The sequence below is a fragment of the Centipeda periodontii DSM 2778 genome, from assembly GCF_000213975.1.
GTDB lineage: Bacteria > Bacillota > Negativicutes > Selenomonadales > Selenomonadaceae > Centipeda > Centipeda periodontii.
The window spans coordinates 2,677,595-2,733,002 of the sequence record NZ_GL892076.1 but is presented as its reverse complement, the minus strand read 5'-3'; the positions used below and the strand labels follow the sequence as shown (position 1 = coordinate 2,733,002).

At 57.1% G+C, this 55,408-nt stretch carries 55 protein-coding genes, 1 tRNA gene, 1 other RNA gene, 2 pseudogenes and 1 other annotated feature (1 of these 60 only partly in view); of the genes and pseudogenes, 32 read left to right on the top strand and 27 right to left on the bottom strand.

The features are described 5' to 3' along the window. Positions 1 to 688, top strand: partial view of a glycosyltransferase family 9 protein gene (locus HMPREF9081_RS12535; RefSeq protein WP_006307786.1) — the 3' portion only. 365 nt of this gene lie to the left of the window's left edge; 688 of the gene's 1,053 nt are visible here — the last part of the coding sequence; its start codon lies beyond the left edge, outside the window; the stop codon is at positions 686 to 688. Between the two features lie 38 nt (positions 689 to 726). Here HMPREF9081_RS12535 and HMPREF9081_RS12530 read toward each other — a convergent pair whose 3' ends face one another. From HMPREF9081_RS12530 to HMPREF9081_RS12495, 8 genes are all read right to left on the bottom strand, one after another. After that, positions 727 to 1,797, bottom strand: a complete 1,071-nt coding sequence (locus HMPREF9081_RS12530) for a tyrosine-type recombinase/integrase (protein WP_050795069.1) — start codon at positions 1,795 to 1,797, stop codon at positions 727 to 729. 155 nt (positions 1,798 to 1,952) lie between these two features. Continuing rightward, positions 1,953 to 2,735 carry an Rpn family recombination-promoting nuclease/putative transposase gene (locus tag HMPREF9081_RS12525; RefSeq protein WP_083812223.1) on the bottom strand — a complete coding sequence of 261 codons (783 nt, stop codon included), beginning with the start codon at positions 2,733 to 2,735 and terminating at the stop codon, positions 1,953 to 1,955. Positions 2,736 to 2,904: 169 nt separating this feature from the next. After that, positions 2,905 to 3,087, bottom strand: a complete 183-nt coding sequence (locus HMPREF9081_RS12520; protein WP_006307782.1) for a PD-(D/E)XK nuclease family transposase — start codon at positions 3,085 to 3,087, stop codon at positions 2,905 to 2,907. A gap of 90 nt (positions 3,088 to 3,177) precedes the next feature. Further along, the gene (locus tag HMPREF9081_RS12515) at positions 3,178 to 4,491 is read right to left on the bottom strand and encodes an amidohydrolase (RefSeq protein ID WP_006307781.1); all 1,314 of its coding nucleotides are present in this window, start codon (positions 4,489 to 4,491) and stop codon (positions 3,178 to 3,180) included. A gap of 22 nt (positions 4,492 to 4,513) precedes the next feature. Continuing rightward, complete coding sequence (locus HMPREF9081_RS12510) at positions 4,514 to 5,641, bottom strand: M20/M25/M40 family metallo-hydrolase (RefSeq protein WP_006307780.1); 1,128 nt, start codon at positions 5,639 to 5,641, stop codon at positions 4,514 to 4,516. Between the two features lie 15 nt (positions 5,642 to 5,656). Then, complete coding sequence (dcuC, locus tag HMPREF9081_RS12505) at positions 5,657 to 6,931, bottom strand: C4-dicarboxylate transporter DcuC (protein WP_040395299.1); 1,275 nt, start codon at positions 6,929 to 6,931, stop codon at positions 5,657 to 5,659. Positions 6,932 to 7,422: 491 nt separating this feature from the next. Next, positions 7,423 to 8,745 (bottom strand): anaerobic C4-dicarboxylate transporter family protein, encoded by a 1,323-nt coding sequence (locus HMPREF9081_RS12500; protein ID WP_006307778.1) that lies wholly within the window; start codon positions 8,743 to 8,745, stop codon positions 7,423 to 7,425. A 97-nt stretch (positions 8,746 to 8,842) separates the two neighbouring features. Continuing rightward, positions 8,843 to 10,228 (bottom strand): aspartate ammonia-lyase, encoded by a 1,386-nt coding sequence (locus tag HMPREF9081_RS12495; protein ID WP_040395296.1) that lies wholly within the window; start codon positions 10,226 to 10,228, stop codon positions 8,843 to 8,845. Between the two features lie 129 nt (positions 10,229 to 10,357). On the opposite strand from HMPREF9081_RS12495, the gene HMPREF9081_RS12490 reads away from it, so the two are divergent. Continuing rightward, positions 10,358 to 11,248, top strand: coding sequence for a LysR family transcriptional regulator (locus HMPREF9081_RS12490; RefSeq protein WP_006307776.1), 891 nt, complete (start codon positions 10,358 to 10,360; stop codon positions 11,246 to 11,248). 79 nt (positions 11,249 to 11,327) lie between these two features. On the opposite strand, the gene HMPREF9081_RS12485 is transcribed toward HMPREF9081_RS12490, so the two are convergent. After that, positions 11,328 to 11,786, bottom strand: coding sequence for an Hsp20/alpha crystallin family protein (locus HMPREF9081_RS12485; protein WP_006307775.1), 459 nt, complete (start codon positions 11,784 to 11,786; stop codon positions 11,328 to 11,330). Between the two features lie 220 nt (positions 11,787 to 12,006). Next, entirely contained in the window at positions 12,007 to 13,356 is a 1,350-nt protein-coding gene (locus HMPREF9081_RS12480) for a sn-glycerol-1-phosphate dehydrogenase (RefSeq protein WP_006307774.1), read from the bottom strand. 267 nt (positions 13,357 to 13,623) lie between these two features. On the opposite strand from HMPREF9081_RS12480, the gene HMPREF9081_RS12475 reads away from it, so the two are divergent. The 9 genes from HMPREF9081_RS12475 (at position 13,624) to HMPREF9081_RS12435 (ending at position 21,424) form a co-directional block, all read left to right on the top strand. After that, complete coding sequence (locus HMPREF9081_RS12475; protein ID WP_006307773.1) at positions 13,624 to 14,037, top strand: PTS sugar transporter subunit IIA; 414 nt, start codon at positions 13,624 to 13,626, stop codon at positions 14,035 to 14,037. Beyond that, positions 14,034 to 14,510, top strand: coding sequence for a PTS sugar transporter subunit IIB (locus tag HMPREF9081_RS12470; protein ID WP_006307772.1), 477 nt, complete (start codon positions 14,034 to 14,036; stop codon positions 14,508 to 14,510). The genes HMPREF9081_RS12475 and HMPREF9081_RS12470 overlap by 4 nt, the downstream gene beginning before the upstream one ends. Before the next feature lie 49 nt (positions 14,511 to 14,559). Beyond that, positions 14,560 to 15,348, top strand: a complete 789-nt coding sequence (locus HMPREF9081_RS12465; RefSeq protein WP_040395293.1) for a PTS mannose/fructose/sorbose/N-acetylgalactosamine transporter subunit IIC — start codon at positions 14,560 to 14,562, stop codon at positions 15,346 to 15,348. Positions 15,349 to 15,364: 16 nt separating this feature from the next. Next, entirely contained in the window at positions 15,365 to 16,192 is an 828-nt protein-coding gene (locus HMPREF9081_RS12460) for a PTS system mannose/fructose/sorbose family transporter subunit IID (RefSeq protein WP_006307770.1), read from the top strand. A 19-nt stretch (positions 16,193 to 16,211) separates the two neighbouring features. Then, a complete protein-coding gene (locus HMPREF9081_RS12455; RefSeq protein ID WP_006307769.1) occupies positions 16,212 to 17,264 on the top strand; it encodes a zinc-dependent alcohol dehydrogenase in 1,053 nt (350 codons plus the stop codon). A 38-nt stretch (positions 17,265 to 17,302) separates the two neighbouring features. Then, positions 17,303 to 19,231: a BglG family transcription antiterminator gene (locus HMPREF9081_RS12450; protein ID WP_006307768.1), complete on the top strand. Its 1,929-nt coding sequence runs from the start codon at positions 17,303 to 17,305 to the stop codon at positions 19,229 to 19,231. Between the two features lie 104 nt (positions 19,232 to 19,335). Continuing rightward, positions 19,336 to 19,701 carry an arsenate reductase family protein gene (locus HMPREF9081_RS12445; RefSeq protein ID WP_040395289.1) on the top strand — a complete coding sequence of 122 codons (366 nt, stop codon included), beginning with the start codon at positions 19,336 to 19,338 and terminating at the stop codon, positions 19,699 to 19,701. A 124-nt stretch (positions 19,702 to 19,825) separates the two neighbouring features. Further along, complete coding sequence (locus HMPREF9081_RS12440) at positions 19,826 to 20,809, top strand: YeiH family protein (protein ID WP_006307766.1); 984 nt, start codon at positions 19,826 to 19,828, stop codon at positions 20,807 to 20,809. Positions 20,810 to 20,818: 9 nt separating this feature from the next. Beyond that, the gene (locus HMPREF9081_RS12435) at positions 20,819 to 21,424 is read left to right on the top strand and encodes a hypothetical protein (protein ID WP_006307765.1); all 606 of its coding nucleotides are present in this window, start codon (positions 20,819 to 20,821) and stop codon (positions 21,422 to 21,424) included. Between the two features lie 40 nt (positions 21,425 to 21,464). On the opposite strand, the gene HMPREF9081_RS12430 is transcribed toward HMPREF9081_RS12435, so the two are convergent. From HMPREF9081_RS12430 to purB, 4 genes are all read right to left on the bottom strand, one after another. Beyond that, positions 21,465 to 21,770, bottom strand: coding sequence for a helix-turn-helix domain-containing protein (locus HMPREF9081_RS12430; protein ID WP_006307764.1), 306 nt, complete (start codon positions 21,768 to 21,770; stop codon positions 21,465 to 21,467). A 470-nt stretch (positions 21,771 to 22,240) separates the two neighbouring features. Continuing rightward, positions 22,241 to 22,366 carry a secretion protein HlyD gene (locus HMPREF9081_RS14675; RefSeq protein ID WP_071778234.1) on the bottom strand — a complete coding sequence of 42 codons (126 nt, stop codon included), beginning with the start codon at positions 22,364 to 22,366 and terminating at the stop codon, positions 22,241 to 22,243. A 39-nt stretch (positions 22,367 to 22,405) separates the two neighbouring features. After that, positions 22,406 to 23,692, bottom strand: coding sequence for an adenylosuccinate synthase (locus HMPREF9081_RS12425; protein WP_006307763.1), 1,287 nt, complete (start codon positions 23,690 to 23,692; stop codon positions 22,406 to 22,408). Between the two features lie 24 nt (positions 23,693 to 23,716). Beyond that, positions 23,717 to 25,009 (bottom strand): adenylosuccinate lyase, encoded by a 1,293-nt coding sequence (gene purB, locus HMPREF9081_RS12420; RefSeq protein WP_040395286.1) that lies wholly within the window; start codon positions 25,007 to 25,009, stop codon positions 23,717 to 23,719. 177 nt (positions 25,010 to 25,186) lie between these two features. On the opposite strand from purB, the gene HMPREF9081_RS12415 reads away from it, so the two are divergent. The 7 genes and pseudogenes from HMPREF9081_RS12415 to HMPREF9081_RS14665 all read left to right on the top strand — a co-directional run. Then, positions 25,187 to 25,918 carry a metallophosphoesterase family protein gene (locus HMPREF9081_RS12415; RefSeq protein ID WP_006307761.1) on the top strand — a complete coding sequence of 244 codons (732 nt, stop codon included), beginning with the start codon at positions 25,187 to 25,189 and terminating at the stop codon, positions 25,916 to 25,918. Positions 25,919 to 25,996: 78 nt separating this feature from the next. After that, positions 25,997 to 27,310, top strand: coding sequence for a purple acid phosphatase family protein (locus HMPREF9081_RS12410; protein ID WP_006307760.1), 1,314 nt, complete (start codon positions 25,997 to 25,999; stop codon positions 27,308 to 27,310). A 566-nt stretch (positions 27,311 to 27,876) separates the two neighbouring features. Next, positions 27,877 to 28,413 carry a biotin transporter BioY gene (locus tag HMPREF9081_RS12405; RefSeq protein WP_040395283.1) on the top strand — a complete coding sequence of 179 codons (537 nt, stop codon included), beginning with the start codon at positions 27,877 to 27,879 and terminating at the stop codon, positions 28,411 to 28,413. A 226-nt stretch (positions 28,414 to 28,639) separates the two neighbouring features. Continuing rightward, a complete protein-coding gene (gene bioD / locus HMPREF9081_RS12400) occupies positions 28,640 to 29,320 on the top strand; it encodes a dethiobiotin synthase (protein WP_006307758.1) in 681 nt (226 codons plus the stop codon). Between the two features lie 17 nt (positions 29,321 to 29,337). After that, positions 29,338 to 30,684: an adenosylmethionine--8-amino-7-oxononanoate transaminase gene (gene bioA, locus HMPREF9081_RS12395; protein ID WP_006307757.1), complete on the top strand. Its 1,347-nt coding sequence runs from the start codon at positions 29,338 to 29,340 to the stop codon at positions 30,682 to 30,684. 142 nt (positions 30,685 to 30,826) lie between these two features. Next, positions 30,827 to 31,927 carry a hypothetical protein gene (locus HMPREF9081_RS12390; RefSeq protein WP_083812241.1) on the top strand — a complete coding sequence of 367 codons (1,101 nt, stop codon included), beginning with the start codon at positions 30,827 to 30,829 and terminating at the stop codon, positions 31,925 to 31,927. Between the two features lie 115 nt (positions 31,928 to 32,042). Continuing rightward, positions 32,043 to 32,153: pseudogene (locus HMPREF9081_RS14665) on the top strand (secretion protein HlyD); the annotation flags it as partial. On the opposite strand, the gene HMPREF9081_RS12385 reads toward HMPREF9081_RS14665, so the two are convergent. The 6 genes from HMPREF9081_RS12385 to HMPREF9081_RS12360 form a co-directional block, all read right to left on the bottom strand. After that, positions 32,153 to 33,628: an MATE family efflux transporter gene (locus tag HMPREF9081_RS12385; protein ID WP_006307755.1), complete on the bottom strand. Its 1,476-nt coding sequence runs from the start codon at positions 33,626 to 33,628 to the stop codon at positions 32,153 to 32,155. The pseudogene HMPREF9081_RS14665 and the gene HMPREF9081_RS12385 sit on opposite strands and share 1 nt — an antisense overlap. Further along, positions 33,625 to 33,966, bottom strand: a complete 342-nt coding sequence (locus HMPREF9081_RS12380) for a HepT-like ribonuclease domain-containing protein (RefSeq protein WP_006307754.1) — start codon at positions 33,964 to 33,966, stop codon at positions 33,625 to 33,627. Before HMPREF9081_RS12380 ends, HMPREF9081_RS12385 begins: the two co-directional genes overlap by 4 nt. After that, positions 33,956 to 34,243: a nucleotidyltransferase family protein gene (locus tag HMPREF9081_RS12375; protein WP_006307753.1), complete on the bottom strand. Its 288-nt coding sequence runs from the start codon at positions 34,241 to 34,243 to the stop codon at positions 33,956 to 33,958. Before HMPREF9081_RS12375 ends, HMPREF9081_RS12380 begins: the two co-directional genes overlap by 11 nt. A 104-nt stretch (positions 34,244 to 34,347) precedes the next feature. Further along, positions 34,348 to 35,160, bottom strand: a complete 813-nt coding sequence (locus HMPREF9081_RS12370) for a MetQ/NlpA family ABC transporter substrate-binding protein (RefSeq protein WP_040395280.1) — start codon at positions 35,158 to 35,160, stop codon at positions 34,348 to 34,350. Between the two features lie 118 nt (positions 35,161 to 35,278). Next, positions 35,279 to 35,932 (bottom strand): methionine ABC transporter permease, encoded by a 654-nt coding sequence (locus tag HMPREF9081_RS12365; protein ID WP_006307751.1) that lies wholly within the window; start codon positions 35,930 to 35,932, stop codon positions 35,279 to 35,281. After that, complete coding sequence (locus tag HMPREF9081_RS12360; RefSeq protein WP_006307750.1) at positions 35,901 to 36,953, bottom strand: methionine ABC transporter ATP-binding protein; 1,053 nt, start codon at positions 36,951 to 36,953, stop codon at positions 35,901 to 35,903. The genes HMPREF9081_RS12365 and HMPREF9081_RS12360 overlap by 32 nt, the downstream gene beginning before the upstream one ends. A 286-nt stretch (positions 36,954 to 37,239) precedes the next feature. Between HMPREF9081_RS12360 and HMPREF9081_RS12355 the strand changes: the two genes are divergently transcribed. From HMPREF9081_RS12355 to HMPREF9081_RS12345, 3 genes are all read left to right on the top strand, one after another. Then, positions 37,240 to 37,806 (top strand): DUF3793 family protein, encoded by a 567-nt coding sequence (locus tag HMPREF9081_RS12355; protein WP_040395276.1) that lies wholly within the window; start codon positions 37,240 to 37,242, stop codon positions 37,804 to 37,806. Positions 37,807 to 37,855: 49 nt separating this feature from the next. Beyond that, the gene (locus tag HMPREF9081_RS12350) at positions 37,856 to 38,290 is read left to right on the top strand and encodes a flavodoxin (protein ID WP_006307748.1); all 435 of its coding nucleotides are present in this window, start codon (positions 37,856 to 37,858) and stop codon (positions 38,288 to 38,290) included. 184 nt (positions 38,291 to 38,474) lie between these two features. Beyond that, entirely contained in the window at positions 38,475 to 39,401 is a 927-nt protein-coding gene (locus HMPREF9081_RS12345; RefSeq protein ID WP_006307747.1) for a hypothetical protein, read from the top strand. Here the strand turns inward: HMPREF9081_RS12345 and HMPREF9081_RS14215 are convergent. From HMPREF9081_RS14215 to HMPREF9081_RS12330, 5 genes and pseudogenes are all read right to left on the bottom strand, one after another. After that, a complete protein-coding gene (locus HMPREF9081_RS14215) occupies positions 39,305 to 39,955 on the bottom strand; it encodes a Fic family protein (RefSeq protein ID WP_218916828.1) in 651 nt (216 codons plus the stop codon). The two genes, HMPREF9081_RS12345 and HMPREF9081_RS14215, sit on opposite strands and share 97 nt — an antisense overlap. 19 nt (positions 39,956 to 39,974) lie before the next feature. Then, positions 39,975 to 40,122: pseudogene (locus tag HMPREF9081_RS14660) on the bottom strand (secretion protein HlyD); the annotation flags it as partial. Positions 40,123 to 40,138: 16 nt separating this feature from the next. After that, a complete protein-coding gene (locus tag HMPREF9081_RS12340) occupies positions 40,139 to 41,446 on the bottom strand; it encodes a glucosaminidase domain-containing protein (protein WP_006307745.1) in 1,308 nt (435 codons plus the stop codon). Next, a complete protein-coding gene (locus HMPREF9081_RS12335) occupies positions 41,433 to 42,209 on the bottom strand; it encodes a class I SAM-dependent methyltransferase (protein ID WP_006307744.1) in 777 nt (258 codons plus the stop codon). The genes HMPREF9081_RS12340 and HMPREF9081_RS12335 overlap by 14 nt, the downstream gene beginning before the upstream one ends. Beyond that, on the bottom strand, positions 42,206 to 42,784 hold the full coding sequence (locus HMPREF9081_RS12330) for an HD domain-containing protein (RefSeq protein WP_006307743.1): 579 nt from the start codon (positions 42,782 to 42,784) through the stop codon (positions 42,206 to 42,208). The genes HMPREF9081_RS12335 and HMPREF9081_RS12330 overlap by 4 nt, the downstream gene beginning before the upstream one ends. 162 nt (positions 42,785 to 42,946) lie before the next feature. Between HMPREF9081_RS12330 and pheA the strand changes: the two genes are divergently transcribed. Next, positions 42,947 to 43,804: a prephenate dehydratase gene (gene pheA / locus HMPREF9081_RS12325; RefSeq protein WP_006307742.1), complete on the top strand. Its 858-nt coding sequence runs from the start codon at positions 42,947 to 42,949 to the stop codon at positions 43,802 to 43,804. Positions 43,805 to 43,818: 14 nt separating this feature from the next. After that, positions 43,819 to 44,853, top strand: coding sequence for a 3-deoxy-7-phosphoheptulonate synthase (gene aroF / locus HMPREF9081_RS12320; protein WP_006307741.1), 1,035 nt, complete (start codon positions 43,819 to 43,821; stop codon positions 44,851 to 44,853). 72 nt (positions 44,854 to 44,925) lie between these two features. Here aroF and HMPREF9081_RS12315 read toward each other — a convergent pair whose 3' ends face one another. Continuing rightward, positions 44,926 to 45,297, bottom strand: coding sequence for a RidA family protein (locus HMPREF9081_RS12315; RefSeq protein WP_006307740.1), 372 nt, complete (start codon positions 45,295 to 45,297; stop codon positions 44,926 to 44,928). A 94-nt stretch (positions 45,298 to 45,391) separates the two neighbouring features. Next, positions 45,392 to 46,807: a pyruvate kinase gene (gene pyk / locus HMPREF9081_RS12310; RefSeq protein ID WP_006307739.1), complete on the bottom strand. Its 1,416-nt coding sequence runs from the start codon at positions 46,805 to 46,807 to the stop codon at positions 45,392 to 45,394. A 400-nt stretch (positions 46,808 to 47,207) separates the two neighbouring features. Between pyk and HMPREF9081_RS12305 the strand changes: the two genes are divergently transcribed. The 9 genes from HMPREF9081_RS12305 to HMPREF9081_RS12270 all read left to right on the top strand — a co-directional run bounded on the left by HMPREF9081_RS12305 (position 47,208) and on the right by HMPREF9081_RS12270 (position 54,664). Then, complete coding sequence (locus HMPREF9081_RS12305) at positions 47,208 to 48,641, top strand: alanine/glycine:cation symporter family protein (protein WP_040395269.1); 1,434 nt, start codon at positions 47,208 to 47,210, stop codon at positions 48,639 to 48,641. Between the two features lie 179 nt (positions 48,642 to 48,820). Continuing rightward, the gene (gene pfkA, locus HMPREF9081_RS12300; protein ID WP_006307737.1) at positions 48,821 to 49,786 is read left to right on the top strand and encodes a 6-phosphofructokinase; all 966 of its coding nucleotides are present in this window, start codon (positions 48,821 to 48,823) and stop codon (positions 49,784 to 49,786) included. Between the two features lie 116 nt (positions 49,787 to 49,902). Next, positions 49,903 to 49,993, top strand: a tRNA-Ser gene (locus HMPREF9081_RS12295). A gap of 33 nt (positions 49,994 to 50,026) precedes the next feature. Then, positions 50,027 to 50,126: signal recognition particle sRNA small type (ffs, locus tag HMPREF9081_RS12845), an RNA gene on the top strand. Between the two features lie 79 nt (positions 50,127 to 50,205). Beyond that, entirely contained in the window at positions 50,206 to 52,044 is a 1,839-nt protein-coding gene (gene dnaX / locus HMPREF9081_RS12290; protein ID WP_040395261.1) for a DNA polymerase III subunit gamma/tau, read from the top strand. Between the two features lie 170 nt (positions 52,045 to 52,214). Continuing rightward, complete coding sequence (locus HMPREF9081_RS12285) at positions 52,215 to 52,541, top strand: YbaB/EbfC family nucleoid-associated protein (RefSeq protein WP_006307736.1); 327 nt, start codon at positions 52,215 to 52,217, stop codon at positions 52,539 to 52,541. Then, on the top strand, positions 52,541 to 53,137 hold the full coding sequence (recR, locus tag HMPREF9081_RS12280) for a recombination mediator RecR (protein ID WP_006307735.1): 597 nt from the start codon (positions 52,541 to 52,543) through the stop codon (positions 53,135 to 53,137). The genes HMPREF9081_RS12285 and recR overlap by 1 nt, the downstream gene beginning before the upstream one ends. 1 nt (position 53,138) lies before the next feature. Next, positions 53,139 to 53,384 (top strand): pro-sigmaK processing inhibitor BofA family protein, encoded by a 246-nt coding sequence (locus tag HMPREF9081_RS12275; RefSeq protein ID WP_006307734.1) that lies wholly within the window; start codon positions 53,139 to 53,141, stop codon positions 53,382 to 53,384. A gap of 38 nt (positions 53,385 to 53,422) precedes the next feature. After that, a complete protein-coding gene (locus tag HMPREF9081_RS12270) occupies positions 53,423 to 54,664 on the top strand; it encodes a M20 family metallo-hydrolase (protein ID WP_006307733.1) in 1,242 nt (413 codons plus the stop codon). 286 nt (positions 54,665 to 54,950) lie between these two features. Beyond that, positions 54,951 to 55,408: a sequence feature (16S ribosomal RNA rRNA prediction is too short), on the top strand.

Sequence of the window (55,408 nt, the reverse complement as noted above, 5' to 3'; positions counted from 1 at the left end):
TGTGACATGGCTCTATACGCATACCGTTCCGATCAAGCATGATCTCGACGATACGCTACAGGCAGAGACGTATCAGGAGATCATTCGCGGCTTTACAGGGGTTGAGGGACACGAACGCCCGATCCTGCCGCAGCCCACCGAGATGCAACGGGAAAAGGCGGCGGCATTTCTCCTGCCGGCGGCGGGCAAACGAAAGATCGGACTTTGCGTCAAGGGAACGTTCGGGCTGAAAACGTGGCCGAAGGAGTATTTCGTAGAAATTGTTCGAGCGCTTTACGCACGCTATGACGCTGCGTTCTATGTGACGGGTGCACCGGGCGACCATGCCTACGCCGAGGAAGTGATTGCGGCGATCGGGCTGCCTGTCGAAAACCTCTGCGGGAAAACAAATCTTATGGAACTCGCTGCATTCTACGCACAGCTGGACCTGCTCGTCAGTGTGGACACAGGCGGCGCTCACATTGCGGCAGTGACGGGCGTTCCGCTCGTGGTTATGTTCGGGTGCACTTCGCCGCGCCGTTGGCATCCGATCAGTGACAACGCAACGGCGTTTACCTCGCATGAGCCGTGCTGCCCGTGCAGCTATGGGGAAACGGACTGTCCGAGCTATCCGCAGCCCCACTGTCTCTACCATGTAAGACCTGAGGAGATTATTGCGGCGTGTGTCAGGCACTTGGATGGAAAATAAGAGTGTATCCTGCATGTAGAAACGGCAGTGAGTAAGTCTCACTGCCGTTTCATATTTTGTGCGGATTCTGCTGTTGCCACATCCTGCACAGCCCCCATGTTCATCCCCGGCGAGATGCCGCCGGTATATCGTTTCTCCATACGATCGTGAACGTGGGCGTATTTCGCGGTGACTTTGGGGCTGCGCTGGCGCAGAGTCTCCTGCACGACACGCAGGTCTTTGGTCTCCTGATAGAGGTTTGTGCCGCAGCTGTGGCGAAAGAGATGACACGCGTAGCCGGGCTGCTTGAGCCCTGCATCCGTCAGTGCCTTGTTGATGACGTAGCGGATGCCGACGCGCGTGATGCGCCCGTTCCGATTGTTCGGCGAACACGAGATGACGGTCGGTGTGAGACGATTCTCGGGCGGTATGGCACCGCGCGTTTCGATGTACGCTTTGAGAAGCTGAAACGTCTCCTCGCATGGGTAGATGATCCCCGCATGCCCTTTCCCCCGGATCTCGATGCGCCCGCGCTGCCAGTCGATGTCCTCGTCCGAGAGGCGCATGACCTCGACGACGCGCAGTCCCTCGACGCCCATGAGGTAGACGATGAGGAGGTTGCGCAGTCGGCGCAGGGCGTTCTTGTCCGCCGCGAGCCCCTCGCAGATCTCCTTGATCTGATCGATGGTGAGATATTTATAGTCCTCGTCGAGGTGCTGCGGATTGCGCAGTTGCAGATCGGCGCAGGGATTCTCAGCGATGAAGGAGAGGCGCTGTGCAACCTTGTAAAAGGCACGGATTGCCGCGCCCTTGATCATGAGCGTTGCCGCGCTGTAGCCACGCGTGCGCATCTCCTCCATGTAGACGCGAATCTGGTAATCGTGTACGTCACTGAGCGGGTGGAGTCCCTGCTCCATGCACCAGTGGAGGAAGAGGCGAATCGCCAGTTCGTACGTGTCGCGCGTGTCCGCTGTGGGCGCACCGCCCGCGATGTAGCGCGGAAGGTATTCGTAGAAATGGGTGATGAAATATTCGGGCGTAATGGCGTCCTGCCGTACGCTCATGGATACCTCGCCCATACGGCGCACATTGCCGGGGGCGGTTTCCGCACACCGCGCAGGAATGCCCATTTCCTGCGAACCGCCTCTGCGATAGGTCTTGTTTCCCGCCAAAAAGTCACCCTCTTCCATCATCTCCTATATTGTAGAGATTATATCATGAAGAGGGTGACTTAGCAACAGGTATTAATTTGCGGGAGACCTCATCGATCGGAAATTCGCTGCGCTCACATGCTTGGATTGTTTTTCTGTAATGCGAGGATTTCATCTCGCGACAGACCGCATAGTTGTTCGATCTCGGCGACGTTCTTATGCGCGGCAAGCATCATACGCGCAATTCGAAGTGCAGCATGGTGTTCTCCTTCGATTAGACCTTTGGCATGTCCTTCCGCACGCCCTTCGGCACGTCCTTCGGCACGTCCTTCGGCACGCCCCTCGATCAGCCCTTCGGCATGTCCTTCCTCCCGTGCGCGCCGTCGATTTTCTCGGACGTCGGTATTATAGTCCCAAATGGCTGACTCGCGCGCAAGATAGTTTTGGTATGCCGCTTCATCCATTAGGAATGTTTCTGTCGCTTGAATCGCTTCACTTACGGCCGGTGCTGCCATTTTCATCTCCTCCTTTTCGTGTTCGCTCAGTGTATCCGCGAAGTACGCCAGCCATCGCTCGATGCGGTTCATCTTGGCAACCGTTTTCTTCCGGTACTTCGGGATCTCCAAAAAATGCAGCTCCATATCATCGGAAAGCTGATGTCCCGTCTCGGGATTGAAGATTACATAGCGGGAATGGGGGTCCTCCTGCGGTAAAAAGCAAAAGCGTACAATGTTGATCGCGATCGCAGGTTTCAGCGTTCCGTACTCCGCACCTATACGGAGTGCATCGAAATGCAGATACATATGCGCCCAATAGAACAGGCTTCGTTTTTCCATGTTCATATGGTTGATGACCTGCATCTCAATGTCGACGCGCGTGCCATCGCTCAGAATGCCGAATACGTCGAGTCGCCCCAGTTTGTCAAAGAGCTTATCGGGCGTGAGTTCTGTATTCCGAAACTAAGGAAGCACTGATAAATTCAGCACCGCCATCTTGACGTATCTTTTTTGCCCGCACTTCGTCGGCAAATCCTCCACATAGCTTTGGCTATGCGTCCGGTTCGCCTCCTTGTTCGGACGAAAAAATCTACGCCAATCTGACGGACTTCATTTTATCAGCGATTCCTTGAATATCGACGAAGGCGTCCTCATCATTGCGCCCCAAAACATCATTAATAAACGAAAGTGTAATACGCTTTCGTTCTTCGCGCCCAAAGACAAATTTGAACACCACGTCGTTTGTCGGATTGCATGTTCGTACTTCCTCCATGAGCACACCTCCTCATCACGTCCATTATACCACAGGTTCGATGCGTTTGTGCGGGATAATCGCGTGCAGGAGTGTGCAAGACCGCAAAGATTATTGTCCCAGCAGAAGGGAAGCACCACTTGCAGCGATCATTTTGGCAGCGTAGACGAGCGCCTTCTCGTCGAAGTTGAATCGTGAGTCATGATGTCCTGCCGCGAGCTGCGCGCCGATCATCATGTAGGCGGCCTGCCCGCCGCGCTCCTGAACGCGCTCCATGAAGTAGGAGAAGTCCTCGCTCGCGCCGAAGTTGGTTTCGCTCATGATATCGCGGAAGAGTCCGAGCTCCTTTGCGCGATTTTCGAGATAGGAGGCGAGCTCCGGCGTGTTGTTGCCGCCGGCGGCGCCGCCCGCCTTTTCGATCGTGACATCGACATCGTACATGGCAGCTGCTGCCTTGATGATGCGCTCGGCTTCCTGTTCCATGTAGCGATTGATCGCGCTCGTTGCACCGCGCGTTTCAATGCGCAGCAGTCCTTTATCACCGATGACGTTGCGCCCGCTGCCCGCCTCCATATAGCCGACATTGATGCGCGAGGCACCGCCTGAGTGGCGCGAGATCGCATGAAGGTTCAGTGCCGCACATGCGGTTGCGAGTACGGCGTTTTTGCCCTCCTCGGGCGCGGCACCCGCATGTGCGGGTACACCGACGAAGTGCGCGTCGTATTTGCTCGTCGCGAGGAAGCCAACGACGTTGCACGCAACGCTGCCCGTCTCCTTCGCCTTGAAGCCGAAATGTGCGCCGAGCATGTAGTTGACATCGTCCACGACACCCTTTTCCACCATCGCATGCGCTCCGCGCACACCCTCTTCGGCGGGCTGAAAGACGAGCTTCACAGTTCCCGCAAGCTCGTCCCTCAGTGCGGCAAAGATGCGTGCGACACCGAGCCCGACAGAGGTATGCCCGTCGTGCCCGCAGGCGTGCATTGCGCCCGCGTGGCAGGAGGCAAAGCCCTCGCGGTTCGGGAAATGCTCGGGCGCATCCGTTTCGGTCACATCGTTGGAGTCCATATCAAAGCGAATGCCGACAACGGGTCCCTTGCGCGCAAAGTGCATGGTGCCGACGACGCCTGTAAAGCCTCCGTCCATGCGATCAAGCCATGCGGGGTCTGCACCCTCGCTGCGGGCGCGCTCCTTCTCCCGCGCGAGTGCGTCATCCGAGGGAACGCCCATGCGTGCGCTCTCCTCCATGACTTCGCGACCGACCTGCACCTCATAGCCAAGCTCCGAGAGTGTCTTTGCGACAATGGACGCCGTGCGGAACTCCGTCCAGCCCGGCTCCGGATGACGGTGGAGATCCCGCCGCTGCCGGATCAGTTCGTCTGCCATCGCATCTGCCATCTGTGTGATCTTTGCATCCAGTTCCATCGTATTCTCCTTTTCCGTTGTTCTATGCGTCCTCAGAGACCTCGCGCACGATGGCGAGGGCAAGCTCTGCCGCATCATAGAGATCCTGCTCGCGGATGCTCTCTTCCTTCGTGTGGCAGTCCGTCATACCGACAGCGAGCACCGTCGTCGGTACGCCATACGTGTTGAAGTGATTTGCGTCCGAGCCGCCGCCCTCCTCCAAGATTTCCACGGGGAGACCGAGTTTTCCTGCGGCACGGTGCAGATACTGTATGGGAAGGGCATCCTTCGGCAGTTCGAAGGGATCGTAGTCCTTATTGACTGCGATCTCCACAGTGCAGCCCGTTCCTGCTATCGCACCGTTCACAGCGTCCACGATACGCTGCGTGATGGCATCGAGCTTTGCCTTGTCGCGGCTGCGCGACTCGAAGTTCACCGTGCAGAACTCGGCGACGACATTAGTCGCCGTGCCACCCGTGATCTTGCCGACGTTGCAGGTGGTCTCCTCGTCGATGCGCCCCTGCGGGACAGCGGTGAGTACACTGCCCGCCGCTGTGATGGCGTTCTTCCCCGCCTCGGGCTCGATGCCCGCGTGAGCCGCCTTGCCGTGTATCCGCACCTCGATCTGGTTCTTGCCGGGTGCCTTGAATACCGCGATGCCGGGATGCCCGTGCGTGTCGAGCGTATAGCCGAAATCAGCACGGAGAAGCGACGCGTCGAGGCAGCGCGAGCCGTTGACACCGCCCTCCTCGGCAACGGTAAAGACGATCTGGAGATCGCCGTGCGGGATATTGTGTTCCTTCAGACAGCGCAGTGTCTCAAGAATGGCGACCACGCCCGCCTTGTCGTCCGAACCGAGAATCGTCGTGCCGTCGGAGCGGATGACACCCTCCTTCCGAACGGGCTTGATGTTCGCGCACGGCTCGACGCAGTCCATATGTGCCGTGAGCATGACGGTGGGGACACCCGTGATCGTTCCCTTGAAATTTGCGATGATATTGCCGCAGCTGCCGCCGAGTTTTTCCCCTGCCGTGTCCTCGTGGATCTCCGCCGCCCCGAGTTCCTTCAGGCGTGCGGTGAGCAGGTCGCCGATTTCGCGTTCCGCAAGCGTCGAACAGCGGATGGAAACGAGTTCGAAGAATTCATCGAGCACTCTTTTTTTGTCGATCATGAAGCTGTTCCTTTCTCAGATGAACAGTGCGATCATAAAGGTAATGGTCGCGAGCAGCATCGGGATTGCGTTGCGCTTGGAGATCTCCATCGGGCTGACATTTGCAAGCCCTGCGCAGACCATTGCCGCACCTGCGACGGGGGACATCGAGCGTCCAATCGCGCCCGCCATCTGTGCGAGCGAACCGAGATCGACAATGCTCATGCCGAACGCCTCCGCCTGCGGTGTGATCGCGCCGTTGAAGGCGAGTGCTGCTGCGTCACCCGAGCCGGAGATCACGGCGATGAGGAAGGGGCCGAATGCGCCCGCGAACTTTGCGATCGACTCCGAGCCTTTCATCGTCTCGATCAGTGCGTCGGTCAATCCCATTGCCGCCATGCCGGCGGTAAAGACGCCTGCCGCGACGATGAGACCCATGACGCTGCCATAGGCGCTGCCCATACCGTCGAAGAATTTCTTCGTGACCTCCTGCGGATTCGTGCGTGTTGCAATGAGTGCGAGGATCGAGCCCGTAATCATGGCAGTCGGCACGTCCGTCAGCGGCAGGATCGCGATCTGCTTGCTGCCGAGCACGAGCATGACGAGGGGGACGAGCGGGATGAGCGCATAGATGGGATTGATCTTGAACGTTCGGTTCTGCTCCTCCTCGGAGAGCTCGGCGAGATATGCCTGACGGCGGTCATCGCTTGGACCTTCCTTGCGGATCACCGAAATCGCAGTGAGTGCAATGATACAGACAAAGGATGCGATGATGGCAGCGGGCGCTTCATTCATGATGACGGACATGACATCCGTGCCCGCGAGATCGGCGACAAACGGGTTGTGTGAGGTGCCGGGGCTGATCGCACTGCCCCATGTCCCTGCGAGGACTGCCGCCGCCGCCATTGCCGGATGCACGCCCGCCGCAATGAGGGCGGGGATGAGGATACTGCCGACCGCAGCTGCGCAGCCCGCCGCACTCGGGATCGCAATGTTGATCCACCAAGTGAGGAGTGTCGCGAGCGGGATGAGAATGACGCGCGCCTTTGTGATGACGCCGGAGATGGACTCGACGAGGTGACGGTCGCACTCCGTGAGTTTCATGACGAACGAGAAGCCCATGACCGTACAGATGACGGGCACGAGCGTGCCGTGCACCATCGTCTTGCTGAACGTCGTGATGGCGTTGCCCGCAACGCCGCCGATGAAGCACATGAGCAGACCTGCGGCGAAGAGTACCATGCGCGCCTCATACTTCTTGATGATGGCGGCAAAGGCGATGATGACAATAATTCCTCCTGCAAGAGCCAATGAAAAAACCTCCTTGAAAATATGATGCCAAAAAAGCACTGATAAATTCAGCCACGCCATCTTGACGCATCTTTTTTGTCCGCACTACGCCCGCGATCCTCCACATAGCTTTGGCTATGCGTCCGATTTGCCTTCTTGTTCGGACGAAAAAATCTACGCCAATCGGAAGGTCTATTTTATCAGTGATTTCCCAAACAGATAGAAGAATTCAACAATAATGACAAGAATCCTCCCATAGGGAATGAAAATTTATGGCTGTAATCGTGTGCCGCTTTTGTATGACTGAAATACAAACCCGCCGCGTCCGAACCGAACGCGGCGAATCCATACATTACATTTTCTTTGTCTTTTCACCGGACAGGAGCTTGCTGCTCTGTGTCCAGTCCGTCATCGTGAGCGGGGCGAAGAGTTCATCGATCTCTTCGTCGGGGAACGCCCGCATCGCGCGAACGATCTCCTTATATCGCTTCCTCCGTGTAATTCTCAGAATATCAGAGCAATACGTTTGCGAGGCCGAGACCGACAGCGACACTGACAAAGCAGGTGATCAGACCCGGCACCATAAAGCTGTGATTGAATACGAATTTTCCGATCCGTGTGGTACCAGTTCGGTCGAACGCGATGCCCGCGAGCACCGTCGCGTAGCTCGGTACGAAGAAGAGACCGCTGACGGCAGGGAACATACCGATCATTGAGGGAGCGGTGATGCCGAGAGAGATGCCAAGTGGTGCAAGTGCACCGAGCGTTCCCGCCTGACTGAGGATCAGTGCGGACATAAAGAACAGGACGAAGGCGAAGACCCATGGATTTGCCACGACGGCATCCTGTGCTCCTGCCTTCAGGAAGTCGAGGTTGCTCTTGACCAGCGTATCGCCCGCCCATGTCAGACCGAAGATACAGTAGACGCCCATGAGACCCTGTTTGAAGACAGACTGCTCGATGACCGTACGCACATCGGTCTTTGTCGCAAGCAGGATCACGCCTGCCATGATCATCATGACCATCTCGATCGTTGCCGTCATCGAGAACGTCGTCATCTTGTCGCCAACAAGGTAGGTCGGACGGAGATCCGGGAAGATGCCGAAGGCGATAACGATGACCGTTGCGAGGAGGTAAAGCCACACAGCCTTCTTCTCCTTGCTGCCGAATGTCTTTTCCTGAAAATCTGTCTTTTCGTTGATCGGTGCAGCCTCGCCAGCCTCGACGCGCGCCAGATACTCGGGATCCTCCGCGAGTTCCTTGCCAACACGGGAGGCGTAGAAGGAGGCGACTAGAACGCCGATGAGCGTTGCGGGCACGCAGACGATGAGGATGTCAATCAGTGTGATGTTGGCGGGAGCCAAGAGAGCTAGGAGAGCGACCGTCGCCGCAGAGATCGGGCATGCCGTGATCGCCTGCTGCGATGCGACGACGGAGACGGAGATTGGACGCTCGGGACGAACGCCCGCCTCACGCGACACCTCGGCAATGACCGGCAGGATGCCGTAGACGATGTTGCCCGTGCCACACATGAACGTGAACAACCAGCTGATGAGCGGCGCGTAGAAGCTGATCCGCTTCGGGTTGCGGCGCAGCATGTTGATCGCCACTTGGATCAGATAGTCCATACCGCCCGATGCCTGAAGTACGGATGCTGCCACGACAACGGTCATGATGATCATAATGACATCGATCGCTGGCGAGCCCGGCGTGCAGCCGAAGCCGAAGACCAGAATGGCGAGCGCGACACCACTCGACATACCGAGGAAGATGCCGCCGACGCGTGCACCGATTAGGAGCATTCCAAGAACAACAATGAGTTCAATCCAAAACATAATGTATCATCCCCTTTGATATTAAGGGAATCACTGATAAACTCTGCTCCGATCCGACGGATTTCGTTTTATCAGTGATCCCTTAGTCCGTGGATTCCTACGCAATTCCGGGATGCGTCATCTGGCGCGGCGAGAGGATGTGTTCGAGCTTCTCTTTCGAGAGGATCCCACGATCAAGGATGATCTCGCGAATGGGTTTGCCCGTCGTGTACGCCTCGCGTGCGAGCTCGGCGGACTTCTCATAGCCGATGTGCGGCAGGAGTGCCGTCACGATGCCGACGCTCTTGTCGAGCCATTTCTGGCACTGCTCGACGTTCGGTTCCAGACCGATGAGCAGCTTGTCGACAAAGGTGTTCACCGCACGCGTGATATAGTTCAGCGAGTTGAACATATTGAATGCCATGACCGGCTCCATGACGTTCAGCTCGAACTGTCCGTTCTCCACACCGAACGTTACGGCGAGGTCACCTGCGATCACCTGATAGCATGCCTGGTCGAGCACCTCGGCGATGACGGGGTTGACCTTGCCCGGCATGATGGAGGAACCCGGCTGGCGCATGGGCAGACGCAGCTCGTTCAGACCGCAGCGCGGACCCGATGCCATGAGACGGAAATCGTTCGCAAGCTTGATGAGGACGAGCGCCGCATTCTTGAGTGCGGAGGAAAAGTCTGCGAATGCGTCCGTGTTGTTCGTTGCATCAATGATATTATGTGCCGTCGTGTAGCTCTCGCCCGTGATCTCCGAGAGGCGTTTGGCGACCGCCTCAATGTAGGCAGGCTCTGCGTTGAGTCCCGTGCCGACGGCGGTGCCGCCCATGTTGATCGTGTGGAGATTGTCGAGGACGAATTGGATGCGCCCCATGGAGCGTCGTACGGCGGAGGCGTATGCGCCCATCTCCTGTCCGAGCGTGATGGGGACAGCATCTTGGAGATGCGTACGACCCATCTTCAGAATGTCACGGTACTCTTCTGATTTTTTCTCAAGCTCCGATGCAAGATGCTCGAGTGCTGCGAGGAAGACGAGCCCCTTTGCCGCGAGACAGACCTTGATGCCCGTGGGGAACGAGTCGTTCGTCGACTGCGCCATGTTGGCGTGGTTGTTCGGCGAAATGATGTCGTAACGTCCCTTCGCCTCGCCGCGCAGCTCGAGTGCGCGGTTGCAAAGCACCTCGTTCATGTTCATGTTGACGGATGTGCCCGCGCCGCCCTGAATCGGATCGACGGGGAACTGATCGATGTGCTCGCCCGCAATGATCTCGTCCGCCGCCTTCACAAGCAGATCGCCGATGTCGTGCGGAAGGCGTCCCGTGTCCATGTTCGCGAGAGCCGCCGCCTTCTTCACCTGCGCGAGCGCCACAATGAAGTCCGGATCGAGCTTCTGTCCCGTGATGTGGAAGTTCTCGATGGCGCGCATCGTCTGTACGCCATAGTAAACATCATCGGGCACTTCAAGGTTGCCTAGGAAATCGTGTTCGGTTCTCATAATCATCTCTCCTTTGACAATAGAACCATTTCCATCTTCTAGAATTTATGATATCATAAATAATGAATGCAGTAAAATTGAAAGAAACGAATTTACTTATCGAAAAAAACAATAAAGGGGAGGATTTGCGTGGAACTTCGAAATATTAAAACATTCATTCATGTAGCAGAAACAAACAGTTTTACCGTGGCGGCACTGCGCGAAAATTATGCGCAGTCGACTGTCACGCAACAGATCCAAATGCTCGAGCGCGAACTGGGTGCCTCGCTCTTCATCCGTGCGGGACGCCGTATCACGCTATCAAGTGCGGGACGCGCATTCCTGCCCTATGCCTATCGTATGGCAGCACTGGAACAGGAGACGCTCATGCAGTTTTGCAGTACAGGTGAGCCGGAGGGGGAGTTCTTCCTCGGTATCATCGAGACCATTGCCACCTCACGGTATATGCAGCGCGTCGGTATGTTCCTGCGCAAGTATCCCAAGGTGCGCCTGCATGTCGCCAATGATACGGCACCGCATCTGCGCAAGGCGCTTGTGCATGGCGACATCGATATCGCCATCCTGTTTGATCCATATCAGGAAGGGGATAGCCTGCGCGTCCTGCATCGCAGTCCGTCTCCGGTCGAGTTCATCGCTGCCATCGACTCGCCCTTTGCCCATCGCCCCGTACAGCTGCATGAACTTGTGGACAGTACGTGGGTGCTCACCCAGCGCGGAACAAACTACCGCAAGAAACTGGAGGAGGATCTCGCAGAGAGAGGGCTCTATCTGCGTGACCGTGTGGAGATTGGTACGAGCAAGACCATCATCGACTTTGTGGCGGCGGGACTGGGGCTCTCCATCCTGCCTGCCGTCGCCGTTGCCGATGCCGTGCGCGAGGGGCGCATTGCTGTGGTCCATGTCGAGGATTACGAGATTGCGATGCAGCTGCAGATTCTCGCTGCCGGAGAGCGATGGCTGCCGCATCCGCTTGCGCTGCTTGCGGAGGACTTTGCTGCGGGACTTGAGGAAGAGGGATAGCAAAAAGCGGAACTGCCGCTCAGGAGTTTCCTGAGAGCAGCTCCGCTCTTTTTCATTCATGGGAGAAAATTGTGGGAGATCAGTGAATCTCGATCTGCTTACGCTCGGGTTCACCCGCCGCCTTCGGCAGGTTCACTTGCAATACGCCGTCCTTGAACTCTGCGTGGATGTTCGCGTCGTCGATGCCGTCGATGTAGAACGAGCGGCTGACCTCGCCCGTGTGACGCTCACGGCGGATGTAGTTGCCTGCATCGTCCTTCTCATCGTTGGACTCGCTGCGGCTGGCAGCGATCGTGAGATAGCCGTTTTCGTAGTGCAGGGCGATGTCCTCCTTCGTCATGCCCGGCAGATCGGCGGTCAGCTCGTAGTGATCGCCGCTGTCCTTTACGTCCACCTTGAACGAGGCGGCGCCCCAGTTCGCGGAGGGGAAATCATCGCGGAAGAAGCTGTCGCGCATCGCGTCAAAGAGTGCAAATGGATTCGCTGCATCACGCTGCGCGAGTCCACGGCGTCCGGCAAAAGGTACCAATCCAAACATTGTAATCAACTCCTTAGAGATTTTGCTGCGGGGCGATGTTTGGGATTCGACCCGCTGATCATTTTCTTTTCGTTGGGAAGGTGCTTTCAATCACCTTTCGATTGTTATTATACACGAAAAAGTCAAAAAGTCAATAGGTCAAAAAGAAAAAATAACTAAAGTGCAAAAAAATTCCGCTGCCGACATTTTCGTTGGCAGCGAATTTTTTAGTAAGGGCTTGTTATTTTGCTTCGATACGGGCTGCGTACGTCTCAAGCAGACCGAGATCGTCGAGCACACCGAGGACGGTGTATTTGTTTCGCACCTCTTTGGCGTGGCGGATGGAGTCGGCAGCCTCCTTATCTGTGAGGTGGATATCTGCGGGCGCTGTCGCTGTGCCTGCGGACTTCAGCATGGCAACGATTTCCTCATGTGCGGGCATGGCGCGGACGATCTCGAGGACTGCCGGCCAGTTCTTCTCAAGTGCCGCTAAGCGACGCGCACGCACATCGGCATCGTAGCGGTGATCGCCGCGAATCTCCTTCAGGATGTCATCGGCATCGCTGCCGAAGTAGTCGTGCACACCGGCTTCCCACGCACGCTCATCGAAGGGAATTGCACGCGCTGTGGCAAAGTCGACCGTCTCTGTTTTGAGCCATCCGTACAGCATCGAGATCAGTGCCTCGCCGACGCCAATCTGAATGCCGTGCGGCGCGAGTTCTTTACCCTCCTTTGCTGTGCGCAGCTCCCAACAGTGTGAGAGATGGTGCTCGGAGCCGGAGGCGGGACGCGAGTTTCCGATGAAGCTCATCGCAATGCCTGCGAGCACGAGCGCCTCCATGACGGACTGTACGGCGTGCGGTTCACGCAGCTTCAGCGCTTCGAGATTGTCGCGGCAGATGCGGACAGAGCGGTATACCATGTCCGCGAGGGTTTCACAGTAGTATTCGTCATTCACGATATGTGAGATCTTCCAGTCGGAGAGACAGGAGAATTTGCCCATGATGTCACACCAGCCGGCGATGATCATGGACATGGGCGCATTTTTCAATACGTCGACATCGCCGACGATGATGGTCGGACAATGTGTGGTAAAGGAGACTTTGAGGCGACCGATGACAAGCGCCGCGTGTTTGGAGGCAAAGCCGTCCACAGAGGGCGCCGTGACAACGGCGGCGGTATCGATGTCCATTTTGTACGAGATCATCTTGCCGATGTCGCACATGACGCCCGTTCCGACAGCGATGATGATGTCCGCATCGCGCGGCGCGTGGATGATGATCTCGCCGATACGCGCCTCATCCGGGACAACGCGTCCCTCAAGGACGAGCGTCTCATAGGGGAAGCCGTCGCGTTCGAGATACTCTGCGACATCCTTTGCCGCGATATCCCATGTGATGCGGTCGGAGAGGATGAGCGCCTTCTTGTAGCCGCACTCGCGCAGTGTGCGCGGGATGTCTGTGGTAACGCCGGAGCCGATCAGCACACGCTTCATGGGGATGCTGTGCGCATGACCGCAGGAACATGCGATCTCCCGTCCGAGCAGCTCATTGATGGAGAGATCCGCTATATTCTCCCGTGTATGTGTCATATTGTTTCCTCCATTTCCGAAACCATTCTGCAAAATGCGATTTCAGTATAGAGGTTTCTATATACCGTGACGGCTTTCTTTCTTCATATGTTTGATGCAGTCGTTTCTGAAATAAATCTGATGAATTTCGTATATATTGCGAAAAAAGATTGTCATATATAGCAAGAATTTTATGATATGATTCACATATGTCGACGAATCGCCATGCGGCGCCCATGGCAAGGAGTATGATGGATCGAAATTTCCATATTGAGGCGAGGTGATTTGATGAAGATTGTTGTTGTGTCGCACGGTCCTTTTGCCGATGGGCTCGTCAGCAGTGTGCAGATGCTCGTCGGAGCGCAGCAGGAACTGCTCTCTTTTGGTCTCGCCCCGGAGGAGGATCGATCGACACTGCAGGACAAGGTGCGTCAGGTCCTTGAGCATGCGGGTGACGAGGAGGTACTCGTCCTTTCGGATCTGTTCCACGGGACGCCGTTCAATGTCTGTGTAGAGCTGATGGAGCACTTTTCGTTCCGTCACATCACGGGGATCAACCTTCCGCTCTTGGTGTCCATTATCATGAACCGCAATGCGGGGATGAGCGCGGAGGAAATCTGCGTGCAGGTACTGAAGGAAGCAGCGGCTACGGTGAAGGATGTCAATCTGCTGCTCACAGAAAATGAGGGGGATGAAGAATGAGAAATATTGTATTGGCACGCGTGGATGACCGCCTGATTCACGGAGAGGTTGTGTCGGTCTGGTCACCGTCGCTCAGCATCAACCGCATCGTCATCGTAGACGACGAGGTCGCCGTGGATGCGTTCAACAAGCGCGTTTTGAAAGCGCTTGCCCCCGAGGGGATCAAGGTGCTCGTCTATGATGTGGCGACGGCGAGCGAAAAGCTGAAGGGCGACCCGAAGCCGGGTGAGAAGATGATGGTGCTCACCAAGACGCCGATCTCCTATCTGCGTCTTGTGGAAAACGGTGTCGGGATCAAGGAGGTCAACCTTGGCGGCATGGGCGTACGCGATGCCCGTAAGCCGTTCATCAAAAATGTTGCCTGTGACGAGGCCGAGATCGAGGCAATACGAAAGCTTGAGTCGCTCGGCGTACGCGTCTACTATCAGCTCGTCCCGGAGCAGCAGGTCATCGAGGCGAAGAATTATATCTGAGCTTCAATGAAACGGATTTATGTTTCATTTCATTAAGGAGGGAAACTGTATGGATATTTCGGTTACGCAGGCGGTATTGCTTGGTATCACATATTGGCTTGCCGTCGGAAATCTGCCGTTTGCAGGACTTTGGTCTCTTCAGAGACCACTCGTATGCGGCTTGGTTGCCGGCATTATTCTGGGTGATCCCGTACAAGGTGCGGTGGTTGGCGGCTCCATCAACCTCGTTTACCTTGGATTCATCTCGGCAGGCGGAAGTATGCCTGCAGATATGGGGCTTGCAGGCGTGCTTGGTACGACGTATGCGATTGCGGGCAATCTCGACTCAGGGACGGCGCTTGCGATTGCCGTGCCGCTCGGCGTGCTCGGTACGATCGTCTGGTACGGGCGCATGACACTGGACTCGATTTACGTTCATATCGCGGACCGCTACATTGAGCGCGGCGAGTACGATAAGATCTGGCGTGCGAATATTCTCTTTCCGCAGATGATGTGCTTCCTCATGACGGTTGTCCCGTGCGGACTTGCCGCATACTTCGGTGCATCCTACATCCAGGGAATGCTCAGCCTGCTCAGCGGAACGATCCTGAAGGTGTTCCAGATCATCGGCGGCGTGATGCCGGCACTTGGTATTGCAATCACCCTTCTCTATATCTACAAGGGCGAGGCGAAGGTGTTCCTCTTCCTCGGATTCATCCTTGCGGTATTCTCGGGCTTCAGCCTGCTCACCCTCGGCGTGATCTCTCTGCTGGTGGCGATCGTCTACATGCAGGTTACGAGCGCAAATGAACCCGCCGTCGCCGGTGCTACAGATGATGACGATGATGACGACGACTGAGAAAGGGTGAAATGACATGCAGGAAAATCAGGTAACAAAAGGCGCGTTGCGCCGCGCATGGTTCATCTGGGAAACGTTTGTGCAGACGTGCTACAATTATGAGCGTATGATGGGGCTTGCCTGTGCGCATACCTTTACGCCCATCGTAAAATGTCTCTATCAGAATGATCCCGAAAAGCAAAAAGAGATGATGAAGCGCGAGATCGAGTTCTTCAACGTGCATCCGGAGTTCGGTGCCTGCATCCTCGGTATGGCGATTGCGCTTGAGGAGGAGAAGGCGAAGGACGAAAACATCCCGGCGCAGTTCATCACGAACATCAAGACCTCGCTCATGGGTCCTCTCGCGGGCCTCGGCGATACCGTGTGGCAGGGCGTGCTCATCCCGATTCTGCTTGCGATCTGTATTGACATCTCGCTTGCGGGCAGCGGAAATATCTGGGGCGCGATCATCTATGCCGTTCTCATTGTCGCTGCTGCCTATGGATTCAGCTATGTGAACTTCATGTTCGGCTACCGTGCGGGACATGATGCCATCATGGACTTCCTCGAGAGGGGAACCCTGCAGAAGATCCTCAAGGGTGCCTCGATCATGGGCTGCATGGTTATGGGCGGTCTGATTGTGAACTATGTCAAGGTGACCTGCGGCATCGAGATTGCGAGCGAAGCGTCGGTGTTCAGTATCCAAAAGGACTTCCTCGATCACGTCATGCCAAGCATTTTGCCGCTCAGCGTGACCATGGGAATCTACTGGCTGCTCAAGCAGCGCTGGTCGTCGATTAAGATCATCGGTCTGATTGTGGCCCTCGGTATTGTCTGCGGTGTCACGGGGATTCTGACCTTCTGAGGAAAGAGGAGTCGAGACGATGAAGGCAATCGTTTTGAAGAGGCCGGGGGATTTTTCCATAGAGGAGATTCCAACGCCGGAGCCGCAGGCGGATGAGGTGCTCATCCGCATTCACGCGGCGGGGATCTGCACAAACGACGTGCGGGATTTTCGCGGAGACTGCAGCTATTCCTATCCGCGCATCGGCGGTCATGAGTACTGCGGTACGATCGAGCGTCTTGGCAGTGCGGTGAACGCGGAGCGCTTTTCCGTCGGGCAGAAGGTTGTGCAGTATATTATTGACGACTGCAAAGCATGCCATTACTGCAAGCGCGGTGAGGAAAATATCTGTGAGGATTTTCCAAAGACAGAGACCTTCCAAAAGCCGAATGGTATCTCTGGCTATAAGGGCTTTGCCGAATACATTACGGCAAAGGCGGGCGATCTCTACGTCTATCCGAAGGATGCCCGCTTTGAGGATATGGCGTTCACAGAGCCTCTTGCCTGTGTGATCAACAGCATCGAACGCGCACAGCTGCGCTTTGGTGATGATGTGCTGGTGATCGGCGGCGGAACGATGGGGATGCTGCATGTCATGGCCGCACAGCTGAAGGGCGTGCGCGTCATCCTCAGTGAGCCGCTCGCCGAGCGCCGGGAAAAAGCGCTTCAGCTGGGCGCTGCCGCCGCCATTGATCCCATTCACGAGGATTTACAGGCACGCATCAGAGAGCTCACGGAGGGGCGTGGGGCAGACGTTGTATTCAATACGACGGCAATTCCCGCAATTGCCGGAGACGCGGTGCGGGCGACCGCACCCGGCGGGACGGTCATCATGTTCAGCTCGATTCACCCGAACACGCCTGTGCCCGTCGATCTAGGGTCTGTTCATTCCTATCAGCAGCGGATCATCGGTGCCGTGAATCCATCGATTTCTTCCTACGATCAGTCGGTGCTGCTCATCGGCAAAAAGATCCTGTCACCGGAACCCCTCAGGGAAGCGATATTCGATTACCGGGATTTTGGGCAGGCGATGGAAACGGCGATGCGGTCGGATACCTATAAGGTGCTGTTGAAATTCGGAGAACTCGAATAAGGGCAGCGCGCTTTCCTGGCGCAGAGAGGAGGGGTGGTATGCTGAACGCGCGTCAGGTCAGGATGATGCTCGAGATGTACGAGGCGGGCAGTACGTATTTCACAGCGTCGTATTTCTCGAAGAAGCATGCAGTCAGCGTCCGCACGACACAGGCGGATATGAAGAGTGTGAAGGAGGAGCTGGAACAGACAGGGCTGGCGCGCGTGGTCTCACAGCAGGGACGGGGCAGCTACCTCGCCGTCGAGGATGCGGAGATGTTCTCCGACTGGGTCAACAATCTCTATATGCAGCACACCGTCGGCTCGCTCTCCTATCCGCTCAGCCGTGTGACGAAGATCGTCTTCATTCTGCTCGGCAGGTTTCGCGAGATGCCGATGTATGAACTTGAGGAGGCGCTCTTCATCTCGCGGTCGACACTGCTCACGGACCTGCGCAGCGTTCAGAAGAGCCTTGCGCCGTTCCGCCTCAGTGTTCAGCGCAAGGATAACCGCCTGCGCATTGTCGGCTCTGAGATCGACAAGCGCCGCTGTCTTGCGGAAAACGGGCTCTACCTCGCACATCTGCAGGGCATTGAGGAGGAGCGTGACAACCACATCGATCTGCAGCGCATCTCCTATCTCAAGGATGTACTGCTCAATGTGTTCGTGGAGTTCCACTACTACATTCAGGATGCGGATTTCAGCAATGCCGTGCTGACGCTGAACATCATGCTGCACCGTGCGCAAAAACGCTTCTTTATTCAGGAGAAGGAGCTGCGCATTACGGACGATATTGAGAAGGAACTGCGTATCTCGGAGCGCATTTTTGCGAAGCTCTCCGATCGTTTCCTCTGTCGTTTTCCGAGGGAGGAGGTACGTTTCTTTGCCATCTATCTCAAGGGGCAGGAGATCTTCAAGAATCACGATATCATCTCCAAGGAGCTGGATGAATTCATCCGTGATGCGTTTTTGCGGATCAAGGCGAACTACGGCGTGGACTTCACGAACAGCATCAGCCTGCGCATCGCCATCGCACTGCACTGCATCCCGCTCATGATTCGGGTGAAGTATGACATGCAGCTTCAGAGTGCGAGCCTCACGGAGGTGCGCGAAACGTTCCCGCTCGGCTATGAGATTGCAACGTATTTTTCCTATCTGCTGCGCGAAGCATATCTCGATGATGCACGCATTATCGACGATGAGATCGCGCTGATCGCGGCGCATTTCTATGGCACGCTGCTCGAGCTGCGTCAAAAGAAGAAGGAGACGCGCGTGCTCGTCATCTCGTCGCTCAAGATGAGCATGACGGTGCTCCTGCGTTCCATTCTGATGAAGTGGTTCTCGCGGGAGATCGCTGCACTCGATTTCATTCATGCCGATGAACTGCATCCGAGTATGTTGGATGACTACGATGTCTTTCTGACGACGGAGAAGAACGAGGTATATGACAACGGGCTCGCGATGTATATCACACCGTTCCCGACGGAGCTTGATCGGCGCAGCATCAAGCTGCTGCTCGACGGCTTTTCGGATATCGAGGACGTGGTCGGGATCTTCTCCAAGGACCTCTTCTTCTATCGGGAACATGCGACCAAGGCAGAGATCCTCGAGCTGCTCTCCGCGCACGCCGAGGAGCACTATGGGCTCAGCGGAATACTTGACGCCGTGCTTGAGCGTGAGAACATCGGCAGCACCTTTTTCAGCCGCGGCATCGCCCTGCCGCATCCCATGCAGGCGGTATCCTCCGATACCTTTGTCAGCACCTGTGTCATTCGGAACCCGGTGTGCTGGGATGAGGAGGGGAGCGAGGTGCAGATCGTCATGCTGATCCACATCGGCAAGAACAATCCGCGCTCGTTTCAGCTCTGGGACTATTTCTCGCATATCTTCGAGGAGAAGAAATTTGCCGAGGAGATCGCGGCGAAGCCGACGTTCGAGCGGTTTACGCAGCGGCTGAAGGAACTCCTGACGGAGCGATTTGTAAAATAAGAAAACAGCGTTTTCCCCCATATAGGAGGAGGACGCTGTTTTTGATTGCAAATATTTTCTGCGTTTGTATAATGGAAATGACTGCGTTTGAAGGAGGAATGACAATGTCAAAGAACGATGTGCTCTTTATCGGTTATCCGAAGTGTTCGACCTGCCAGAAGGCGGAGAAGTTTTTGCGCGCGCACGGCTGCGCGGCGCCGATGCGCGACATCGTGGCGGAGAAGCCGACGGCAGACGAGCTGCGTGCGTGGCACGCAAGAAGCGGACTGCCGCTGAAGCGGTTTTTCAACACGAGTGGGATGCTCTACCGTGAGCTCGCGCTCAAGGACAAGCTGCCTGCGATGACGGAGGAGGAGCAGTACGCCGTACTTGCGTCCGACGGCATGCTTGTGAAGCGTCCGCTGCTCATCACGCAGGATCGTGTGCTCACGGGCTTCCGCGAAAAGGAGTGGGCGGAGCTGTTTTCTTAGGGAATCGCATCGTTGTGCCGCATCTCGCCTTGCATAGGAGGATGCGGTAGTTTTTTCGTGCATTTTAACGGAAAAAGGTGTAAGATGAAGGGAATAGTAGGTTTGTTCTGAGAGAGGTGAATGTATGAAACGCGAATATATGGACGGCATTCTCTATGCGCTGCTCTTTGCGATACCGGCGTATATCTTGGGGCTGTACTTCCCAATCGTGGGCGGTCCCGTGTTCGGTATTCTGCTCGGCATGCTGTTTGCGAAGAAGCGGCGGCCGCATGCGGTGGAGAAGGGGATTCAATTCACGGGCAAGAAAATTCTCCAATACGCGATCATCCTGCTCGGCTTCGAGATGAATCTCTTTCATGTCGTCGAGGTCGGGGAGCAGTCGCTCTACGTCATGATCTTTACATTGCTCGCTGCGTTCGGTGCGGCGTTCCTGATGGGGAAGGTGCTCGGGCTGGATCGCGATATGACCTCGCTCGTCGGCGCGGGCACGGCGATCTGCGGGGGTTCTGCAATCGCGGCAGTCGCGCCCGTCATCGGGGCAAAGGATCGCGATGTGGTCATTTCGATTGCGACCATCTTCTTCTTCAATGTCCTCGCGGTCTTTATTTTTCCCTTCATCGGGCATTCCGTCGGGATGTCGGACGCGGGCTTCGGCATGTGGGCGGGTACGGCGATCAACGACACCTCGTCCGTCGTCGCGGCGGGCTACGCATACAGCCACGACGCGGGTGCATATGCGACGATTGTCAAGCTGACGCGTACGCTTATGATTGTGCCGGTCTGTCTGTTTTTTGCTCTGCTGATGATGCGCGGGGCGGCGAAGAGCGGCGCAGGCTTCTCGTTGCAGCGAATCTTTCCGATGTTCGTGCTCTACTTTGTGCTCGCGTGCATCGTGAACACGACGGGCATTATCCCCGCAGAGATTTCGCACGGGCTCGGAACGCTCGGCAAGTTCTCCATTGTGCTCGCGATGAGCGCGATCGGACTGAATACGGATCTCCCGTCGCTCATCAAGAACGGGACGCGTCCACTCATACTCGGCATGGTCTGCTGGATCGCAGTGGCGGGCACGTCGCTCATCGTGCAGCATGCGCTCGGCTTGCTCTGAGGTGCAATCATGACCGATGAACAGCAGATCGAGCTTCGCCCGTTCCCGCCGTTTCTGCCGCCCCATGCGAGCTTACTGATGATGGGGAGCTTCCCGCCGGCGGCAGAGAAGCGGACGATGGAGTTTCACTATCCGAATTTCCAAAACGATATGTGGCGCGTCTATGGGCTCGTATTCTTCGGTGACGCGATGCACTTTCAGCGTGCGGGAGAAAAGGCGTTTGACGCGGAGAAGATCAAGGCATTTCTCACGGAGCGCGGCATTGCCTCCTGCCCCGGAGTGCGCCGTGCCATTCGTACGCATGGGAATGCATCCGATGCCTATCTGAAGGTTGTGGAGACGGTTGAACTGCCCGAGATTTTGGAGAAAATTCCGCAGTGCCGCCGCATCTGTACGACGGGCGGCAAGGCGACGGAGATCCTGCTCTCACTCCTTGAGACGGAGGTGAGGGCAAAGGACTTCAAGACGGGAGAAACCATCGCCGCACGCTGCGGCGACCGTGATCTCCTCGTCACGCGTCTCCCGTCCACCTCGCGCGCCTACCCGATGAAGCTCGAAGCGAAGGCGGAGGTATACCGGAAATTTTTTGTTGAGGCGGGCTTTGCGGTGGCATAATAAAACGAGGATTGCTGTGTATGGCAATCCTCGTTTTTTGTCAGCGCACAATGGAGCACTGTTTGTTTTCCAGTAAGTGGAGCAGTCTCTTGGAAGGACCGGAGGGGTGGTTTTTTCCGGACTCCCAAGCCTCAATGGTGCGGCAGGAAACACCGAAGTAAGAGGCGAAGGTTCTCTGTGTCACACCTGCTGTTTGGCGAATTGACTTGATTCGTTCTGCCGAATAGACGGGTAACGGTTCTATCTCGATGCTGAGATGTTCACGCCGAAGTTTTATCCCGCGCCCCTCCGCATCTTCAATTGCTTCACCCAGTGCGGTGGACAGCATGGAAAAAGCCGTACTCATTCAAAGAACCTCCTTTGTAAGGTTTTCTCAAGCCTCTCAATTTGTTTTTTGAGCAGGGCGCATTCCGAGGAAGACAGATTATCCTGCTCATTTTTGGCGAAGACAGCAAACAGGTAGATCTGTTCGTACTGTTCAAAGTCGACGTAGCAGAGCGGACGCTGCCGCTCTTTCCACGATGTTCATAGGAAAAACGCATCTTGCGCAGACGTCCCGTTCCCTGAATGACATCGCCCATCTTAGGATTTTGCAGGAGTTGATACTCCATACGCCGTAGATCTTCATCGGTGAACCCGAGGCGTTTCCATTCTCTGAGGAATGTGGTTGGCTGGACAAACATTCTGGATAGCCTCAATGGGATCACCTGCCTCTTTTCATAGTTTACTACGATTGAATCGTAGTAGTCAAGCGCAATAAAAACGGCACGCCGTGCGTAAATGCGTAAGCGTGCCATTATTTTTACAAAGAAATTGTTAGGGAAGCACTGATAAATTCAGCCCTGTCATCTTGGCGCATCTTTTTCGCCCTCTCTTCGTCGACAAATCCTCCACATAGCTTTGGCTATGCGTCCGGTTTGTCTCCTTGATCGAACAAAAAATCTACACCAATCTGACAGACTTCATTTTATCAGCGATTCCTTAGAACAGATCCTTGGCGAGGACGATGGTCTGCTCGCGCGAGGGACCGACGGAGACGATGCCGAGGGCAATGCCCGTGATCTCAGCCATGCGCTCGAGATACTTGCGTGCGTTCTCGGGCAGGTCGTCGTAGCTGCGGATCCCCGAGATGTCCGTTTTCCATCCCGAGAAGGTCTCGTAGACCGGCTCGACCTCTGCGAGGACGTTGAGGCTTGCGGGGACGCCCTTCAGCAGCTGCCCCTTGTGCTTGTAACCCGTGCAGATCTTGATTTCGTCGAAGCCGTCGAGAATGTCGAGGCGTGTGACCGCCATGTAGTCGATGCCGGAGAGCAGCCCCGCGTGGCGGACGACGACCGCATCGAGCCAGCCCGTGCGGCGCGGCCGTCCCGTGACGGTGCCGAACTCATGCCCCGCCTCGCGCAGCTTTTCGCCGATCGCGTTCAGCTGCTCGGTGGGGAAGGGCCCCTCACCGACGCGCGTGCAGTACGCCTTGACGATGCCGACAACCTTGTCGATCTTCTTCGGTGCGACGCCCGCGCCAACGGTGACGCCGCCCGAGACGGGGTGCGATGCCGTGACGTAGGGATAGGTCCCGTAGTCGATGTCGAGCATGGTCGCCTGTGCGCCCTCAAAGAGGATCTTATGTCCCGCCGCGATCTCCTCGTTGAGGAGGGGGATCGTGTCGGTGACGAGTGGGCGCAGGCGCTCGGCGTAGCCCTGATACTCCTTCAATACTTCTTCGTATTCGAGCGGTTCATGGTGGTAGACCGCAGCGAGCTCGCCGTTTTTGATATCAAGATTTCGCTTGAGCTTTTTTGCAAACTCGTCCTTTTCCATGAGGTCACAGACGCGGATGCCGATGCGGTCGTCGCGGTCCATGTAGCAGGGGCCGATGCCGCGCCCCGTCGTACCGATCTTGTCTGCACCGCGCTGCGCATCGCCGATGCCGTCCATCAGGCGGTGATAGGGCATGACGACATGTGCACGGTCGGAGATGCGGGTGTTCGAGGTGTCGATGCCGCGCGCCGTCATGGCGTCCATCTCCTGCAGGCAGACCTCGGGATCAAAGGCGACGCCGTTTGCAATGATGTTGAGTGTGCCCTTGTAGAGGATGCCCGACGGCAGGAGGCGCAGCTTGTACTCCTCTCCGTCTGCGACGACGGTGTGACCGGCGTTGCAGCCGCCCTGGAAACGGACGACGGTGTCCGCCTTGCTTGCGAGGTAGTCGACGATCTTCCCTTTGCCCTCGTCGCCCCACTGTGTGCCCGTGATAACGATGGTTGACATGATAGAGTCCCCCTATTCTTTCCCTTAGAGATCAAAGCGCGCAAATATGGAATCCACATGGCGCAGGAAATAGGTATAGTCAAAGCACGCGTCGATCTCTTCCCTTGTGAGGTGTGCGGAGATGTCGGCGTCCTTTTCGACGTTGGTACGGAAATCCTCTTTCTCGAGCCAGCGCTTCATGGCGTTGCGCTGCACCCAGACATACGCCGTCTGGCGCAGGACGCCCTTGTTGACGAGCGCCGTGAGGATGCGCTGACTGTAGATGAGCCCGCCCGTGCGGTTCATGTTGTGCAGCATGGCGTCGGGGTAGACGAGCAGCTTGTCGACGATGCCCGTCAGCTTGTGCAGGCAGTAGTCCACGTTGATCGTCGCGTCGGGCAGGATGACGCGTTCGACGGAGGAGTGCGAGATGTCGCGCTCATGCCAGAGCGTCATGTCCTCGAGCGCCGCGACGGCGTTGCCGCGCACGAGGCGTGCCATGCCCGAAACGCGCTCGCAGTTGATCGGGTTGCGCTTGTGCGGCATCGCGGACGAGCCCTTCTGCCCCGCCTTGAAGAACTCCTCTGCCTCACGGATGTCCGTGCGCTGCAGGTTGCGGATCTCGGTCGCGATCTTCTCCATCGTGCCCGCGATGATGGCGAGCGTCGTGACAAATTCGGCGTGGCGGTCGCGCTGGATGACCTGTGTCGCCAGACGGACGGGCGTCAGCCCGAGCTTTTTGCACGTCAGCTCCTCGATGCGCGGGTCGATGTTGGAGTAGGTGCCGACGGCGCCCGAGAGCTTGCCGACGGAGACGACCTCCTTCGCGCGCGTGAGGCGCTCGATGTCGCGCTCGATCTCCGCGCTCCAGAGGAGCAGCTTCAGCCCGAACGTCATCGGCTCCGCATGGATGCCGTGCGTGCGCCCGATGCAGGGCGTGTGGCGGAACTCCTCAGCGCGGCGGCGCAGTACCTCGCGGAATGCGTGCAGATCACCCTCGATGATCGCGGCGGCATCGCGCATCATGATGCAGTACGCCGTGTCCTTGACATCGCTCGACGTGAGGCCCTTGTGGATGTATTTCGAGTCCTCACCGACGTTCTCCTCAAGGTTTGTGAGGAATGCAATGATGTCATGATCGGTGGTCTTTTCGATCTCGTTGATGCGTGCGACATCGAACCGTGCGTTCTTCTTGATATTCTCCACGGCGGCGGTGGGGATCTCACCCAGCTCTGCCATCGCTTCGCACGCGGCAATCTCCACGTTCAGGATGGTCTGCCACTCGTTTTGGATCGACCAGAGATGTCCCATCTCCGGACGCGTATAGCGTTCTATCATTTGCTTCCTCCTGCGCATGATACATGAACATATCCCAACATTCGTATCATATATCGCGCGGCGCAGAATGTCAATCATACAGCTTGAATTGGCACGGAATACATAGAAAGATTTGTGACTCTCATGTTCATTTCAGACGCGATGCGATATAATAAAGAGTGAAAGGGGGCGGTTTCCATGGCATTTCGACGGATTCTTGCCGTGGGGGATATCCACGGTTATGTGGACAAACTGCGTGCACTTTGGAAAACGATTGCGTTTGACGATCAACAAGATCTGCTCGTCTTTCTCGGGGACTACATTGACCGCGGCGCTGCGCCCGTGGATGTCCTGCGCTTTGTGCATGAGCAGGTGGAGCGGTACGAGAACGTTCACGCGCTCTGCGGCAACCACGAGGCGATGATGCTCGGCTATCTGAAGGAACACGGGCTCGGCAGAACGCTTTTCGGACATTTCGATATCTGGCTGATGAACGGCGGCAAGGTGACGAAGATGCAGCTTGCGGCGCTGCCCTCTCATGAGTCCGAGGAGCTCATTGCGTTTGTCAAGGCGAGACCCCTTTATTTTCGTGTGACGCATGGAGTGCAGAGCGTGCTCTTCGTCCATGCAGGGATCAATCCCACGCGCAAAAAACAGACATCGCAGGATCTTCTTTGGATTCGCGACAGCTTTTTCGATAACTATAGGGGAGCGGAGCTTGTCGTCGTGGGGCACACACCGACACAGGCGCTCGACGGGCGAAATGTACCGCTCTTTTTGCCGAACAATATCATCGCCTGCGATACGGGCAGTTTCCTCCCCGACGGACGGATCAGCTGCGTGGATGTCGCGCGCTATCTTAAGCTGCGCGCACAGGGACGAGAACTCACGGCGGAGGAACTTGCCTCCTGCTATTTGCAGTCCGCATGAAATGAACGAAAAAGCTTGACTTGGAGTCTGCACCAAGGAGTGTGATGAGGTGCAGTGAGTATATAAAGGAATGAATCTATGGGAAATAAGAACAGTATCAATCGTCGTACCTTTATTAAGGTGGCTGCTGCGGCAGGTGTAGTCGCGGCAGGCGGAGCGGCGCTCTGGCATCTCGGTGGACTGCGCGGACTTCGGGACACGGCTCTGCGTCAGTTCCCCGGTGTGCTGTACGTTGAGCGCCTGCGCCAGATCGTTGCGGGGGATACGGGGCGGGCGCGCGTCCTTATGTGGGAAATATCCACGCCCACGGAGCAGCAGACCGTCGAGCTGCGCGTGCGGGGGAAGGAGGAGATCGTGCGCCGCTATCCTGTGATGGATGATCGATTTACGGATGAGGGCATCGAGGTCTATCAGTATGCGGCAGAGCTCGATCAGCTGACCCCGGGCACGAAGTACCAGTATCGCATTACGGCTGGGGAGATGGCGACGGATTGGTGGGAAATCTATGCGCCGAACGCCAATGAAGCATACAAAATGTTGATCTTTCCGGACTCCCAGTCCTCTGACTATGCGGACTGGAAGGAGATGGCACATCTCGCATGGGCACGCAATACGGACGCACAGATCTTTGCCTGTATGGGCGATCTTGTGGACAACGGAGAGGATCGCCGGCAGTGGATGGACTTCTTCGGCGGTGTGGAGGAAATGAAGCGCGTGATTCCAATCGCACCCGTGATGGGCAACCACGAGACGTACGACCTCAATTGGAAGGTGCGCCTGCCCGAGGCGTACCTGCATTATTTTAAGACACCCACGAACGGGAGCAAGGCATTCGAGCGCTACTACTACTCGTTTGACTACGGTGATGTGCACTACATTGTGCTCTGCACGCAGCAGAAGGAAATCGGAGAGTTTAAGAATGGGCTGGTCGAGGAACAGCTGGCATGGATTCGCCGCGACTTGAAAGCAAATCGCAAGCGCTGGAACGTTGTTCTCATGCACAAGGATGTGCTGCAATATCGGATCAACGGGCGTCCCGAGCGGCAGGAGGGTATTGATGAGGAGAACGGACGTGTCTGGATGCCCATCTTTGACGAGCTTGCAATCGACGTTGTCTTTTCGGCACATCTGCACACGTATCGGAATCGCGGGCACATCTTCGGATTCGAGAAGACGCCGAACAAGAAGGGACCACTCTACATCCTTACAGGTGTGGCGGGCAATGTGCGCTATCCGAATCTCTGGATCGATCACGCCTTCGATGAGGTGACGCTGCCGCAGCCCGAGACGGACAACTATCTCACAATGGATGTCACGCGGGAGGCACTCGAGATCGCGTGCTTCCTGCCCGATGGGACAGAGATGGATCGCGTGCGGGTGACGAAACGATAGTGCTTGAAATGATTTGCGTTCTGTTGTATAATACACATAGAAAAGGTGCTGTCGTGTAAACGGCCAGCCCCTTGTATAGTTGGAAAGTAAAACCGCCTATAACTTGGCTGCTATGGGGCGGTTTACTTTTTTATCAGTAATACTAGAACGACAAGCAACAAAAGCGCAATATTTGTTTCGTTCATAGTCAATCACCACCCTCTAGGGCTCAGGGAGTCACTGATAAATTCAGCACTACCATCTTGACGCATCTTTTTTGCCCGCACTTCGGCGGAAAATCCTCCACAGAGCATCACTCTGCGTCCGGTTTTCCACCTTGTTCGGACGAAAAATCTACGCCAATCTGGCAGACTTCATTTTATCAGTGATTCCCTAGATTGACCGTCCACCGAATAGATAACATCAACAACGGTATCACACATCGGACAGTCTGCGTGCTGTCTTTTTTTTGTGCGAAAATATTTGTAAACTGGAATAAAATAAATTGGTTGACAGTAAAACACGAAGAGTGTATGATAAAACAGATTTATTTCATTGATAAATATGCTTGGAGGTATCTGAACATTATGAAGCTACGAGAAATAATTCTCTGCGGACTCTTCATTGCGCTCGTTGCCGTCGGTGCATTCGTCCGCATTCCGGTCGGGACGGATGTGTATACGCTCCAGTTCCTCTTTACCCTGCTTGCGGGGCTGATGCTTGGAGCGCGGCTCGGAGCACTTGCGATCGGGACATATGTGCTGATGGGACTGGTCGGGATTCCGGTCTTTGCCTCGGGCGGGGGACCGGGCTATGTGCTTCAGCCGACGTTCGGCTACCTTGTGGGATTCATCGTGCAGGGCTGGGTGACGGGTGCGTTCGTCCGCATGGGGGCACCGACATTTCGTCGTGCACTTATCGCATGCCTTCTGGGCATGGTGGTCGTCTATGTCTTTGGTATTTCGTATTTTTACTTCGCGTCGAACTATATCATCGACGCGCCGATCGGCTTTTGGGTCGCGATCTGGTACTGCGGTGTGCTACAGGTTGTGCCGGATTTTCTGCTCTGCGTGGCGGCGGCATACATCGGCGTGCGGACACAGAAGGCGGGACTTTGGCTGTAAACGTCTCTGCTGTGTGCCCTTCGCGAACGCCTCGTTACGCAAACGGTCGCGTGCTCGTTCGCCTAAATACCGGCGCACTTCTTAAACGCGCTACGCTTGAACGAAAGAAGTACGCCGGGGGCGAGTCGCACGCTATTCTCCGCTTGCTTCACTAGGGTTCGCTCAGTGGCACGACAGCATATCGCACAAGATACATAGGTCAGCAGGAAGGGAGTTCATTGACAGCATGGGCAAGGCATTATTTATCACGGGGACGGGTACGGACATCGGCAAGACCTACGTCACGGGGTTGATTGTGAAAAAACTCGTGGATGCGGGGCTGCGTGCAGGCTACTACAAGGCGGCGCTCTCGGGGGCGGAGACCCTCGCGGACGGCACGCTCCTGCCGGGCGATGCGCTCCATGTGGCGCAGATTGCGGGACTCGCGGCAGAGGATGCAAGCGTCTCCTACATCTATCGTGACGCCGTATCTCCTCATCTTGCCGCGCAGATTGAAAACCGTCCCATGGATTTCGACAAAGTCGAGCAGGACTTCAAACAGGCACAGGAGCGGACAGACTATCTGACGGTGGAGGGGAGCGGCGGCATTATCTGTCCCCTGCGTTGGGATGACGTGGAGCATGTTGTCTTGGACGATCTCGTCCTGCGCCTCGGACTCTCCGCGCTCGTCGTCGCGGATGCAGGACTCGGCACGATCAACGCCGCCGTCCTGACGGCAGAGCATCTGAGGATGCGCGGCATTCCGCTGAAGGGTTTTATCTTCAACAACTGGCAGGGCGGCACGATGCAGGAGGACAATGTGAAGATGGTTGAGGCACTGACGGGAGTGCGCGTGCTCGCCTGTGTGGAGCACGGTGCCGTGGAGCTGCCGATGGCGGTGGATGCGCTTGCCGCACTGTATGACTAAGAGAGAGGGAGAGCTTTATGCCGACGATTGAGGAGCGCGACCTTCGCCACATTTGGCACCCGTGCGCGCAGATGAAGGACTACGAGCAGCTGCCGCCGATGGTGATCGACCACGCAAAGGGAGTGTGGCTCTACGACGTACACGGACATGCCTATCTCGATATCGTAAGCTCGTGGTGGGCAAACCTACTTGGGCACGCGAACGAAAAGATCAATGCGGCGCTCAAGGAGCAGCTTGAACGCCTCGAGCACGTCATCTTTGCAAACTTCTCCCATCGTCCCGCGATCGAGCTTGCCGAGCGACTGGCGTCGCTCGTGCCCGAGGGACTGACGAAGTTTCACTTCAACGACAATGGCTCCTCAGCGGTTGAGGCGGCGCTTAAGATGGCGTTCCAATACTGCCAGCAGACGGGGCGCACGGAGAAAACGCGCTTTATGTGCCTCACGGAGGGCTACCACGGCGAGACCATCGGCGCGCTCTCGGTTGGGAGCATGGATCTCTTCGCCGAGATGTATCAGCCCATGATGATGGACAACATTCACGTCGAGGCGCCCGACTGCTATCGCTGTCCGTTTGGAGCAACGCGTGAGGACTGTGCATGCGAATGCTTTGTCCATGCGGAGCGTGCGTTTGCAGAACACGGGCACGAAACGGTGGCGATGATCGTCGAGCCGCTCCTGCAGGGGAGCGCGGGCATGCGCATCTATCCCGAGGAATACCTGCGAAAATTGTGCGCTCTCTGCGATGCGCATGACGTGCTCCTCATCGCGGACGAGATTGCGACGGGCTTCGGGCGCACGGGGCGACTCTTTGCGTGCGAGCGCGCTGGGATCACGCCCGACATCATGTGTCTGTCGAAGGGGCTGACGGGCGGCTATATGCCGATGTCGATCACCATTGTGAAAGAAAAAATTTACGAGGCATTCTACGCCGACTGGAGCGAGGGCAAGGCGTTTATGCACTCGCACACCTACGCGGGCAACCCGCTCGGCTGCGCGGCTGCGCTCGCCGTGCTCGACATTCTTGATGAGGAGAATATATTGGAGCGTGCCGCAGAGACCGCGCGATGGCTGACGGAACGATTGACGGAGGTGTTCGGCACACATCCGAATGTCGGCGAGATCCGCCACATCGGGCTGATTCACGCCGTGGAACTGGTTGAGGACAGGGGAGAGAAGCGCCCCTTTGACGGCAAGCGCCGGCTCGGCTACGCGATCTACCGCCGCGCGCTGAAACACGGGCTGCTCTTGCGCCCGCTCGGCGATGTCCTCTACTTCAATCCGCCGCTGAATATTGGAAAGCCCGAGCTCGAAATCGCCATTGAGCGTATGAAGCTCTCGATGGACGAAGTGCTCGGGGCATAAATATCGCATGAAAAGAGACGTCCGATGGGCGTCTTTTTGGTATTTGTCCTATTCTTGGAAAGACGCATGGCAGATGATTGAACGAAATGCCGTTCAATGCTATAATATCATCGTTTACATTTGTGCGAAGGGAGGTGCGGCAGTGTCGGTGGACCAGTTTGCGTGGCGGGTGCGATTGGCACGCCGTCGCAAGGCGCACAAGCGGAGGTTTGTGCTTGCGGCGAGCCTGATCGTCGTCACGATTTTGGCGATCGCGTGGTACCTTGCCTACTACATCCAGCGTCCGGAATATGCGCTCGCGCGCGCAGCTGCTGCAATCGAGGCGCATGATTTGGAGGGATTTCAGCGGCGTGTCAATGTTGCGGCGGTTGCCGATGCGGGCTATGATGATCTCACCTATGTCCTCTTTGCGCGTGATACGAGTCTGGGGGAGTCCGAACGCACTGCCTCCGGCAAGTTCTATCAGAACATCAAGGGGAGTGTTGCAGGGGGGCTCGTGCGCACGATTGAAAACGCCGTTCAAAACTCTGTGTGGGCGGAGCCCGAGGGCGTTGATGAACTCAAGGGACGGCAGCTCGGCATCGATTACGAGTATCTGATGGAGTGCAGTCATCTGCGCGACACGGAGCTGGTCGCCATCGGCGCAGTTGAACGTGACGGCGGCGGTGCCGTGGCGCACATCACCGTGCGCGACGGCGGGACGGGGCTGGAGTTTCCTATGGAACTGCGCATGGAGAAGTCTGAGATGGGGTGGCAGATCGTGCGCGTGGCGAACTACCGTGCCTATCTTGAGGCGGTTCAGAGGGCGTCAGGGAAGGATCTCACGCACTACATCGAGGCAACGCGCCCGATCGTCGACCGCTACAACGGTGTGTTCCGCTCGTCGCAGAACGAGTTCCGCTACCTGACGGAGACGGAGCGCAGCACCTATACGATCGATCACCGCAAGGCACTCATCCGTCTTCTGCAGGAAGATATGATCCCCGCGCTGAAAAAATATCAGCATGAGTTGGATGCTGTCGAGATTCCGCGCGGCGCAGCGTACCTCGCCGCGCAGCGCAAGGCAGCGACGGAGGCATCCATCGCCTCGTATGAGAGCTTCATAGAGGGGCTTGATTCGGGGCTGCCCGAGGACTTTGCACGCGCCGAGACACTGCACAAGCAGGCACTCACCTATGACCTGCGCGTCGGCGACATGATCCGACGCAGTGCCGTGAATGCGGAGACGCCTGCGACGCCGTGACAGGTGTATACGAAAAACGGTCTTACCATACGCGCGTGTGCGTGTGATAAGACCGTTTTCTATGGAATCACTGATAAAATGAAGTCCGTCAGATTGGCGCAGATTTTTTCGTCCGATTGAGGCAGCAAACCGGACGCATAGCCAAAGCTATGTGGAGGATTTGCTAACGAAAAGCGGGCGAAAAAGATGCGCTAAGATGGCGCGGCTGAATTTATCAGTGCTTCCCTATGCGTCGTTGTTCTGCGGCATCCGGTGCAGTGCTCTCCGGCAGCCCATCCAGAGGAGCACTCCCATAACGAGGAAGCTGACATTATATGCATTGTAGACGATGTGCATGGAGTGGATGCCGACGAGGTCCCATCCATAGCACCATGCAACGCGGAATACGCAGTAGGCGGCGAGTGCGGTCAGCATCGGATAGAGCGTATCGCCGAGCCCTCGGATCGCTCCGATGTAGATCTGATTGATGCCATAGAGAAAGTAAAATGGGAAGGTACAGTAGACGGCGTCAAGCGCGTTCTCTGTGACGGCAGGATCGCTCGTAAACAGGGAAACAAGCGTGGGAGCGGCGAGTCCTGTGACGAGTGCCATTCCCATTGTGCCGAATCCCGCAAGTTTCAGACTCACATGCAGACCCTCCCGTACGCGCATGAGGTCATGTGCGCCGATGTTCTGTCCGATGAAGCTCGTGAGTGCAATGCCGAATGCGAAGAGCGGATAGTAGAGAAAGCCCTCGATGCGCGCATAGACGGTCATGCCCGCCATCGCCGCGTAGCCGAAGGAGTTGATATAGAACTGAATGACGAGCGAGGAGATGCTCATAAAGACCGCCTGCAGCCCTGCGGGGATGCTCGTGCCGAGGATGGGTAGGAGGTGCGCGGGCTGGAAGAAGGGGTGCGTGAGGCGTGGCTGCCATGCACCGTGGAGATGGAGGAATTTGCGCAGGGCGAGCAGTGCCGCCGCATACTGGGCGATCACGGTGGCGGCTGCCGCACCTGCGATGCCGCACGGAATGACGATCAGGAGCAGGACATCGAGTGCGATGTTAAGGACGACGGCAACGGCGAGGTAGTGCAGCACACTCGTTGTGTTGCCGAGTGCGCGCAGGATGGCGGCTGCTGTGTTATAGAGGAGCTGCGCGAGCATACCGAGAAGGGCGACGCGCAGATAGAGACTCGCCATCGGGATAAGTTCATCGGGGGTGGAGAGCGCGGTGAGGAGGACGGGCGTCAGTACGATGCCCGCCGCCGTGAAGAGAACGGCAAAGACGAATACGGTGACGAAGATACTCTGCACAAGCCCACTCAGACGCACATATTCCTTTTCCCCATAGAGATGGGAGATGAGGACGCTGAGTCCCGCCGAAAAGCCGATGAAGAAGTTGACAATGACGGAGAGAATGAGCCCTGCCGTGCCGACCGCCGCGAGTGCCTCTGCGCCGAGCACCTGCCCGATGAGTGCGGTGTCTGCGATGGTGTAGAACTGTTGGAGCAGTTGTGAGAGCAGGATGGGCAGCATGAAGATGAGCAGCTGCCGCACGATCGCGCCGCGCGTAAAGTCCTGCTGATCGGCGCTGTGGAACAGCAGGACGTGCAGGTGGTGCAGATTGTGATGGAGGAAATCATAGGTGAGCGGGTTGCGTATGCCGTAGATCCGCTCGCGGCGTTTGAGTGCGTGGAGTTTGTTGAGGATTTTGTTCATAAAGAATAAATTTTATGCAGTTGTCGATATAGTGCAGGAATATCACTGATGATCGTCTCCCACAGCAGTTCCTTGTCTACGGATTCGTATTCATGTGCAAAGAGATTTCGCATGCCGCGCATTTCAGACCACGGCAGATCTGCGTGAATGCTTTTGAACTCCTCCGATATGCGTTTGGAAAGTTCACCAATCTGAAAGAGCGACATGCAGCACGCATTGTAAAAGACATGATCGTGCTTGAAAATTTCTTTTGAAGTGCGGAACCTCTCTACGGTGTTCATTAGCTCAGCACAATGTCGCAGGATGTGTTTTGCAATCTGTCTGTCTCTATCGTTCATAGAGCAGCACCTCGTCTTTTCTCAGATTCGCCTGAAATGTTTCGGAATCAGGGAGCTTGCTTAACAGATCGAGTTCTGTACCGAGTGCATCCGAAAGATCGGAATAGATGCCTCCCAGCATGAAAAAACTCTTAATATCTCCTTCGATACGTAAGTCGACATCGCTTGCTTCGGTTGCATTGCCGCGTGCATACGATCCAAAAAGATAGGCTTTTCGTATGGGGTACTTTTTGCATACAGGAACAATGCGTTCCTTGATGGCTGCGATTGATAGCATGGCAATATCCCCTCCTAATATCTATATTTTATCATATATAGAGGAGGGATGGAAACAAAAACAGGAGAGCCGTATGGCTCTCCTGTGCAACATGCAATCCATCCTCAGAATGCGGGGATGATTGCGCCCTTGTATTTCTCGTTGATGAAGTTCTTGACCGCCTCGGAGTGGAGCGCCTTCATGAGCGCCTGAATCTCGGGGCGGTTCTCATCGCCCTGACGGACGACGAGGATGTTGACGTACGGGGAGGTCTTGTCCTCCATGAAGAGGGCGTCACGCGTCGGGATGAGATCTGCCTGCATTGCCCAGTTCGTGTTGATGACGGAGATATCCACGTCGTCGAGTGTGCGCGGCAGCTGCGGCGCCTCGATCTCCTTGAAGTTCAGCTTCTTCGGATTGTCGACAACATCCTGCACGGTCGCTGCTGCACCGACGCCGTCCTTGAGCTTCAGCAGGCCTGCGTGCTCGAGGAGGAGCAGGGCGCGTCCGCCGTTCGTGGGATCGCTCGGGATGGAAACCTGCGCGCCGTCCTTCAGCTCGTTGATGTTCTTGATCTTGTGCGAGTAGATGCCCATCGGCTCGACGTGGACGCCGAGGACGTTTACGAGCTTCAGCTCCGGATGCTCGGTGACGAAGTTCTTGAGGTACGGCTCATGCTGGAAGAAGTTCGCGTCGATTTCCTTGTCGTTCGTCGCGAGGTTCGGCTGCACGTAGTCATTGAACTCGACGATCTCGAGCTTGACGCCTTCCTTTGCGAGCTCAGGTTTGATGACCTCGAGGATTTCGGCATGGGGGACGGGGGAGGCGCCGACCTTGACGACCTTCTCTGACTTTGCGCCGGCGTTGTCCGCGCCGCCGCCGCAGCCGACGAGGGCAAGCGCCGTGACGGCGAGGGCGATGGTGAGTAATTTCTTCATAAGAACCTCCTTCATGCTCTGCGTTATAAGTTCAACGCATACACCTCGTTACGCAAGTGATCGCGTGCTCCACTAGGGTTTGCTTTTGAACTCATGTCGCAAATAAACAATATAAAAATTATCTCTTATTCAGCCGTGCGGCGAGGCTGTTGCCCGCAAACTGCACAAGCTGGACGAGAACAATGAGGATGACGACGGTCGCGATCATGATGTCGGGGCGGAACCGCTGATATCCGTAGCGGATCGCGAGATCGCCGAGGCCGCCGCCGCCGATCGCACCCGCCATCGCGGACTCACCGACGAGGGCGATGATGACGGTCGTGAGCTGGCTGACGATGCTTGGCATGGACTCAGGGAGCAGAACGCGTGAGATGATCTGCATGGGCGTTGCTCCCATCGAGAGCGCTGCCTCGATCAGTCCGTGCGGCACCTCGCGCAGTGAGGTCTCCACCTGCCGCCCGATGAAGGGGACGGAGGCAATGACAAGCGGCACCATTGCCGCTGTCGTGCCGATCGCGGAGCCGACGATGAGACGCGTCAGCGGAATGATTGCAACCATCAGGATAATGAACGGAATGGACCGCACGGCGTTGACCACCGCACCCACCGTGCGGTTGAGCATCGGTGCGTCGAGGATCTCGCCTTTGCTCGTGACATGCAGGAGCACGCCGAGCGGAACGCCGATCGCGGTCGAGATCGCCATGCTGATGACGACCATATAGATCGTCTCGCCCAGCGCCTTAGTTAGAAGGGGCATCATTTCGGCGGACATAGCCAATCACCTCCTGTTTCAAATGCTGTGCGGAGAGATATGAGATCACTGCCTCAATCTCGGCACGCTCGCCGCGTACACCGATGATCATGCGACCGAACGGCAGCTCCTTGATCTGGTCGAGCGTGCCGAAGAGCATTGTGACCTCGATGTCGGGGAAGAGGCGAATCATACCCGCGAGCACAGGATCATCCGCGCTCTCACCAAGGAATGTCAGGCGCAGCAGCATATAGCTGTCCCGGCTCGGCGTGTGTTCGATGGGATTCCCGCGGAACGCCGTCGGCAGCTCGTTCGAGAGGAGCACGCTGATGAACTCCTTCGTGATCGGCTCGCGCGGCGCAGTGAACACATCCACCACGTCGCCCTCCTCGGCAATGACGCCGCCGTCGATGACCGCAACGCGGTCGCAGATATCCTTGATGACCTGCATCTCGTGCGTGATGACGACGACGGTCAGGCCCATGCGGCGATTGATATCGCGAATGAGCGCGAGGATGGACTTCGTCGTCTGCGGGTCGAGTGCCGAGGTCGCCTCATCGCAGAGCAGTACCTTCGGCTCGTTTGCAAGTGCACGCGCGATGCCGACACGCTGCTTCTGTCCGCCCGAGAGATGGCTCGGGTAGGCGTCCGCCTTGTCCGCGAGCCCGACGAGGTCGAGCAGCTCCGTGACCTTCGGTTTGATTTCATCCGCAGACTTTCCCGCAAGTTTCAGCGGAAACGCGACGTTGTCGTAGACGGTCGCGGAGGACAGCAGGTTGAAATGTTGGAAGATCATGCCGATATGGCGGCGTTCCTCGCGCAGCTCGCTCTCACTCATCTTCATCAGGTCGCGTCCGCCCACGAGCACCTCGCCGCTCGTCGGACGTTCAAGCATATTGATGCAGCGAATGAGCGTGGACTTGCCGGCGCCCGACAGTCCGATGATGCCGTAAATGCTGCCGCGCTCGATGGAGAGATCAATGCCGCGCAGTGCGTGGATGTCGCCCTCGTATGTCTTTACAATATTTTTTAGATATATCATATGGTAGGTTTCCTTTGACTGAGATTCCGATTAAACGTAGCACAGACGGGGAGCTTTGTCAATGTTTTCAGATGCACTCTCTATGTGTTCACGTTAAATTCTTCCTATTGATAAATAGAAAAGATTCGGTTGTCAGTGAGGGCAATCTTCGCTATAATAGATACAGACCAAATACTCACCTCTGTGATAAAAGCTGTTGCTAATGAGAATCGTTTACGGTATAATGAAATATCGGACGAATTTCGAGGGCGTTTTGTTGCGCCATAGCGCAGAGGGGGATATTACGATGCGTTGTCCAGATTTTGAGCATTTGCTCGGCTATCACGCTGCACCCCTGCTTGCGGGTCTGACGGCGGGGAGCCTGCTGTCCTTTCAAAAGAGCCGCTTTCAGGATTTTGAGGCGCTGCTTGCGTCCTATGAGCCGTGTTTTTCCTGTAAGGGGATCTCGATGTTCCGTGTGGCAGAGGGAGAGGAGTATGTCCTCATTCTCTTCTATCGGGAAGAGCTTGTCGCACGTGCACTCGCTGTGCCAAAGGCGCAGGAAATCCTGTGCGAGGCAGGCTATCGCCTGACAGACAGCATGGAGGAGCGGCTCGAGTTCCTGCGTCTCCGCATGCGTGTGCGCAAGACACTCCCGCCGGAGGTCGGACTTTTTCTCGGCTATCCTCCGGAGGATGTGCGCGAGTTCATCACGCGTCGGGGGCAGGATTTCGTTTACAGCGGATACTGGAAGGTCTACACGAACGAGGCCGAGGCACGAGCGCTCTTTGAGCAGTACTCGGTCTGCACACAGGAGTTCTGTACGCGGCTGGAGGCGGGGCGCCCCCTTGCCGAGTTGGTGCAGGCAGTATAGAGAGCGTAGGGAATCTACGGCTCTCGGATTTCTATGAGGAGGATTTCACATGGCAAAGGTAGCAGTTGTGTACTGGTCCGGTACGGGCAACACGCAGAAGATGGCAGAGGCTGTCGTCGAGGGTGCGCAGGGTGCGGGCGCTGACGTCGAGTGCTTCGAGGTGGACAGCTTCTCCGTGGATCAGATCGACGACTTCGATGGTCTTGCACTCGGCTGCCCCTCGATGGGTGCGGAGGAACTCGAGGAGGGCTCGTATGAGCCGTTCTTCGCAGAGGCAGTCGACAGTGGAAAGCTCTCCGGCAAGCCGGTCGTGCTCTTCGGTTCGTGGGGCTGGGGCGCAGGTGCTTGGATGGAAACTTGGTCCGAGCGTACGACGGAGGCAGGCGCAAAGCTCGTCAACACCTTCATCGTCGAGAATGAGCCGGATGAAGAGGGCGTTCAGGGCAGCAAGGATCTTGGCGCAGAGCTCGTCAGCGCGCTCTAAACTGCTCGGCATCCAATGATAGAATCAGAGTCGCTTCGCGCGGGGCGGCTCTTTTTCTGTATGCAGAGTATTTTTTAGAAGGATTTTAGGGATATGACAGAGAATTTATTAAGGATATGTGTTTTGCTATGAACTCGTTTCGTGCGTTTGTTTGATTGTGATGGAGGGAAAGGGTTGATGGTCTATGGAAACTGAGACAGCGGCAACCGCTGCACAGGCAGTGGGGTTCATTCATCCCATGATGGCGGACGTGATGACGATACTCTCGTTCGTTCTCGTCGTGGCGAGCGTTGCGATCGCTGCGGTCGCGACACATTATGCGTGGCGGCAGACGGGCGGCACCGTCGATGTCATCGAGGGACATGTTTCGTGGCTGCGTACGGAGGCAGAGCGCCTTTCGGCAGAGATCCAAGCGTCGGTGATGAAAGACGGACAAACGGCGGAGGAAGTCAATCGACTCAAGGAGCAGTTCGCACAGATCGAACCCCGCCTCGTTCAGATGGAAGCGCTGGTAAAGCACTTCGCTGCGGAGATTGAGGCGTTGAAAGAGCGTCCCGCTGCCGCACCGCCGCCGCCACCTGAGCCGGAGCCCGTACCGGAACCGGAACCTGTGCCGGAGCCTGCACCCGAACCGGAGCCGGAGGAAGACGAGATCAATCTGGATGAGCTGCTTGAGAGCAAGCCCATCTGGCAGGATCTTTTGGATGATTATCATGCGCTGCGCGAGACCTTTTCACCCGAGCGCGGTGAGGAGCTCTGTCAGCCCCTCATCGATAAGTATGGTCTGCATCTCCTTGTCTGCACAGATCACGCGGCGAACAAAAACGGCAAGACAATGCCAAAGTTTGAAACGGTCGAGGATGTCAATGAGGCGACCTTCTGGGCGTATGACATCCCCGGGCAGCCCGGAGACTACGCTGTCATCCCGAGTCCCATGTTCCCCTACGATCAAATGATGCATGAGGAAGCGGGAATGAAGGAGACCTTCGCCACACGCTACGAGGCCGGCAAGAGCTATGACAAGCTCACCGTAGACGTGCCCGCCCTCTTCACCCTGCGCAAGGATAAGTGGAACATCGAGCAGCCGGGACTGCTGAAGCTCGAGGAATAAGGTTTACTGTAAAAAAGAACCGTTGCTGAGGATCGACCTCGGCACGGTTCTTTTTGTGTGGGACGTGAAGGGGCTGTTGCACGAAACAAACGTGCAACAGCCTCAATTTTGTGCAAAAAACACAGAAGGAGGCGTTTCATCAGAGCGGTGGTGGAGAGTGTTTCACTGCCAAGTGCGATGAGGAGGCGTTCGACCGGTGTCCGATCTTGGTCGGTGACTTGGTCGCTATCTTGATCGGTCTTGCGACCAACAACACTTATTTTCTGATTCAGCATGAACTCGTAGGCAGCATAGGCGTTTTGTACCTCCCGAATTTCGTTCGGGTTGCCAAGGACACGTTTGCCGTCTAGAATCGCCGTTACTTGCTCCAATGAGAGTGAATTATGTTCGATCGCAAGAGAAGAGTGAATCGTTCGGATTCTGTTCTCACGTCGTAGATGTGGACCGATCGAATCGCCTTGGAGAACGGTGATGCGACCGACCTGTTCGCTGATTTCTGCAATCAGCGAAGTGATTCTGTCCGTCATGTGGAATGGCAGTTCGTAGTCGCTCATAGCACGCCTCCATGTTTTTAGGAAGCACTGATAAATTCAGCACCGCCATCTTGACGTATCTTTTTTGCCCGCACTTCGTCGGCAAATCCTCCACATAGCCCTTGCTATGCGTCCGGTTTGCCTCCTTGTTCGGACGAAAAAATCTACGCCAATCTGACGGACTTCATTTTATCAGCGATTCCTTTACTTCTTCTTGTGCCTTTTGTCGCCCGCATCATTGAGGCATGCCTGCAAAAGGATCTGGTTCACGAGGATGTCGATGTTTGTGGGGGCGATGGCGGCACCATCCGCGAGTGCTTTCCACGCGCCTGTGTAGTCCTTCGTGCGGATGAGGGCGACGGCGAGGGCGCTGTAGCTGTCCGCGTTCTGCGGTGCGCGGCGGATGGCGTCGCGCAGAGGGGCAACCGCCTTCGCGGGGCTGTTCTCCGCGAGGAGGGTGAGCCCGTAGTTGTAGAGGGCGGCGGCATCGTCAGGGGCGACTTTCAGGTAGACTTCGTAGGCGCGGCGAGCTTCCTTGACGTTCCCTGCGCCCGCATGGGCGAGTGCGATTCCGAGGTAGGGCTCGGTGCGTTTCGTATTGCGCTTGTGCGCGGCCTTGAAGTCATCAAGCGCCTCTGCGTAGGAGCCGCGATGGAGATAGACGAGCCCGCGATAGATGTAGTTGTCGGCATCGCCCGCCTGCATGATGTGTGCATTCGCAGCGCGAAGCGATGCGTCCGAGCCATCGGGGGCGCGCGCGGCATCGCGGATGATGAGGATCTCCTGCCCGTAGTTCCTGCCGGGGACTGCCCAGACGCCGTTGAGGTCTGTCCAGCGCGTGAGCCGTCCGTAGATATCGGGGCGGTTCCTGCGGATGAGGTCGTAGCGTGGGTCGACGATCGGATTCGTCGGGCGTTCTTTGCGGCTGTACGCGAGGAGGTGTTGGATATGGGCGCGCGCACCCGTGCGCATGTCGGGGAAGGAGAGCCCTTTCACGCCGCCCCCGGTTGCGCCGAGTCCGCAGAAATTGTTCTGCTTCCAATCCACGTCGCCGCCGTAGGCGAAGCAGCCCGTCTCCTTGAACGCCTGCGCGAGCGCGACATCGGCACGTACACCTTCGTGCTCCGCCTCTTCGTAGTAGGCATGGACAAGCTCTTCGGGCGTGCCCGTGAGTTTCGGGGTCGGATTGCGGCGCAGAAGGTAGGCGAGCATCTGCTCCTCGGTTGCCGTTGCCTCGCCCGCGATGGTGACTTCGGTCGGCTCCGTCGTGGGCATTTTGAGGATGTCGGGATTTGCGGCGGGCAGGGCGAAATGGATTTCTGCGGCAAGTGTTGCATCCACCGTCGTTCCTTGTGGGATTGTGTCGGGAAATGCGGGGCGTAGGATCATAGGACCGGGATCCGGGGGCGGTGCTGCATGGATGGGAGCGATGCAGAGAAGCGCGGAAGCAGAAAGAATGGCAGGGATCTTTTTGACAATCACAGGTGTGTTCCTTTCGTTACTTCGTTCCATAGAGCATGCCGATACCGCGCATCATGAAGCGCACGGGCGCGGGCATGGGAATGTTGCGTTCGGTGTTCGGGAGGTAGGAAACGTCGGCAATCCCCTTTTCCTGAAGATAGGCGACGAATTCATCCATGTTGCCGTACATATCCCTGTTTCCAAAGGTGTCGTGCAGGGCGAATGCACCGCCCTTTTTTAGAACGCGCAGGGACTCCTCGACGAGCAGGAACTTGTCCTTCTGTGTGCGCACCTCATGAAAGACGAAGTTGCTGACAACAGCATCGAAGTGATTGTCGGGGAAGTCGAGCTTTGCTGCATCTCCGTGCTGAAATGTGCAGCGATCCGCGACACCCTCGGCGGCAGCATTTGCCTCGCACTGCGGCTGCCCGTAGTTCCACATCGGCGGCCAGTAGTCGATGCCCTGTATCTCGGCGAGCGGGAAGCGTTTTGCCGCGCTGATGCTGAGTGCACCCGAGCCGCAGCCGACCTCGAGCGCACTGCCGAGTCCGTCCCACGGCAGCTGATCGAGCAGATAGCCGTGGATGCGCCGCATGAGGCCGCCGCCCTCGAAGGAGAAGACATAGCGGCAGTAGTACATATAGAGGACGACGAGCGTTGCAATGCCGGATAGGATGGCGAGGATGAAGAAGGGGGCGGTCACGCGGTCGTAAATGAACGCATAGAGCGCAGTCAGCACGTAGAGCACGGCGGCGATTGCCACGAGAGTTTTCATCATCGGGGTGGAAATCCAGTTGCCATAGTTCGTTTTCATATCGTCTCCTCCTTTTTCAGTGATGAAATGACTTTTTCTACTTCGTTGTTGATCTCTGCACGCAGATCTTTGAGTGTGGGCGAAAATGCTGCCTCCTTGATGCCGTATGTGCGTTGGAGATCGTACTCAAGCGGGAGCCATGTGTGCGGATCGCCCTCGTTGTGCGTGATGACCGCCTCCATGCGGTCGAGTGCACGGGCGATGTGCGCTTCCTCGGTCTCCATCGCGTCCATCTCCGCAAAGAGGGCGCGTACTTCTGCCGCGTACGGCGCAGGGAGCGCGTTGATCCATTCATCGCGTCGACGATGTTCATGCGCACGGTCGGCTTCCGTCTTTTCAAAGGTTGGAATGTCACCCGTAAAGACTTCGCCCATGTCGTGCAGCAGCGCCATGAGGAGCAGGCGCGTGAGGTCGACAGAGGGAAATTGATCGCGCAGAAAGTATGCCATGAGTGCCATCCGCCAGCTGTGCTCGGCGACGCTCTCCTGCCGTCCCGACTTCATCCACGCGTGGCGCGTGCGCTCTTTGAGTCCGGCGATGCAGTGGATGATGGCGAGATATTCCTTTGGCGACATAGCTGCTCCTTTTCATGCGGCTGAGAAATTATCTCTATTATAGCACAGGTGTGGAACAAGTGAAACGCATATGAAATGAAAGTGTTTCCCATTGCTCTTGTCAACACGCCGCGCATATAGTATAGTAGAGGACACTGGGGACTCCTATGGGGAGGAATGTGTGTGAGACAAAAAATGGGCGTACTCGGTCCGGTAGGGACGCACAGCGAGGCTGCTGCGCTCTATCTCGTGGAGTGGCAGAAACGCGACTGCGAGATTGTCTGTTACGGCGATATCGGTGAGTGTCTGCACGCGGTGGAGACAGGGGCGGTGGACGCTGCGTTCGTGCCGGTCGAGAACTCGCTCGAGGGGGCGATCGCCGTGACGCTCGATTCGCTTGCACGCTCGGATACGCTGCGCGTCAGGCATGAGGTGATCTGGCCCGTGCACAACTACCTCATGGCACGTGCGGCGGACAGTGAGATCTACGTGGTATACTCGCACGCACAGCCCATCGCGCAGTGCCGTGACTTCCTCTTGCGTCACTGTCCGCAGGCAGAGATTATCAAGACGGCAAGCACGGCACGCGCGGCGGAGATTGTTGCGCATGCTCCGCCGGATGCGGGGGCGACGGCAATCTGTACGCGCCGTGCGGGGGCGCTGAACGGTTTGGTCGAGATTGCAGGCAAGATCGAGGATCGCGGCTCGAACTGTACGCGTTTCTTTGAGGTTGTGCGCGATGGGGCTGCTGCGCCGCCTGCAGAGGCGTCCGACACGGTGCTCGTCGTCTGTCAGATCGACGGCTCCCGTGCGGGCGCACTCTACGACGTGCTTGGCGAGTTTGCGCGCCGTGCGGTGAACCTCACGCGCATCGAGTCACGCCCTGCGCGAACGGAGCTTGGTGCATACATATTCTTTTTCGATCTCGATGCCCACAGCCCGGAGGATGCTGTACGCGCCTCCATCGAGGCTGTTGCCGCGAAGAGTATCTGGCTGAAGGTGCTTGGTGTTTTCCCCGTGCACATGGCACACAATGAATAGTAAGGAGAGATACCATGGTCGTCATTATGAATTCGGATGCCACACAGGCAGATATCGAGAACGTCATTCGTGCCATTGAGGAGAAGGGGCTCGAGGCAAAGATTATGGAGGGCGCGCGGCAGAAGATTGTCGGTGTCATCGGTGACAAGACGAAGCTCGCGGCGACACCACTGGACGCGATGCACGGTGTGGAGACGACCGTTGCCATCTCCAAGAGCTACAAACTTGCGAGTCGTGAGTTCCACCCCACGCCGACGGTCATCGATATTCGCGGCATCAAAATCGGTGATGGTACGCCTGTCGTCATGGCGGGGCCCTGTGCCGTTGAGTCGCGCGACCAGCTGATGGAGACGGCAGAGATCATCAAGGCAGGCGGTGCTCAGTTCATCCGCGGCGGCGCGTACAAGCCGCGCACCTCGCCCTACGCATTTCAGGGGCTCGAGAAAGAGGGCCTGAAATATCTCGCTGAGGCACGCGAAAAGACGGGGCTTGCCGTCGTCACCGAGGTGACGGTGGTGGAGGCTGTGGACACGGTTGCCGCCTATGCGGATCTCCTCCAGATCGGCGCGCGCAATATGCAGAATTTCGGTCTCCTCAAGGCGGTCGGACGTACCGGCAAGCCCGTCATGCTCAAGCGCGGGCTCGCCGCGACCATTGACGAGTGGCTGAACGCGGCAGAGTACATCATGAACGAGGGTAACCCGAACGTCATCCTCTGCGAGCGCGGAATTCGCACCTATGAAACGTACACGCGCAACACGTTCGACATCAGCGCAATCGCCGCGATCAAGCATCTCTCGCACCTGCCGATCATCGCCGATCCGAGCCACGGCACGGGCAAGTGGCGCATGATCAAGCCGATGTGTCTTGCCTCGATTGCGGCAGGCGCGGACGGACTCATCATCGAGGTGCACCCAAACCCCGCACGCGCACTCTCCGACGGACCGCAGTCACTCACGCCCGAGAACTACAAGGATCTCATGGTGAGTGTAAAGAAGCTCGGCCGCTTCATGAAGGACGAGGCGATTGAGCCGATGGTCTTGGGATAACGATACAGACATAGAAAACGGGACGATCCGCGCGGATCGTCCCGTTGTTGTGTTCCGATGGAATGTGTCGCCTCACACCTCCGCGATCACTTCGATCTCGCAGAGGGCACCCGCAGGCAGAGCCTTTGCGGCGACGCAGGAGCGTGCGGGCTTGCCCGTGAAGTGGTGGGCGTAGACCTCGTTGAATGCGGCAAAGTCGCCCATGTCCGCGAGGAAGCACATGGTCTTGACGACGCGTGTGAGGTCGGTGCCGGCGGCGGCGAGGACGGCGGAGAGGTTTTTGCAGACCTGTTCCGCCTGTTCGCCGACTGTTGTGCCCGTGATCTTGCCGACGGCGGGGTCAATGCCGATCTGTCCCGAGGTGTAGACGAGATTGCCGACCTTCATTGCCTGACTGTAGGGGCCGAGGGCTGCGGGGGCGTTGTCGCTGTGAATGACTTCCATAATAGTTTCCTTTCATTTAGGCATCTTTGTTCAAAAAAGGAAGCCGTTTCGGATACAAGCGGCTTCCTTTCGTTTACCAATTATCAGCGATTCCTTAGGCAATCGTTGTGACGCGGACGGCGACGGAGCCACCCTCGTTGTAGGTCATGCCTGCGACCATGACGACCTTGTCGCCTTGTGTGACGTAGCCATGCGAGAGGGCACTACGCGTGCAGGACTCGATCATGTCTTCGACGTTCGTCCACTTGCGCCCTTGGATGGAGTAGACACCCCAACGCAGATTGATGTGACGTGCAATCATTGGGTTCGGTGCGTAGGCGACAATCATCGCCTTCGGGCGGTACTTCGATACGACACGCGTCGTGTAGCCGGATTGGGTCGGCGTCAGAATGGCAGCAGCGCTCGTCTCATAGGCGAGCTGCACGGTTGCATGCGAAACGGCGTCCGTCACCGAGGAGCGCTCGCGGATGCTGCGCGAGCGAATGATGGTGTCGTATTCGAGCGACTCCTCCATGCGTAGGGCAATCGTACTCATCATCTTGACCGCCTCGACGGGGTAGTCGCCGCTTGCCGTCTCACCGGAGAGCATGATGGCATCCGCGCCGTCGAAGATCGCGTTGCCGACATCCGAGACCTCCGCGCGTGTCGGGCGCGGGTTCGTCGTCATGGATTCGAGCATCTGCGTTGCGACGATAACGGGCTTGCCGACCGCGTTGCACTTACGGATGATTTCCTTCTGGATGACGGGCACGTCCTCGGCAGGAACCTCGACACCGAGGTCGCCGCGTGCGACCATGATGCCGTCCGAGACCGCAAGGATTTCGTCAAAGTTGTTGACGCCCGCGAGATTCTCGATCTTCGGGATGATCTCCATGTGACCGCCGTGCGTTGCGATCAGATGGCGGATCTCCTCCACGTCTGCGGGACGTTGGATGAAGGATGCCGCCACGAAGTCCATGTCGTTCTGAATGCCAAAGATGATGTCGCGCTCGTCCTGCTCGGAGATTGCGGGCAGACCAAGTTCGACACCCGGTGCCGCCACACGTTTGCGCGTGGACATCGGCCCTGAGTTCTGCACGGTCGTCACGATGTCCTTGCCGCGAATCTCATCGACGACAAGTCCGACGAGCCCATCCGAGAGGAGCAGCGTGTCACCTGGTTTCACCTCGTTATAGAGGTTCTTATGGTTGACGCTGACGTGCGTCGCATCGCCCGGTGCATCGTCATGGGTCAGCGTGAACTTCTGCCCCTTTTCGAGCTGTACCTTGCCCTCCGCGAACTCGCCGAGACGCATCTCCGGTCCCTTTGTATCGAGGATGAGCGAGATGACCTTCCCGGAGCGCTCCGCCGCTGCACGCACCTTGTTGATGCGCGCGAGATGCTCGTCGTGCGTGCCGTGCGAGAAGTTGAAGCGCGCACAGTTCATTCCGCTCTCGATGAGCGCGTCGACAATTCCCTCGGGATCCGTTGCCGGTCCCTGTGTGCATATGATTTTCGTCTTTTTCAGCATATTATACTCCCCCGCTTTTTGGGAATCACTGATAAAATGGAACTATCGGCAATTCCTCTGTCCCTGAAATTTACAACTACTGTCATTTTACACTCTTTTTAGAGAGAAGTAAAGGAATCACTGATAAAATGAAGTCCGTCAGATTGGCGTAGATTTTTTCGTCCGATTGAGGAGGCAAACCGGACGCATAGTCCAAGCTATGTGGAGGATTTGCAGGCATTGAGCGGGCAAAAAAGATGCGCTAAGATGGCGGTGCTGAATTTATCAGTGATTCCTAAAGGAATGGACATATAAATCTCCCCAAATGGCTGTGCCTATAAAAGAATACAGGAATCCAATTTGACAAAAACTTGCTTCTTCCATTATTATGAAACGTATTCTTTTTAGAAAGGGTGGTTTTATGGATTTCCTCAATACGATCGTCGGCACGATCAACGATTTTCTGTGGACTTATATCATCATCGTTGTGCTTGTCGGCAGTGGTCTCTGGTTCACGGTATCGACCGGACTTGTTCAGCTGCGTGCGCTGCCCGAGATGGTGCGCCTGCTCGCGGGCGATCTCGGACGGCGTCCGAGCGGGCGCAAGGCGATCTCCTCGTTTCAGGCATTCTGTGTGAGTACCGCCTCGCGCGTCGGTGTCGGTAACATCGCGGGGGTTGCGATTGCGATTGTGACGGGCGGTCCCGGCGCGGTCTTCTGGATGTGGGTCATCGCCTTCATCGGAACGGCAACGGGCTTCGTTGAGAGCACGCTCGCCCAGATCTACAAGATTCCGCGTGGACACGGACTCTTTCATGGCGGACCTGCGTACTACATCCAGAATGCTCTCGGGCAGCCGGCAGTAGCAAAGCTCTTTGCCGTGCTCATCTCCGTGACCTTCGGTCTCATCTATGTATCGGTGCAGGCAAATACGATCGCGCTCTCGATGGAGAAGGCATTCGGCATCGACACATGGGTGATGGGCGGTGTCCTCGCTGTGCTCTCGGGTGTGGTCATCTTCGGCGGCATCCAGCGTGTGGCAAATTTTGCAACCCTGCTCGTGCCTGTGATGGCGGGCATCTATCTCCTCATTGCACTCATTACCGTCATTCTGCACATCGATCAGGTACCCGCGATGTTTGCGCTCATTCTGCACGATGCGTTCAGTCCGCAGGCGGCGGTCGGCGGCGGCATCGGCACGGCGATCCTCACGGGGATTCGCCGCGGACTCTTCTCAAACGAGGCGGGGGAGGGTTCCATCCCGAATGCGGCGGCGACGGCGAATGTCACGCATCCCGTCAAGCAGGGCCTCGTGCAGGCGTTCGGTGTTTACGTTGATACATGGATTGTCTGCTCGGCGACGGCGTTCATCGTCCTCCTCACCGGGCAGTATGTGATCGGCGGCGATACGACGGGCATCGCACTCGCGCAGGACTCGCTCGCGAGCGTCTTCGGTCCGTGGGCGTCGAGCCTCCTCGCCGTACTCATCTTCCTCTTTGCCTTCAGCTCCGTTGTCGGCAACTACTACTACGGTGAGGTCAACATCCACTTCTTCGGCGGAAACACGGAGCGTGCGCTCTTCGTCTATCGTCTTGGCGTGGTTGCAATGGTCTTCTTTGGGTGCATCGCGGCGTTGGGGCTCGTGTGGAACCTCGCCGACCTCTTCATGGCGATGATCTGCGTCACGAACCTTTACGCCATCGCACGCCTTGCACCGCTTGCGCGCATTGCGCTCACAGATTACTTCGCGCAAAAGGCGGCGGGCAAGAACCCTGTCTTCGATCCCTCCATCATGCCGGACCTGCACGGCATTGTTGGGTGGGATGAGGAGCAGCTGCGTGCACAAAAACACTGATATTGGTATGGAGAAAGAGATTGGATTTCCTCAGCAGAGGACTCCAATCTCTCTTTTGTATGGACGCAGCGGCGAAAGGTTTTTTCTGCGAAACTCTTTACTTTTTACGCATGCTTTCGTAGAATAGAGAATAGAAAACGATTCGCACAAGCGTGACATACGGGACGGGGGATGTTTTTATGTTGAAAAAGGCAATTGCGGTCGTCACTTCGGGCGGAGACAGCCCGGGCATGAATGCGGCAGCGCGCGCGGTGGTGCGCACGGCGATCTACGAGGGTGTCGATGTCTATGGCATTCACAACGGATACAGCGGCATGGTGCACGATGATATCGAAAAACTGACGACGCGCAGCGTCAGCGATCTGATTCAGCGCGGCGGTACGTTCCTCGGCACGGCGCGCAGCAAGTCGTTCATGACGCCCGAGGGGCGCAAGACGGCATTCGAGAATCTGCGCAAGCGCGGCATCGAGGGACTGGTCATCATCGGCGGTGACGGCTCGCTTACGGGCGGCTCGCTCCTCAGCAAGGAGACGGGAATGCCGATCGTGGGGCTGCCGGGTACGATTGACAACGACGTCTGGGGCATGGACTATACGATTGGCTGCGACACGGCGTGCAATACGATCGTGGATGCGATCAACAAGCTGCGCGACACGGCGTCGGCGCATCGCCGCATCATTCTTGTCGAGGTCATGGGGCGTCACTCGGGCTGGCTCGCGATGATGTCGGGCATTGCCGGTGGTGCGGAGTACATCCTTGTACCGGAGGTGGCATACGATCTTGAGGAGATCAGCTGCGAACTGAAGGAGATGTACGAGGCGGGCAAGCGCTACAGCATCATTGTGGTCGCTGAGGGCGCGGGCTCGGCTGTGGAGATCGGCAAGATCATCCGTGAGAAGACGGAGATCGACACGCGCGTTTCGGTGCTCGGTCATATCCAGCGCGGCGGTTCGCCGACGGTCGAGGATCGCATCAAGGCGTCGATGCTCGGTGAAAAGGCGGCGCTCGCGATCATCTCAGGGGTCAGTGATGTGGTCTATAGCTTCAACGAAGGGCAGGTCGTGGGCGTAAACCTCTTCGAGGCGGTCAACAATACGAAGACACTCGATCCGGAGCTCGTGCGGCTCTCACGCGTGTTGGCGTAAATGGAAAACAGGGGGCTGCTGCGTGCAGTTCCCCTTATTTTTTTCTTGACAGGGCGCAGCTCTCATGTTAGACTAGCAAGCGTTGCAGAAGTGAATAGCTTTTTTAGAGAGCACGTGGAGAGTTGTCCGAGTGGTTGAAGGAGCACGCCTGGAAAGCGTGTGTGCGGTGATACCGTACCGAGAGTTCGAATCTCTCACTCTCCGCCATTTTTATTGATTTTTCTCAGGGCGGGCTGCAGTGCCTTGGTCTCACGCAATGGGGCCCTGTGAACCCCGTCAGGTCCGGAAGGAAGCAGCGGTAAGCGGATCGTTCCATGTGCCGTGAGGGCGCCTGGGGACTGTGGTCTGCCGTGGGAGAAATCGCGTGTATCCGGTGCAGCCCCGTGAGGGCTGTTTTTTTGTTGTTGGGAGGTTTTGCCATGTCCTACGTTGCGCTCTATCGCCGTTGGCGGCCGGAGAGCTTTGCCGATCTCGTGGGGCAGGAGCATATCAGCCGCACGCTTGCCCGTGCGGTTACATCGGGGCAGACGAGTCATGCCTACCTCTTTACGGGGCCGCGCGGCACGGGTAAGACGAGCACGGCAAAGATTCTTGCGCGCGCGCTGAACTGCGCCGAGGGTCCGACACTCACGCCGTGCGGCGTCTGTGACTCCTGCCGCAGCATCAGCGACGGCTCGTCAATGGATGTGTTCGAGATCGACGCAGCGTCGAACCGCGGTATCGATGAGATCCGTGATCTGCGCGAGTCCGTGAAGTTTGCGCCGACGGCGGGGCACTATAAGATCTACATCATCGACGAAGTGCATATGCTGACGACGGAGGCGTTCAACGCGCTGCTCAAGACACTCGAGGAGCCGCCCCCGCGCGTCATCTTCATCCTCGCGACGACCGAGCCGCACAAGGTCCCCGCAACGATCCAGTCGCGCTGCCAGCGCTACGACTTTCACCGAATCACGGTGACGGAGATCCGCGATCGGCTGATCCACGTGTGCAAGGAGTCTGGCATTGCAGCGGATGAGGACGCGCTCTCCATCATCGCCGTGCAGGCGGACGGCGGTATGCGCGATGCGCTCTCGATCCTCGATCAGTGCATGGCGCTCGCCGAGGGCACGCTCACGGCGGAGCGTGTGCAGGAGGCGCTTGGACTCGTCGGGCGCGTATGGATTGAAAAGATGGCACTGCAGATTGCGGATCGTACGGCAGCTCCGCTCATCGAACAGCTCGGCGAACTTCTGCAAAACGGACGCGAACTCAAGCAGATTCTCGCGGAACTCGCGGCGTATTTCCGCAGCCTCATGATTGCGGGCGTGGGCGGCGCGATTGGCGCGGCGGAGCTCACCGAGGGGCAGGCGGAGCAGTTGCGTGAGAGGGCGGCACGCTTTACGCAGGAGGAGATCATGTCGATCCTGCGTCGACTAAATGCGTGCATGCAGGAGATCCGCTTTGCGCCTCAGCCGCGCATTGCAGTTGAAGCGATGCTGATCGGACTCTGTCGTCCCTCGGAGTCGGGAGATGCAGAGGGGACATCGCTGCCCGCAAGTCCTGTCGATGCCGCGCGTATTACACGACTTGAGGAAGAGGTGCGGCGACTGACGGAGCGGCTTGCGGCAGGCGGCATACCCAATGAGGGGACTGCACTCACTGCGGCGGCATCGACAGCGGCACAGGAGCCACTACCGCAAAGTGCGGTGCCAAAGCCCACGCGAACAGCTGCAGCGGAGCCCTCCGTGCAAAAAAGTTCTGCGAGTGCACCTGCGGCGAATGCGCCGCGCCAGTTGGACGCCGCCCTCTGGAAAACATTTCAAACGCGGCTCAAGGAGCGGCATAAGCTCGCAGCCTCCCTGCTTTCGGGGGCGGGCTATGAGGGGACAACCGAAACGCATTTCTTCATCCGTCCCGCGACGGAGATGGCGCGCGACTACATCATGACACGGCACCGCGCCGTCTTTGAGGAGGTCCTGACAGAGATTGCCGGACGTCCGCTTGCCGTCGTCTGTACGGGAGGCGAGGAGGCTGTGGCTCCACCGCCCCCTGCAAAGGAGCCGGGATATCCTGCACCTGTTACAGAACTCCTCAAGATCGCGGGGGATGGTGCGCGTGTGGAGGAGGTCGCTGCATCGGCAAAGCGTCCTGTGCCGATGCCAATACCAACGCCGACGGCAGAAGAGAATGAGCCCTATGAGGTGTATGAGCCGACGGCGGACGAGGAGGCAGAGATGTTCGACACGGATGAACTGCCGCCCGATGCGGACACTTGACGTTGTGGGCGGTTTTTGTTAGGCTATGAATATATACGCTATGCGTACTTCACGCGAGCGCCTCGTTACGCAAGTGATCGTGTGCTTATTCGCCTGCTTCACTAGGGTTCGCTTAGGAGCGACACATAGCTTCTGGCTTCTATCTTGCTAAACATAAAAGGAGAGTTACTATGTTCAATGGCGGCGGCAATATGGCCGGTATGATGAAAAAAGTCCAGAAGATGCAGAACGAGATGAAGAAGATGCAGGACGAACTGAAGCGCAAGACCGTCGAGGTGTCGGCGGGCGGCGGCGCAGTGAAGATCGTCATGGACGGCGAAAAGCAGGTACAGAGCCTCATCATTGCGCCTGCGGCAGTTGATCCCGAGGACATCGAGATGCTGCAGGATCTCATCTCGGCGGCATTTAATGAAGCAACGAAGAAGGTCGACGAGATGATGGCACAGGAGATGGGCAAGCTCACGAGTGGATTGGGACTCCCGCCGGGACTCCTCTGATGCACACCATTGCGCCGCTCACGCAGCTCATGGAGCAGTTCCGTGCACTGCCCGGCATCGGAGCAAAGACTGCGGCACGCCTCGCCTACCATGTCCTCGATATGGATATGGAACGGGCGCGTCGGCTTGCCTCTGCCATCGTCGAGGCAAAGGAGAAAATCGGTTTTTGCTCCACCTGCTTCAACCTCACGGACAGCGACCCGTGTGCCATCTGCATGGCAGAAAAGCGCGACCACACGACCATCTGCGTTGTTGAGCAGCCGCCCGATGTGGCGGCAATGGAGCGCATGAACGACTACACGGGCGTCTATCACGTTCTGCATGGGGCGCTCTCCCCAATCGAGGGCATCGGTCCGAACGACATCCGCATCCGCGAACTTGTCACGCGTGTCGGCACGTCCGACGTGCAGGAAGTTATCGTCGCAACCAATCCCAACGTCGAGGGCGAGGCGACTGCGATGTATATTGCGAAGCTGCTCAAACCCATGGGCGTGCGTGTCACGCGCATTGCGCATGGGCTGCCCGTTGGCGGCGATCTTGAGTACGCGGATGAGGTGACGCTCTCGCGCGCCATGGAGAACAGAAGGGAGATCTAGGATGGACATTGTTGCAGGCATTGCTGTTGGCATCATCGTATTTGCAATTCTTGGCAAGCTGATCGCGCTGCCGTTCCGTATTCTGTGGAAACTCATCACGAACAGCATCGTCGGTGCGATCATCCTGTGGGGCATCAACCTCTTTGGTGTCGGCATTGAGATCACCTTTCTCAAGGCTCTCATCGTCGGTATTTTTGGCATACCGGGCGTCATTGTCGTATGCATGGCGCACGTCGCTGGATTCTGAACAGGGACATACCCATCCAGAAAAGGAGAGATTCGACGATGGTCAATCAGGAACGACTGGCACAGGATTTTGCGGTGATGCAGAAAATCACAGCACCGGGCGAAGGCATCAACCGACTTGCATTCACGGACAGCGACTGGGAAGGACGTGCCTATCTCATGCGGCAGATGGAGGCAGCGGGGCTCACCCTGCGCACCGATGCGTTTGGGAACGTCCTCGGACGCCTTGCGGGAAAGGATGACAGCCTCCCCGCCGTCATGTGCGGCTCGCACAGCGACAGCGTCCCGCGCGGCGGCAACTACGACGGACTCGCGGGTGTGCTTGCGGCGATTGAGACTGTCCGCAGCATGCGCGAGGACGGCGATCGGCCTGATCATCCCGTCGAAATCGTCCTCTTCATGTGCGAGGAGTCCAGCCGCTTCTCTGCCGCAACCCTCGGCAGCCGTGCCATGCGCGGGGAACTTCCGCTTGAGGAACTGCATCGCCTGCATGACAAAGGCGGGAAGAGTCTCTACGACGTGCTGAAGGAGCGCGGGCTCGATCCCGACAACATTGCGGCGGCGAAGTACACACAGCCGCTCAAGGCGGTGCTCGAACTCCACATTGAGCAGGGCAAAGTACTTGAGCATGAACGGCTTCCCATCGGCATCGTCACAGGCATCGCTGCGCCGGCACGCTTTTACTGTGAGATTCACGGAGACGCCGATCACAGCGGTGCAACCCCCATGTCCCTGCGCCATGACGCCCTCTGTGCGGCGGCAGAAATCATCCTTGCCGTCGAGCATGCGGCGGGGGCACAAGTGGATCCGCCCGTGGTCGGTACTGTCGGCGTCGTCGATGTTACGCCGGGCGTGATGAACGTCATTCCCGGCGATGTGGCCCTTGGCATCGACCTCCGAAGCATCGACGCAAACGCACGCGAGCAGGTCGAGCAAACCGTGCGCAGTGAGATTGCCGCTGTCGTGCATGCACGCGGCCTTAGCTGCGAGATTCGCCCCGTCAGCAAGGACATGCCGGCACACATGTCACCTGCTGTCGTCGAAATTATTGCTCAGGAGGCGGAGAGGCTCGGATTCGCCTATCGAAAGATGCCAAGCGGAGCGGGCCATGATAGTATGCACTGGGCAGACTACGCGCCGACCGGCATGATTTTCATCCCTTGCAGGGATGGGGTTAGCCACAACCCGGCTGAGTACGCGAGCATCGAGCAAATCGTGACGGGAGTGCGGCTCTATTCTGCAACTGTGCGCCGTCTTACCATGCGCGGCGAAGAAATTTAGAAAAACTTGAAAAAGGGGGTTGACGAGAGTCAACCCTTTGTGTTATATTATGACAGTCGCGCCGATGAGAGCTACGAGGAACTGGAAAGAGCCTTGAAGCCTTGTGCGGCGCAGGATGTACCCTGAAAACTACACAATGCAAAACAAGTTAGAGGAAACTCTAACAGCCAGATGCAACATCGTTGATGTCAGTCAACGAAACACAATTCTTTTACAAGAATGACATAATGAGCCAACAGGCTCTTCACATTAGCGGAGAGTTTGATCCTGGCTCAGGACGAACGCTGGCGGCGTGCTTAACACATGCAAGTCGAACGGGATGATTTAGAAGCTTGCTTTTAGAGAATCTAGTGGCAAACGGGTGAGTAACACGTAGGCAACCTGCCGACAGGATGGGGACAACATTCCGAAAGGAATGCTAATACCGAATGAAGCGCAGGAGAGGCATCTCTCCTGCGTGAAAGATGGCCTCTATATATAAGCTATCACCTGTCGATGGGCCTGCGTCTGATTAGCTGGTTGGTGAGGTAACGGCTCACCAAGGCGACGATCAGTAGCCGGTCTGAGAGGATGAACGGCCACATTGGGACTGAGACACGGCCCAGACTCCTACGGGAGGCAGCAGTGGGGAATCTTCCGCAATGGGCGCAAGCCTGACGGAGCAACGCCGCGTGAGTGAAGAAGGTCTTCGGATCGTAAAGCTCTGTTGATGGGGACGAATGTACGGAGTGCGAATAGTGCTCT

Excerpts from the sequence above, each read along its gene's own strand:
- HMPREF9081_RS12455 (WP_006307769.1), top strand. The coding sequence starts at position 16,212 with ATGAAGGCAATCGTTTTGAAGAGGCCGGGGGATTTTTCCATAGAGGAG.
- bioA (WP_006307757.1), top strand. The coding sequence starts at position 29,338 with ATGCCGACGATTGAGGAGCGCGACCTTCGCCACATTTGGCACCCGTGC.
- bioD (WP_006307758.1), top strand. The coding sequence starts at position 28,640 with ATGGGCAAGGCATTATTTATCACGGGGACGGGTACGGACATCGGCAAG.
- HMPREF9081_RS12335 (WP_006307744.1), bottom strand. The coding sequence starts at position 42,209 with ATGAAAACGAACTATGGCAACTGGATTTCCACCCCGATGATGAAAACT.
- HMPREF9081_RS12445 (WP_040395289.1), top strand. The coding sequence starts at position 19,336 with ATGTCAAAGAACGATGTGCTCTTTATCGGTTATCCGAAGTGTTCGACC.
- HMPREF9081_RS12375 (WP_006307753.1), bottom strand. The coding sequence starts at position 34,243 with ATGCTATCAATCGCAGCCATCAAGGAACGCATTGTTCCTGTATGCAAA.
- HMPREF9081_RS12460 (WP_006307770.1), top strand. The coding sequence starts at position 15,365 with ATGCAGGAAAATCAGGTAACAAAAGGCGCGTTGCGCCGCGCATGGTTC.
- HMPREF9081_RS12480 (WP_006307774.1), bottom strand. The coding sequence starts at position 13,356 with ATGACACATACACGGGAGAATATAGCGGATCTCTCCATCAATGAGCTG.
- HMPREF9081_RS12355 (WP_040395276.1), top strand. The coding sequence starts at position 37,240 with ATGCGTTGTCCAGATTTTGAGCATTTGCTCGGCTATCACGCTGCACCC.
- HMPREF9081_RS12380 (WP_006307754.1), bottom strand. The coding sequence starts at position 33,966 with ATGAACGATAGAGACAGACAGATTGCAAAACACATCCTGCGACATTGT.
- HMPREF9081_RS12510 (WP_006307780.1), bottom strand. The coding sequence starts at position 5,641 with ATGATCGACAAAAAAAGAGTGCTCGATGAATTCTTCGAACTCGTTTCC.
- HMPREF9081_RS12520 (WP_006307782.1), bottom strand. The coding sequence starts at position 3,087 with ATGGAGGAAGTACGAACATGCAATCCGACAAACGACGTGGTGTTCAAA.
- HMPREF9081_RS12345 (WP_006307747.1), top strand. The coding sequence starts at position 38,475 with ATGGAAACTGAGACAGCGGCAACCGCTGCACAGGCAGTGGGGTTCATT.
- pyk (WP_006307739.1), bottom strand. The coding sequence starts at position 46,807 with ATGCTGAAAAAGACGAAAATCATATGCACACAGGGACCGGCAACGGAT.
- pfkA (WP_006307737.1), top strand. The coding sequence starts at position 48,821 with ATGTTGAAAAAGGCAATTGCGGTCGTCACTTCGGGCGGAGACAGCCCG.
- HMPREF9081_RS12340 (WP_006307745.1), bottom strand. The coding sequence starts at position 41,446 with ATGGAACGAAGTAACGAAAGGAACACACCTGTGATTGTCAAAAAGATC.
- recR (WP_006307735.1), top strand. The coding sequence starts at position 52,541 with ATGCACACCATTGCGCCGCTCACGCAGCTCATGGAGCAGTTCCGTGCA.
- HMPREF9081_RS12385 (WP_006307755.1), bottom strand. The coding sequence starts at position 33,628 with ATGAACAAAATCCTCAACAAACTCCACGCACTCAAACGCCGCGAGCGG.
- HMPREF9081_RS12515 (WP_006307781.1), bottom strand. The coding sequence starts at position 4,491 with ATGGAACTGGATGCAAAGATCACACAGATGGCAGATGCGATGGCAGAC.
- HMPREF9081_RS12275 (WP_006307734.1), top strand. The coding sequence starts at position 53,139 with ATGGACATTGTTGCAGGCATTGCTGTTGGCATCATCGTATTTGCAATT.
- HMPREF9081_RS12330 (WP_006307743.1), bottom strand. The coding sequence starts at position 42,784 with ATGTCGCCAAAGGAATATCTCGCCATCATCCACTGCATCGCCGGACTC.
- purB (WP_040395286.1), bottom strand. The coding sequence starts at position 25,009 with ATGATAGAACGCTATACGCGTCCGGAGATGGGACATCTCTGGTCGATC.
- HMPREF9081_RS12500 (WP_006307778.1), bottom strand. The coding sequence starts at position 8,745 with ATGTTTTGGATTGAACTCATTGTTGTTCTTGGAATGCTCCTAATCGGT.
- HMPREF9081_RS12405 (WP_040395283.1), top strand. The coding sequence starts at position 27,877 with ATGAAGCTACGAGAAATAATTCTCTGCGGACTCTTCATTGCGCTCGTT.
- HMPREF9081_RS12425 (WP_006307763.1), bottom strand. The coding sequence starts at position 23,692 with ATGTCAACCATCGTTATCACGGGCACACAGTGGGGCGACGAGGGCAAA.
- HMPREF9081_RS12410 (WP_006307760.1), top strand. The coding sequence starts at position 25,997 with ATGGGAAATAAGAACAGTATCAATCGTCGTACCTTTATTAAGGTGGCT.
- HMPREF9081_RS12415 (WP_006307761.1), top strand. The coding sequence starts at position 25,187 with ATGGCATTTCGACGGATTCTTGCCGTGGGGGATATCCACGGTTATGTG.
- HMPREF9081_RS12475 (WP_006307773.1), top strand. The coding sequence starts at position 13,624 with ATGAAGATTGTTGTTGTGTCGCACGGTCCTTTTGCCGATGGGCTCGTC.
- HMPREF9081_RS12495 (WP_040395296.1), bottom strand. The coding sequence starts at position 10,228 with ATGAGAACCGAACACGATTTCCTAGGCAACCTTGAAGTGCCCGATGAT.
- HMPREF9081_RS12450 (WP_006307768.1), top strand. The coding sequence starts at position 17,303 with ATGCTGAACGCGCGTCAGGTCAGGATGATGCTCGAGATGTACGAGGCG.
- HMPREF9081_RS12370 (WP_040395280.1), bottom strand. The coding sequence starts at position 35,160 with ATGAAGAAATTACTCACCATCGCCCTCGCCGTCACGGCGCTTGCCCTC.
- HMPREF9081_RS12285 (WP_006307736.1), top strand. The coding sequence starts at position 52,215 with ATGTTCAATGGCGGCGGCAATATGGCCGGTATGATGAAAAAAGTCCAG.
- HMPREF9081_RS12305 (WP_040395269.1), top strand. The coding sequence starts at position 47,208 with ATGGATTTCCTCAATACGATCGTCGGCACGATCAACGATTTTCTGTGG.
- HMPREF9081_RS12485 (WP_006307775.1), bottom strand. The coding sequence starts at position 11,786 with ATGTTTGGATTGGTACCTTTTGCCGGACGCCGTGGACTCGCGCAGCGT.
- aroF (WP_006307741.1), top strand. The coding sequence starts at position 43,819 with ATGGTCGTCATTATGAATTCGGATGCCACACAGGCAGATATCGAGAAC.
- HMPREF9081_RS12365 (WP_006307751.1), bottom strand. The coding sequence starts at position 35,932 with ATGTCCGCCGAAATGATGCCCCTTCTAACTAAGGCGCTGGGCGAGACG.
- HMPREF9081_RS12270 (WP_006307733.1), top strand. The coding sequence starts at position 53,423 with ATGGTCAATCAGGAACGACTGGCACAGGATTTTGCGGTGATGCAGAAA.
- HMPREF9081_RS14215 (WP_218916828.1), bottom strand. The coding sequence starts at position 39,955 with ATGAGCGACTACGAACTGCCATTCCACATGACGGACAGAATCACTTCG.
- HMPREF9081_RS12440 (WP_006307766.1), top strand. The coding sequence starts at position 19,826 with ATGAAACGCGAATATATGGACGGCATTCTCTATGCGCTGCTCTTTGCG.
- HMPREF9081_RS12470 (WP_006307772.1), top strand. The coding sequence starts at position 14,034 with ATGAGAAATATTGTATTGGCACGCGTGGATGACCGCCTGATTCACGGA.
- HMPREF9081_RS12530 (WP_050795069.1), bottom strand. The coding sequence starts at position 1,797 with ATGGGCATTCCTGCGCGGTGTGCGGAAACCGCCCCCGGCAATGTGCGC.
- HMPREF9081_RS12350 (WP_006307748.1), top strand. The coding sequence starts at position 37,856 with ATGGCAAAGGTAGCAGTTGTGTACTGGTCCGGTACGGGCAACACGCAG.
- HMPREF9081_RS12315 (WP_006307740.1), bottom strand. The coding sequence starts at position 45,297 with ATGGAAGTCATTCACAGCGACAACGCCCCCGCAGCCCTCGGCCCCTAC.
- HMPREF9081_RS12435 (WP_006307765.1), top strand. The coding sequence starts at position 20,819 with ATGACCGATGAACAGCAGATCGAGCTTCGCCCGTTCCCGCCGTTTCTG.
- HMPREF9081_RS12430 (WP_006307764.1), bottom strand. The coding sequence starts at position 21,770 with ATGAGTACGGCTTTTTCCATGCTGTCCACCGCACTGGGTGAAGCAATT.
- HMPREF9081_RS12360 (WP_006307750.1), bottom strand. The coding sequence starts at position 36,953 with ATGATATATCTAAAAAATATTGTAAAGACATACGAGGGCGACATCCAC.
- HMPREF9081_RS12465 (WP_040395293.1), top strand. The coding sequence starts at position 14,560 with ATGGATATTTCGGTTACGCAGGCGGTATTGCTTGGTATCACATATTGG.
- dnaX (WP_040395261.1), top strand. The coding sequence starts at position 50,206 with ATGTCCTACGTTGCGCTCTATCGCCGTTGGCGGCCGGAGAGCTTTGCC.